This is a genomic window from Rubidibacter lacunae KORDI 51-2 (assembly GCF_000473895.1).
GTDB lineage: Bacteria > Cyanobacteriota > Cyanobacteriia > Cyanobacteriales > Rubidibacteraceae > Rubidibacter > Rubidibacter lacunae.
On record NZ_ASSJ01000004.1, the window covers coordinates 56,426 to 114,096 of the forward strand.

54 protein-coding genes and 2 pseudogenes (1 of these 56 cut by a window edge) are annotated in these 57,671 nt (G+C 56.5%); 39 read left to right on the forward strand and 17 right to left on the reverse strand.

Annotated features, from left to right (window positions below):
• A pseudogene (infC, locus tag KR51_RS01045) lies at positions 1-285 on the reverse strand (translation initiation factor IF-3); its annotated part reaches 255 nt to the left of the window's first position; the annotation flags it as partial.
• Between the two features lie 294 nt (positions 286-579).
• Between infC and KR51_RS01050 the strand changes: the two are divergent.
• From KR51_RS01050 to KR51_RS01065, 4 genes are all read left to right on the forward strand, one after another.
• Positions 580-699 (forward strand): photosystem II protein Y, encoded by a 120-nt coding sequence (locus KR51_RS01050; protein ID WP_022603957.1) that lies wholly within the window; start codon positions 580-582, stop codon positions 697-699.
• 585 nt (positions 700-1,284) lie between these two features.
• A complete protein-coding gene (locus KR51_RS01055; protein WP_022603959.1) occupies positions 1,285-2,469 on the forward strand; it encodes an NAD(P)H-quinone oxidoreductase subunit H in 1,185 nt (394 codons plus the stop codon).
• Between the two features lie 516 nt (positions 2,470-2,985).
• The gene (locus KR51_RS01060; protein ID WP_022603961.1) at positions 2,986-4,326 is read left to right on the forward strand and encodes a sensor histidine kinase; all 1,341 of its coding nucleotides are present in this window, start codon (positions 2,986-2,988) and stop codon (positions 4,324-4,326) included.
• Between the two features lie 90 nt (positions 4,327-4,416).
• A complete protein-coding gene (locus KR51_RS01065) occupies positions 4,417-5,133 on the forward strand; it encodes a 16S rRNA (uracil(1498)-N(3))-methyltransferase (protein ID WP_022603962.1) in 717 nt (238 codons plus the stop codon).
• A gap of 1,502 nt (positions 5,134-6,635) precedes the next feature.
• Here KR51_RS01065 and KR51_RS01070 read toward each other — a convergent pair.
• Positions 6,636-7,538 (reverse strand): polyphosphate kinase 2 family protein, encoded by a 903-nt coding sequence (locus tag KR51_RS01070; protein WP_022603964.1) that lies wholly within the window; start codon positions 7,536-7,538, stop codon positions 6,636-6,638.
• A 90-nt stretch (positions 7,539-7,628) separates the two neighbouring features.
• Between KR51_RS01070 and KR51_RS01075 the strand changes: the two genes are divergently transcribed.
• Positions 7,629-7,847, forward strand: coding sequence for a hypothetical protein (locus KR51_RS01075; RefSeq protein WP_022603965.1), 219 nt, complete (start codon positions 7,629-7,631; stop codon positions 7,845-7,847).
• 5 nt (positions 7,848-7,852) lie between these two features.
• Entirely contained in the window at positions 7,853-9,430 is a 1,578-nt protein-coding gene (lysS, locus tag KR51_RS01080) for a lysine--tRNA ligase (RefSeq protein WP_269634858.1), read from the forward strand.
• A gap of 87 nt (positions 9,431-9,517) precedes the next feature.
• On the opposite strand, the gene KR51_RS01085 is transcribed toward lysS, so the two are convergent.
• The 3 genes from KR51_RS01085 to KR51_RS17125 form a co-directional block, all read right to left on the reverse strand.
• Complete coding sequence (locus KR51_RS01085; protein WP_022603969.1) at positions 9,518-10,294, reverse strand: TIGR00297 family protein; 777 nt, start codon at positions 10,292-10,294, stop codon at positions 9,518-9,520.
• Positions 10,295-10,345: 51 nt separating this feature from the next.
• The gene (locus tag KR51_RS01090; RefSeq protein ID WP_022603970.1) at positions 10,346-11,113 is read right to left on the reverse strand and encodes a hypothetical protein; all 768 of its coding nucleotides are present in this window, start codon (positions 11,111-11,113) and stop codon (positions 10,346-10,348) included.
• Positions 11,114-11,259: 146 nt separating this feature from the next.
• Entirely contained in the window at positions 11,260-11,739 is a 480-nt protein-coding gene (locus tag KR51_RS17125; protein ID WP_022603972.1) for a type IV pilin-like G/H family protein, read from the reverse strand.
• A 515-nt stretch (positions 11,740-12,254) separates the two neighbouring features.
• Between KR51_RS17125 and KR51_RS01100 the strand changes: the two genes are divergently transcribed.
• From KR51_RS01100 to KR51_RS01120, 5 genes are all read left to right on the forward strand, one after another.
• Positions 12,255-12,503, forward strand: coding sequence for a hypothetical protein (locus tag KR51_RS01100; protein WP_040654654.1), 249 nt, complete (start codon positions 12,255-12,257; stop codon positions 12,501-12,503).
• A 79-nt stretch (positions 12,504-12,582) separates the two neighbouring features.
• Positions 12,583-13,029: a hypothetical protein gene (locus tag KR51_RS01105; RefSeq protein WP_040654655.1), complete on the forward strand. Its 447-nt coding sequence runs from the start codon at positions 12,583-12,585 to the stop codon at positions 13,027-13,029.
• A 236-nt stretch (positions 13,030-13,265) separates the two neighbouring features.
• Complete coding sequence (locus tag KR51_RS01110; RefSeq protein WP_022603978.1) at positions 13,266-14,030, forward strand: DUF3747 domain-containing protein; 765 nt, start codon at positions 13,266-13,268, stop codon at positions 14,028-14,030.
• A gap of 77 nt (positions 14,031-14,107) precedes the next feature.
• Positions 14,108-14,527, forward strand: a complete 420-nt coding sequence (locus KR51_RS21130; protein WP_071783180.1) for an RNA 2'-phosphotransferase — start codon at positions 14,108-14,110, stop codon at positions 14,525-14,527.
• A 134-nt stretch (positions 14,528-14,661) separates the two neighbouring features.
• Positions 14,662-14,886: a hypothetical protein gene (locus KR51_RS01120; protein WP_022603979.1), complete on the forward strand. Its 225-nt coding sequence runs from the start codon at positions 14,662-14,664 to the stop codon at positions 14,884-14,886.
• 27 nt (positions 14,887-14,913) lie between these two features.
• On the opposite strand, the gene KR51_RS01125 is transcribed toward KR51_RS01120, so the two are convergent.
• On the reverse strand, positions 14,914-15,171 hold the full coding sequence (locus KR51_RS01125) for a chlororespiratory reduction protein 7 (RefSeq protein ID WP_022603981.1): 258 nt from the start codon (positions 15,169-15,171) through the stop codon (positions 14,914-14,916).
• 189 nt (positions 15,172-15,360) lie between these two features.
• Between KR51_RS01125 and KR51_RS01130 the strand changes: the two genes are divergently transcribed.
• Positions 15,361-16,764: an aspartate ammonia-lyase gene (locus KR51_RS01130; protein WP_022603983.1), complete on the forward strand. Its 1,404-nt coding sequence runs from the start codon at positions 15,361-15,363 to the stop codon at positions 16,762-16,764.
• Between the two features lie 113 nt (positions 16,765-16,877).
• Here the strand turns inward: KR51_RS01130 and cobM are convergent, their stop codons facing one another.
• Complete coding sequence (gene cobM / locus KR51_RS01135) at positions 16,878-17,672, reverse strand: precorrin-4 C(11)-methyltransferase (RefSeq protein WP_022603986.1); 795 nt, start codon at positions 17,670-17,672, stop codon at positions 16,878-16,880.
• Here cobM and KR51_RS19045 point away from each other — a divergent pair.
• The 8 genes and pseudogenes from KR51_RS19045 to recR form a co-directional block, all read left to right on the forward strand.
• The gene (locus tag KR51_RS19045; RefSeq protein ID WP_156914906.1) at positions 17,671-17,868 is read left to right on the forward strand and encodes a hypothetical protein; all 198 of its coding nucleotides are present in this window, start codon (positions 17,671-17,673) and stop codon (positions 17,866-17,868) included. The two genes, cobM and KR51_RS19045, sit on opposite strands and share 2 nt — an antisense overlap.
• Positions 17,869-17,940: 72 nt before the next feature.
• Positions 17,941-18,330, forward strand: a complete 390-nt coding sequence (locus KR51_RS01140; RefSeq protein WP_022603988.1) for a metal-sensing transcriptional repressor — start codon at positions 17,941-17,943, stop codon at positions 18,328-18,330.
• A 74-nt stretch (positions 18,331-18,404) separates the two neighbouring features.
• Positions 18,405-19,175 carry a DsbA family protein gene (locus KR51_RS01145; protein WP_022603990.1) on the forward strand — a complete coding sequence of 257 codons (771 nt, stop codon included), beginning with the start codon at positions 18,405-18,407 and terminating at the stop codon, positions 19,173-19,175.
• A 169-nt stretch (positions 19,176-19,344) separates the two neighbouring features.
• Positions 19,345-21,015: an L-lactate permease gene (locus KR51_RS01150; RefSeq protein WP_022603991.1), complete on the forward strand. Its 1,671-nt coding sequence runs from the start codon at positions 19,345-19,347 to the stop codon at positions 21,013-21,015.
• A gap of 273 nt (positions 21,016-21,288) precedes the next feature.
• Positions 21,289-21,432, forward strand: coding sequence for a hypothetical protein (locus KR51_RS19050; RefSeq protein ID WP_156914907.1), 144 nt, complete (start codon positions 21,289-21,291; stop codon positions 21,430-21,432).
• 51 nt (positions 21,433-21,483) lie between these two features.
• Entirely contained in the window at positions 21,484-23,079 is a 1,596-nt protein-coding gene (locus KR51_RS01155) for a hypothetical protein (protein ID WP_022603993.1), read from the forward strand.
• Between the two features lie 380 nt (positions 23,080-23,459).
• Positions 23,460-23,927, forward strand: coding sequence for an Hsp20/alpha crystallin family protein (locus KR51_RS01160; protein ID WP_022603994.1), 468 nt, complete (start codon positions 23,460-23,462; stop codon positions 23,925-23,927).
• A 575-nt stretch (positions 23,928-24,502) separates the two neighbouring features.
• Positions 24,503-25,096: pseudogene (gene recR, locus KR51_RS01165) on the forward strand (recombination mediator RecR); the annotation flags it as partial.
• 101 nt (positions 25,097-25,197) lie between these two features.
• Here the strand turns inward: recR and KR51_RS19055 are convergent.
• Positions 25,198-25,464, reverse strand: a complete 267-nt coding sequence (locus KR51_RS19055) for a hypothetical protein (RefSeq protein ID WP_156914908.1) — start codon at positions 25,462-25,464, stop codon at positions 25,198-25,200.
• A gap of 59 nt (positions 25,465-25,523) precedes the next feature.
• On the opposite strand from KR51_RS19055, the gene KR51_RS01170 reads away from it, so the two are divergent.
• Entirely contained in the window at positions 25,524-25,832 is a 309-nt protein-coding gene (locus KR51_RS01170; protein ID WP_156914909.1) for a hypothetical protein, read from the forward strand.
• A 304-nt stretch (positions 25,833-26,136) separates the two neighbouring features.
• Entirely contained in the window at positions 26,137-27,231 is a 1,095-nt protein-coding gene (gene pdxA, locus KR51_RS01175) for a 4-hydroxythreonine-4-phosphate dehydrogenase PdxA (RefSeq protein WP_022603998.1), read from the forward strand.
• A 40-nt stretch (positions 27,232-27,271) separates the two neighbouring features.
• On the opposite strand, the gene rppA is transcribed toward pdxA, so the two are convergent.
• Positions 27,272-27,961: a two-component system response regulator RppA gene (rppA, locus tag KR51_RS01180; RefSeq protein WP_022603999.1), complete on the reverse strand. Its 690-nt coding sequence runs from the start codon at positions 27,959-27,961 to the stop codon at positions 27,272-27,274.
• 151 nt (positions 27,962-28,112) lie between these two features.
• Between rppA and hisG the strand changes: the two genes are divergently transcribed.
• Entirely contained in the window at positions 28,113-28,778 is a 666-nt protein-coding gene (hisG, locus tag KR51_RS01185) for an ATP phosphoribosyltransferase (RefSeq protein ID WP_022604001.1), read from the forward strand.
• A gap of 523 nt (positions 28,779-29,301) precedes the next feature.
• Here hisG and recJ read toward each other — a convergent pair.
• Positions 29,302-31,407, reverse strand: a complete 2,106-nt coding sequence (gene recJ, locus KR51_RS01190) for a single-stranded-DNA-specific exonuclease RecJ (protein WP_022604004.1) — start codon at positions 31,405-31,407, stop codon at positions 29,302-29,304.
• Between the two features lie 303 nt (positions 31,408-31,710).
• Between recJ and KR51_RS01195 the strand changes: the two genes are divergently transcribed.
• The 5 genes from KR51_RS01195 (at position 31,711) to KR51_RS01215 (ending at position 36,392) form a co-directional block, all read left to right on the forward strand.
• Entirely contained in the window at positions 31,711-32,916 is a 1,206-nt protein-coding gene (locus tag KR51_RS01195) for a metal ABC transporter solute-binding protein, Zn/Mn family (protein WP_022604005.1), read from the forward strand.
• Positions 32,917-32,950: 34 nt separating this feature from the next.
• Positions 32,951-33,751 carry a metal ABC transporter ATP-binding protein gene (locus KR51_RS01200; protein ID WP_022604007.1) on the forward strand — a complete coding sequence of 267 codons (801 nt, stop codon included), beginning with the start codon at positions 32,951-32,953 and terminating at the stop codon, positions 33,749-33,751.
• 3 nt (positions 33,752-33,754) lie between these two features.
• A complete protein-coding gene (locus KR51_RS01205) occupies positions 33,755-34,597 on the forward strand; it encodes a metal ABC transporter permease (RefSeq protein WP_022604009.1) in 843 nt (280 codons plus the stop codon).
• Between the two features lie 118 nt (positions 34,598-34,715).
• Positions 34,716-35,633, forward strand: coding sequence for an alpha/beta fold hydrolase (locus KR51_RS01210; protein WP_022604012.1), 918 nt, complete (start codon positions 34,716-34,718; stop codon positions 35,631-35,633).
• A gap of 474 nt (positions 35,634-36,107) precedes the next feature.
• Entirely contained in the window at positions 36,108-36,392 is a 285-nt protein-coding gene (locus tag KR51_RS01215; protein WP_022604014.1) for a hypothetical protein, read from the forward strand.
• Between the two features lie 57 nt (positions 36,393-36,449).
• Here KR51_RS01215 and KR51_RS01220 read toward each other — a convergent pair whose 3' ends face one another.
• Positions 36,450-37,793 (reverse strand): CHAT domain-containing protein, encoded by a 1,344-nt coding sequence (locus KR51_RS01220; RefSeq protein ID WP_040654660.1) that lies wholly within the window; start codon positions 37,791-37,793, stop codon positions 36,450-36,452.
• Between the two features lie 428 nt (positions 37,794-38,221).
• Between KR51_RS01220 and KR51_RS01225 the strand changes: the two genes are divergently transcribed.
• From KR51_RS01225 to KR51_RS01255, 8 genes are all read left to right on the forward strand, one after another.
• Positions 38,222-38,878, forward strand: coding sequence for a sugar transferase (locus tag KR51_RS01225; protein ID WP_051358018.1), 657 nt, complete (start codon positions 38,222-38,224; stop codon positions 38,876-38,878).
• A gap of 540 nt (positions 38,879-39,418) precedes the next feature.
• Positions 39,419-40,432, forward strand: coding sequence for an MbnP family copper-binding protein (locus KR51_RS01230; RefSeq protein ID WP_022604018.1), 1,014 nt, complete (start codon positions 39,419-39,421; stop codon positions 40,430-40,432).
• Positions 40,433-41,192: 760 nt separating this feature from the next.
• Entirely contained in the window at positions 41,193-42,659 is a 1,467-nt protein-coding gene (locus KR51_RS01235; RefSeq protein ID WP_022604020.1) for a cobyric acid synthase, read from the forward strand.
• A gap of 3 nt (positions 42,660-42,662) precedes the next feature.
• Entirely contained in the window at positions 42,663-44,336 is a 1,674-nt protein-coding gene (locus KR51_RS01240) for a bifunctional aminoglycoside phosphotransferase/ATP-binding protein (protein WP_332254456.1), read from the forward strand.
• A 365-nt stretch (positions 44,337-44,701) separates the two neighbouring features.
• Positions 44,702-45,430 (forward strand): DUF3298 and DUF4163 domain-containing protein, encoded by a 729-nt coding sequence (locus tag KR51_RS17130; protein WP_198016648.1) that lies wholly within the window; start codon positions 44,702-44,704, stop codon positions 45,428-45,430.
• A 124-nt stretch (positions 45,431-45,554) separates the two neighbouring features.
• Positions 45,555-45,971, forward strand: coding sequence for a M28 family peptidase (locus KR51_RS20445; protein ID WP_232214491.1), 417 nt, complete (start codon positions 45,555-45,557; stop codon positions 45,969-45,971).
• A gap of 7 nt (positions 45,972-45,978) precedes the next feature.
• A complete protein-coding gene (locus KR51_RS20450; protein ID WP_232214492.1) occupies positions 45,979-46,248 on the forward strand; it encodes a zinc-binding metallopeptidase family protein in 270 nt (89 codons plus the stop codon).
• A gap of 196 nt (positions 46,249-46,444) precedes the next feature.
• Positions 46,445-47,572: an ABC transporter ATP-binding protein gene (locus KR51_RS01255; RefSeq protein ID WP_022604024.1), complete on the forward strand. Its 1,128-nt coding sequence runs from the start codon at positions 46,445-46,447 to the stop codon at positions 47,570-47,572.
• A 1,066-nt stretch (positions 47,573-48,638) separates the two neighbouring features.
• Here KR51_RS01255 and KR51_RS01260 read toward each other — a convergent pair.
• The 3 genes from KR51_RS01260 to KR51_RS01270 all read right to left on the reverse strand — a co-directional run bounded on the left by KR51_RS01260 (position 48,639) and on the right by KR51_RS01270 (position 50,768).
• Positions 48,639-48,872 (reverse strand): ferredoxin-thioredoxin reductase variable chain, encoded by a 234-nt coding sequence (locus KR51_RS01260; protein ID WP_022604025.1) that lies wholly within the window; start codon positions 48,870-48,872, stop codon positions 48,639-48,641.
• A 175-nt stretch (positions 48,873-49,047) separates the two neighbouring features.
• The gene (locus tag KR51_RS01265) at positions 49,048-50,589 is read right to left on the reverse strand and encodes a PP2C family protein-serine/threonine phosphatase (RefSeq protein WP_022604026.1); all 1,542 of its coding nucleotides are present in this window, start codon (positions 50,587-50,589) and stop codon (positions 49,048-49,050) included.
• A complete protein-coding gene (locus KR51_RS01270; protein ID WP_040654663.1) occupies positions 50,586-50,768 on the reverse strand; it encodes a hypothetical protein in 183 nt (60 codons plus the stop codon). The genes KR51_RS01265 and KR51_RS01270 overlap by 4 nt, the downstream gene beginning before the upstream one ends.
• Positions 50,769-50,811: 43 nt before the next feature.
• Here KR51_RS01270 and KR51_RS01275 point away from each other — a divergent pair, with 43 nt between their 5' ends.
• Together KR51_RS01275 and KR51_RS01280 are read left to right on the forward strand one after the other, a co-directional pair.
• Positions 50,812-51,291 (forward strand): NfeD family protein, encoded by a 480-nt coding sequence (locus tag KR51_RS01275; protein ID WP_022604027.1) that lies wholly within the window; start codon positions 50,812-50,814, stop codon positions 51,289-51,291.
• A gap of 123 nt (positions 51,292-51,414) precedes the next feature.
• On the forward strand, positions 51,415-52,416 hold the full coding sequence (locus KR51_RS01280) for an SPFH domain-containing protein (RefSeq protein ID WP_022604028.1): 1,002 nt from the start codon (positions 51,415-51,417) through the stop codon (positions 52,414-52,416).
• A 56-nt stretch (positions 52,417-52,472) separates the two neighbouring features.
• Here the strand turns inward: KR51_RS01280 and KR51_RS01285 are convergent, their stop codons facing one another.
• The 3 genes from KR51_RS01285 to trpB all read right to left on the reverse strand — a co-directional run bounded on the left by KR51_RS01285 (position 52,473) and on the right by trpB (position 56,277).
• The gene (locus KR51_RS01285) at positions 52,473-53,270 is read right to left on the reverse strand and encodes an MBL fold metallo-hydrolase (RefSeq protein WP_022604029.1); all 798 of its coding nucleotides are present in this window, start codon (positions 53,268-53,270) and stop codon (positions 52,473-52,475) included.
• A gap of 503 nt (positions 53,271-53,773) precedes the next feature.
• On the reverse strand, positions 53,774-54,409 hold the full coding sequence (locus KR51_RS01290; RefSeq protein WP_022604030.1) for a ribonuclease D: 636 nt from the start codon (positions 54,407-54,409) through the stop codon (positions 53,774-53,776).
• 581 nt (positions 54,410-54,990) lie between these two features.
• Entirely contained in the window at positions 54,991-56,277 is a 1,287-nt protein-coding gene (trpB, locus tag KR51_RS01295; protein ID WP_022604031.1) for a tryptophan synthase subunit beta, read from the reverse strand.
• Between the two features lie 152 nt (positions 56,278-56,429).
• Here trpB and KR51_RS01300 point away from each other — a divergent pair, with 152 nt between their 5' ends.
• On the forward strand, positions 56,430-57,314 hold the full coding sequence (locus KR51_RS01300) for a tetratricopeptide repeat protein (RefSeq protein ID WP_022604032.1): 885 nt from the start codon (positions 56,430-56,432) through the stop codon (positions 57,312-57,314).
• Positions 57,315-57,671: the final 357 nt, after the last annotated feature.

Consider the following 57,671-nt stretch of genomic DNA (forward strand, 5'->3'; position numbering starts at 1 on the left):
TTCCGCCGAGTGTTGCTTCTTGCGCGCTTCCCGGGCACGGCGGTCTTGCTCGTATTTGTACTTGCCGTAATCCATGATCCGGCACACGGGCGGATCGGCTTTGTCGCTTACTAAAACGAGATCGAGATCGCGCTCGTCCGCCAACCGCCGTCCCTCATCTGGGGTTAAGATCCCGAGCTGCTCGCCTTCTGGTGAAATCAAGCGAATTTTTGGGAAGCGAATGTTGCGGTTAATGGGTGGAATGTCGCGGGACTGACGTCGTTGTTGTTTGTTGTTGTTCTTCACAGGCGTTGGTTTTAGCGTCGGCAGGTACGGCGATCGCGCGGGCCGCGCTCGGGCACCCTGTCATTTTACCGATCCTGCCTGAGATTCAGCTCGCAATGTTACGGAAGTTCCCACTGTAGTTCAATTGCTTGCTTGCGGCAAGGGAGATTGGCTTGCGGCGGGCTTTACACCAGTAGCGACCCTCGTACCCAGCGTTACGGCAACGCGGTATATTGTCGGTAGTGAGAATCGCTTACAAGCGGTAACATTTGCACTCACAATTGCATTTTTAAGCAAAACGCGAGGTTGGGAAGCATGGATTGGCGCATTCTGGTCGTATTGGCTCCGTTGGCGATCGCGGCATCCTGGGCACTGTACAACATCGGTGCCATGGCGCTCCGTCAAGCTCAGGATATTTTGAACAAGGAAAGCTAGAATCCGCAAGCCGGATTTTCCTGGCTACATCCCATCGGTTCCCGAACGCTGGGGGCCGTTTTTTTGACTGTTCGGTAGGCAAACAGTTCGGTAGGCAAACAGTCCATTTTGAAACGGGTGTTCGTCACCCGAGAAGGCATTTGCACCAGTCGCGCTCCTCTAGTACGAGCGAAATCCTGCCGATCCTGACTGCCCTCGGGCTAACGCGAGGATGCAATCCTCAATGAGTGGTGGCAACGGAGGGGAGCGTCCGGACCTTTTCCAAGACAGAAGTTTCGATTTGCTGTCGTTCGGGCTTGGCGCGTTTAACAGCAGATACTTAACCGCCATTTCGGGCTGTGCAACTAACCCGGTTGCAATCTGAAGTGAGGCTAGTCTAAGTTACCTGCGATTAGCTAGCGGATTCGAAGACTATTCGGGTTTGGAGACTTTAGCGCCTTCTTTAGCAGGCGCTGGATTCGTGCAGACCGCGCTCCCTATAATGTGGAGTAGCGAAACAAAACTACATGGAAACGGGCATCCGGGCACTGTAACGGTGTCGACTCGGCCCGTCAGGACTTAACTGCGAGGGAACGAAAGCGATCGATGGCTAAGATCGAAACCAGAACCGAGCCCATGGTGCTGAACATGGGGCCGCATCACCCATCAATGCACGGCGTGTTGCGCCTGATCGTCACCCTCGACGGGGAAGACGTGATCGATTGCGAGCCCGTGATCGGCTATCTCCACCGCGGAATGGAGAAAATCGCCGAAAATCGCACCAGTGTTATGTACGTCCCCTACGTCAGCCGCTGGGATTATGCTGCTGGGATGTTTAACGAGGCAATTACGGTTAACGCTCCCGAGCAACTGGCAGATATTGAAGTGCCCAGACGCGCGCAGTACATTCGCGCGATTATGCTCGAACTTAATCGAATTGCCAATCACCTGCTGTGGCTCGGTCCGTTCCTTGCCGACGTGGGGGCGCAAACACCATTCTTTTACATCTTCCGCGAGCGCGAGATTATCTACGATTTGTGGGAAGCGGCGACCGGTCAGCGAATGGTCAACAACAACTACTTCCGTATTGGCGGCGTTGCGGTCGACTTGCCTTACGGTTGGCTCGATAAGTGCCTGGATTTCTGCGACTATTTCTATCCTAAGGTCGATGAATACGAGCGCCTGATCACGAATAACCCCATTTTCCGCCGGCGCGTGGAAGGCGTCGGGACAATCTCGCGCGAGGAAGCAATCAACTGGGGACTTTCGGGTCCGATGTTGCGCGGGTCGGGTGTGCAGTGGGACCTGCGCAAAGTGGACCACTACGAGTGCTACGACGATTTCGACTGGGACGTGCAGTGGGAAACAACCGGCGATTGTTTCGCGCGCTATCTAGTGCGCGTCCGCGAGATGCGCGAGTCCGTAAAAATTCTTCGCCAAGCATGTAAGCAAATCCCTGGCGGACCTTACGAGAACCTTGAAGCCCGTCGCGAGGTAGAAGGGCGCAAGTCCCCGTGGAATGACTTCGAGTACCAGTACATCGCCAAGAAGGTGCCGCCGACGTTCAAGATTCCAGCGGGCGAGCACTACGTGCGATTGGAATCTGGCAAGGGCGAGTTGGGCATTTTTATCATCGGCAACAACAACGTTTTCCCTTGGCGTTGGAAGATCCGCGCTCCGGACTTCAACAACCTGCAAATCTTGCCACACCTGCTACGCGGCGTGAAGCTGGCTGATATCATGCCAATTCTTGGCAGTATCGATGTCATCATGGGCTCGGTGGATCGATAGAAAAATGCAATCGCACCACCCATATTCGCAGCTTGGTCAACGTAACCGCATTCTTCAGAAAATCGACAGGATTTCGGGCACCTCGATTAATTCGCTCAAGACCGAAGGTCGACAAAGCAGTAAGGGCATTTCAACTACCGATACGCCGCAATCCAGCATTTTTCGAGGTGCCCACAATTTTTCGGATGGATCGCTCGTGTCGTTGGCTAAGCAGATGCGTTCATCCCGGTAAAAACCCCGCGAACTTTCCTATAGGGCAAATGCATACTTGGAACCTAAGCTCGATTTTCGCAATCCGCGAGACTCGAGATGGACTTGTTGGGAACGGAGAGCTAAGCTTAAGCACTCCAGATAGCTGAAACCCTAATTCGGTCGCGGCACAAAAGTTTGTATGCATTTGCCCTAAACTCACCCATTAAATTGAAAATGCCGCACTACCTTCACCATTTGAAACGCGCTAAAACAGAGGCTTAGCAAGGCCTTGCGGATGGTGTGCGAGCAGAGGAGACGACATCGATGGTAAAGGCGATCGCCTTTCTGCTGGGGCTCGCGCTCGGACTAGCGGTAAGTTTTTACCAATCCCGCCGCCGCGATCGGCAGTTGCAGCAAGTCTTGGACGGCTGGCCTCAGGGCAGCACTGATGGCCGCACCGTCTCCCTTCTGCCGAGGTTGCGGCGCGACCTCGCCCGCAGCCACCACCACCACCACGTCTTAGAAAAGGCGATCGCTACCTGGCACCAAGCCGTTGACGGCGCACCGGTTGGGTACCTGCAAGTTGATGAAGACAACCAATTGCACTGGTGCAACCAACAAGCACGACACCTGCTGCAGATCGAGCGTTGGCAACCCGGTCAAGTACGGTTGTTATTGGAAGTGGTGAGGTCTTACGAACTCGATCGCCTGATTGAAAAAACGCGTCACACCCAACAGCTGCAAACCTGCGAGTGGCAGTTTCGCAATACCGATACAAACGTCCAGCATTGGCAATCTGCAGCCCGCGCTAGCGGAAGCGACCGCACCCTCGCGCTCAGAGCCACCGCTAGCGCCCTTCCAGCCGGCGCTGTTGGCGTTTTTCTGGAAAACCAACAGCCGCTTGTGGAGTTAAGACGATCGCGCGAGCGCGCCTTTGCCGACCTCACCCACGAATTGCGTACACCTCTGACGTCGATTCGGCTCGTAGCCGAAACGCTTCAAGGTCGGCTACGGCCGCCCGAAAAAACATGGGTTGAGCAATTGCTTCTAGAAGCCAATCGCTTGATTCACCTCGTGGAAGATTGGTTGGAAGTGACGCAGCTCGACCGCCAGCTCGACCGCCAGCTCCAACTCGAAACCGTTGTCCTGCAGGATTTAGTTTGTTCGGCTTGGGAGACCCTCGCACCGCTTGCTTGTCAGAAATCGCTGCAGCTCGTTTACGAGGAGTCGCAGCCGCTAACCTTACAAGCCGATCGCGCGCGCTTGCTACAAGTGTTTTTGAATCTGTTCGATAACGCCATCAAGTTCAGCCCCTATGCCGAAACGGTGCGCGTGCACGCGCAGCTCGCAGATAGCACCTCTGAAGCAAGCAACGAGCAGCTGATTGTAGACACAATCGACGCCGGCACGGGCTTCTCCGAATCGGACTTGAAACATGCTTGCGAACGTCGATATCGCGGGACAAACGCCCCGATACCGACAGCTATTTCTGCTTCTGATAGTCTGGCATCGGCGCGACCGGGCAGCGGACTCGGTCTGGCGATCGCGCAACAGATCGTCCGCGCCCATGGGGGGACAATTCGCGTGCAGAACCATCCCGAGACTGGGGGCGGTTGGTTGCGTCTGGAGCTTCCGCAAGTAACACTACTCCCCCGCCTGCCCTGAACGACCCTCCGGACCTACATCAGGGATTCCAAACTAACGTATCCCCGCGCTTCTGCAGCTAGCTGACGCGATTGCTTCAATGCTGCCACTATGCAACTGCAACGCCTGAGCATTGCCCCCGGCCAACTGGTTGCCGGCAAGATCCGCCTTACTTCCGAACAGCAGCATTACCTGCAGCGCGTTCTGCGCTTGCAGCCCGGAGCTCGTTTCATCGCACTCGACGGGTGCGGTTCCTCCTGGCTGAGCGAACTCAGCGAACCGTCTGCTGCGCGCGTCATCAGTCCTGTTGACGTCTGTAGCGAATTGGCGGCCGACATCACCTTGTTGGTCGCTCTCCCCAAAGGTAATGGCTTCGAAGAAACCATCCGCTGCTGCACCGAATTGGGCGCTGCCGCTTTCGTGCCCGTGTTAAGCGAACGCGCCCTACTTCGTCCGAGTGCGAACAGAGTTGCCCGTTGGCGGCGCATTGCCGCCGAAGCCGCCGAACAGTCCGAACGCGCTCTGATTCCCACGATCGCCGAGCCGCTGTCCTTCCCCGATGCGATCGCCCGATTTGCCACCGGGGCGCGTTATCTCTGCGTCGCCCGCCGCGACGCGCCCCACGCGATCGCTGCCATCACGCCCGGATCGCTGGTCATTGCCACCGGTCCGGAAGGCGGCTGGACCCCGACCGAAGTCGATATAGCGATCGCTGGCGGCTACCAGCCCGTTACCCTCGGACCCCGCATTTTGCGTGCTGTTACTGCCCCGATCGCCGTCATTGCCGCGATCGCTGCCCGGATCGAAGCCGGGCAGGAAAATCTTTAATACCTAGGGCATTGCGAGTCGGTCCCCGGCATTTCATCTGCCACCATCTGATACCAACTCTAGGAAGTGCTGCGACAGATGGCGGATCGGGATCGGTTACTCCTCGAGATTGTTTACCTCATCTGTCGTAGACCTTATACAAATTGGTATGACATCTGCAGTCGAGTGAACCCGAGGTCGAATCTGTTTTTTGGACATCGCAGCCGCCCTAAAGCACCTGGGCTACTCCGCTCTCGAGCGCTTTTAGACGATTGCCGCTTCCCACCACCACAACGATCCGTGGCCTCAGTAATTATCGCCCCGCTGGCAGGAAGCAAACGGCCGTTTTGACGAAGCAGTCGCCACCTATCGGAATTTTCGCCAGCTACGACCCATCTCAAACTTATCGCCCAAGTCCGCCGGGGACTGACTCGCGCCAAATCCACGCTGGCTGCTGACCGAAAACTCGAGGGCGATCGCTTCCGCGCAGCTGCTGGCCAATGCCCCTATCAATAACGAGACGGGAATATTCATGCTTGAGGCGATCGCGCCTTCCGAGCGGCAGCAAGCCGTCCGAACCCTCTTTCAGGTCGCGGGGCTGGAGGCTTACAACGCCAACCTCCGCCAGCCCGGGCGCAGATGGTAGCCAAAACAGGTCGGTCCCCTCGGCGGCCTGCGCGAGATCGCAACCGAACTATAAGATCTTGGCGTCCATTGCTCTCGGTCCCCCTCAACGCGATCGCTATACTCAATGTCTGCGCCGCGCGCTAACTGAGCCAACAAGTGAAAAGGGTCACCGCCAACTGCCTGGACGCCTTAGGTAAAGAGAAGACTATGTCCCTGACCTTAAGTGAAATCGGCTAGCTCCCGTTCTAACGGCTTCCGAAGTTCTGGGGCGATCTGGTTTGCAGCCCTCGCAAATCTCCAGAAGAGGCCGACCGCATGTGGACTAGTGTCGATTTAGACCAAATCCTCGACTCGCGCTTGCCTGGGCGTGGGTACATCTAACGCTTCAGCGATCGCTGTTACCAATTTCAGCAAACAATCTTGTTATCAGCCAACAAATGCCCCAGCGGTTGGACGACAGGTCAAAGCTTGCAACAGTTGTAACTCTACCTAAAGGAAGACCTTAGTAGAGCTCCCATACTCGATGAAATTAATACCTTTGGCGAATCAGCCATGGATGATACGTTGTTGCTGTGCCGGGTGAAATCCTACGTCGAATTTCGCCAACTGCAGCCATCGCTCTGGGACGAATCCATGCAGGCATACAGCGGATTCAGCCTTCATCCGTCTCCGCGATTTACTCGTTAGCTAACGGTTTCGAGCCTCGCCCGACGCACTTATGACAGGACCAAAGTAGTGGGCGCGCCCGCGCGTCGAATACCAGATTGGAACATCACGGGCTGCGCCCCCCTGCAGTTCGTAGATTGGGTTTTGAAAAGCCCTATCTCAAAAAGAGCGGATACAGAACAGATACACAACAGCGTTCGAAACGGAAATCTAACAACGGTGAAACTGACTTAGGAAACAGCGTCTTCCGCCTCTAAAATCGCCTTGGCTTCCTGCAAGCGCTGCAGGTGGTCGGGTCCGACCTCGGGATAGGCCAAATTCAAGCTGTCCAGCTTTTCATGGATGAAGTACCCAACGGCTAGCCGCGCAAACCACTTGCGATCGGCGGGGATGACGTGCCAAGGAGCCCATTTTGTGCTGGTGTGGGTAAGCGCGTCCTCGTATGCCTCCATATATTCGCCCCAATGCTCGCGCTCCCGAGCGTCGCTGACGGAAAATTTCCAGTTCTTCTCCGGGCGATCGATGCGCTCCAGAAACCGCTCCCGCTGCTCCTCTTTCGAAACATTTAAGAAAAATTTAAGAACGTGGATGCCACTATTGACCAAGTATTTTTCGAAGTTGTTGATCTCTTCAAAACGCTGTTTCCAGATGTGCTTGCCCTTCACCGCAGGCGGCAGCTGTTGACTATCCAATAGCTCGGGATGGACCCGAACGACCAACACCTCCTCGTAGTATGAGCGGTTGAAGATCCCGATTCGTCCTCGCTCTGGCAGCGCCTTGAACGAACGCCAAAGATAATCGTGATCGAGTTCTTCCGCTGAAGGCTGCTTGAAGCTAAATACCTGACACCCTTGAGGATTGATGCCCGACATGACATGTTTGATGGTGCTGTCTTTGCCCGCAGCATCCATGGCTTGGAAAATAATCAGTAAGGCATGGATGTTCTGGGCGTAAAGCATGTCTTGAAACTCGGCCAGCCTCCCGACGCCTGTTGCCAAAACTTCTCGAGCTGTGTCTTTCTGAAGCTTGCCAGTATAGCGCGTGTCGTATTCTTTTAGTCGCACCTTGCTACCAGGGACAACAAGCATCTTTTCTGGAGCAAGAGCATCAATGAGCGAGTCTTTGTCTTTCATGTTTCCCCTCGATTCACTTGGCTGTTTCTGCTGCAGGGAGCATTTCTGCAATCAAACTCAGTAATTAAATTATTATCTCATTTAAAAATAATGGTTGTGTTGACTCGAGCGACTCAGCTGAGCGACTGCAGCCCGCAAGCCACAGACCGCTGTAGTTTTCCTGCACTCCACCTCGCCATTGACTTGGAGAGTCGGGCCGCGCGGTGGCAATTGCGCAGACGTCCCGGCGATCGCGTCGAGAACCGGATAGCTTTCGGTTACGCTGGTAGCGACGAACTGACTACCGAAGCGATCGCCCTGCCGAGATGACTGACGTGCCGCGCTCCAAACCGCAACCAGAATCGAAAGCATCACAAGAACCAAAAAAAGACTCCACCCTCGCCGAAATTCGAACCACTCGCGTCGAGAAAATCGCGCAACTCCAAGCTGCCGGACTGAACCCCTTTGCCTACAAATGGGACGTCACGCACCATGCGGCCGAGTTGCAGGAAAAATATGCCGACCTCGGCAGCGGCAAAGAATGCGACGATACGGTTGCGATCGCGGGACGGATCTTGACCCGGCGCGTCTTTGGCAAATTGGCATTTTTCGTGTTGCAAGATGAAACGGGGACGATCCAGCTTTACCTCGATAAAAAGCGCATCGGCGCATCGATGGCGGCTTTACCCAACGCCTTTAATCTGCTGAAGAACCTGACTGATGCGGGCGATTTCCTTGGCGTAAAAGGTACCCTCAAGCGGACGGACAAAGGCGAGCTGTCGATTGCCGTTAGCGAGTTTGAAATTCTCACCAAGTCCCTACTACCGCTGCCGGATAAGTGGCACGGACTCACCGACACCGAAAAACGTTACCGCCAGCGTTACGTTGATTTGATCGTCAATCCAGAGGTCCGCGCGACCTTCCGGCGGCGCGCGCAAATCATTGCCAAATTGCGACGCTTTCTCGAAGATCGCGGCTTCCTGGAAATCGAAACGCCCGTACTCCAACCCGAAGCTGGTGGGGCTGACGCGCGGCCGTTCGTGACTTATCACAATACCTTGGACATGCCGCTTTACCTGCGGATTGCTACCGAGCTGCACCTCAAGCGCTTGATAGTCGGCGGTTTCGAGCGCGTATTCGAGATCGGGCGTATCTTTCGCAACGAAGGCGTGTCCACGCGTCACAATCCGGAGTTCACTTCGGTTGAGCTTTACCAAGCTTATGCCGACTATCACGACATGATGGCGCTCACAGAAGAGGCGATCGCGGCCATCGCCTCGGATGTCCTCGGCACGCTCGAGATCGAGTACCAAGGTCAAACGATCGATTTGACACCCCCCTGGCGGCGCGCGACCATGCACGATCTCGTTCGCGAACAAACCGGCGTTGATTTCGCGCAGTTCGAGTCCTTCGCCGAGGCTAAGGCAGCGGCAGTGGCAGCTGGAGTCAGGGTCCCGGACAACTGCTCCACGCTCGGGAAACTTCTCAATGAAGCCTTCGAACAATTGGTTGAATCAACCTTGATTCAACCGACCTTTGCGATTGATTTCCCGATCGAAATCTCGCCTCTGGCTAAACCCCACCGATCGCGTCCCGGTTTGGTCGAACGCTTCGAACTTTATGTTGTCGGCCGAGAACACGCGAACAGCTTCTCCGAGCTGACGGATCCCCTCGACCAACGCGATCGCCTGGAAGAACAGGCACGCCGCAAAGCTGCCGGCGACTTGGAAGCTCAGGGCGTCGATGAAGACTTTCTAACCGCGCTGGAATTCGGCATGCCGCCGACTGGCGGCCTCGGTATCGGAATCGATCGCCTGGTCATGCTCTTAACTGACGCGCCCAGCATCCGCGACGTCATTGCATTCCCACTTTTGAAGTCGCAAAGTTCAGCTGCGGAGAAGTTCGGGGACTAGTAGGGCTAGGGAACGCGAAAGGGTGAAATCGCCTGAAATCGCAGCTCCGGCAAGGAGCGCGCGGGAGCGCAACGGCAAGCAAACTTCCTATGCCAAGGCTGCGTGCCCCAGTGCCAACGCGATCGCCACCAGCGCTCCGACAGTCGTGTTGATGATGTTAACGACCTCGTTGGTCATCCAGGTGACTTTCGCCTGAATTGTTGCTCCGATCGCGCTTTCTACCGTCGTCGCGACAAATGCAGCGATCGCGCACCACAATACGCCCCAGAGGTCAATGGCACCCACACCCCAGCTCACGCCGGCGATCGCCAGGGACCCGACGATACCGGCCAGGGTTCCTTCCAAACTGACTGCACCTTCGGTTCCTGGCGGGACCGGCTTGAGCGTTGTCACCAGAAACGTACGCCGCCCGTATGCTTTGCCGATTTCGCTCGCCACCGTATCTGATAGCTTCGTACTAAAACTGGCCGCATAACCCAAGATCAACAGCGACGCGATCGCGCGATCGCCGTGCAACCCATCCACCAGACCGACCCCGACCGCGCAGAGTGCGCCCGTCAGTGCCGAGCCCCAAACGTTCTCAGGACCGCGCGCGCCCGACCGTCCTTCGGCGATACCGGCAGCTTCCTTGCGGGCCATCCCCACGCGGGTAACGGCCGACCCAAGGATAAAATAAGCTGCCAAGATCGCGTAACCCGACGAGCCAAGGGTGCCCCAAACCAATACACCCAAAATCCACGCATGGACAATGCCGGCAAGCGTCAGGAGCTGCTTGGGCAGCACCCGGACGATCGCCAGCAACCCGGCGTTGAGCGCGATCGCGATCGCCCACGGATTTTGTGCAAGGGCTGTCAAACCGTTCATTTCTAGCTCCTGCTATGCGAGCGCGGTCTGCGAGCTGGACTGACTCCGGACTCACTCTTCCGGCGGCATTGTCACAGTCAGACTACCATCAGGAGCGACTTCGACGGACCCGCCCAGTTGGCGAATGCGATCGGCAGCATACCGCTGTACGTTTAAATCGGTGGTGTTTTGGAGGACGATACGCCACGAACTAGCCTGAACCCAGCGACTATCGGGGTTTGATGCCAGGAAGCGGGCAAGTTGCGCAGCTCTCTTCGAGCGTCGTTCGGACATGGGATTGTCCTGTTGGCTTGCCCAAGCGGATGCCTGTTCGAAGGATCGCTGGGCTGCATCGGTATCGCCTAAAAGCAGCAGCTCGTCGATAGCCTTAAAACGCCAAACCAGATCGGAGAGCGGCAGTTCTGGCTGCAAGTGTTTCAACCCTTGTTGATATATTGCCACCGATTTGTCTGGCTGGCCCGCGTACAGCGAATTGACGATGCCGAGGCTTATATAGGCACTGATGAAGCGCGGGTCGTTGGCGATAGTCGCTAGGAAATAATCGTCGGCGAGTTCGAAACCCATCTGTTGGCGCTCGCCTGAGCTACCAAAGTACTGCAGGAACTGCAAATAAACCCAGTCGGCTACGAGGTTGCGCAAACCAAGGTTAGAGGTTTGGGAAAGCAGATTGAGGCGTAATGACGTTGCTGCTTCCCGAGACTCGAGACGCTGCGTGTAGAACGCAGCGTCAGAGTTACTTGCTTTCAGGCGGAGGAATTGCAGTCCTACGACCCCAAGACAGCACAAGGCGATGGCGATCGCGGCAATTCGTCTGGACACGAACTATTTTCCTACTCCACTCTATTTTCAAGATAACAAACCCCGCACCTAGAGCAGCAGAAAGGCAAGTTGCAAAAAGTGCGGGGAGTTGCTAGAAAATACGAGATAGTTGCCCAAGAACAGTTATAGCTGCGGACAAGTAAACACTAGCAAGCGTTGTCTTCAATTGTAGACTCAGTACCATCTTGGAGTACTCGGCCACACCAATTGCCTAGAGTAGAGCTGCTGGTGGCGCCACTTGGGGCTGCTTGAGCAAAAGTTTCAGCGGCAGTAGTGCCGGGTAAAATCTCGTAAGTCCAGTTATTGGTTACGGCGTCGTTGGTGCCGACTGCTTGTCCCCCAGCACCATTGGAGAATATGACCTCACTATCGAGCTCATCGAAGTTAGCAGCGAAGGAGGGATTGTCCAAGCGGTAGGCTTGCTGAGCGCGATTGATTACACCCAAATTGGCTTGCGCTTCGGAAGCTCGAGCCTTGTCAGCTTGGTTTAGGAAGTTGGGCAGAGCGATCGCGGACAGGATGGCGATGATGATGATTACAACTAGCAGTTCGATCAGAGTAAAGCCTTTGTTGCTGGACTTGCGAGCCAGCAGCTGGAGAAGCTTGGCTTGGAATTGAGCTTTCATGGAGTGTTTCTCCGAGAATTTAGCGAGGTGGTTACCTGAGGTTTAGTGGTCCCTCGCACCTAACGTACCCAGCCCTCTCAAGCAAGCGATCGTCTAATGGAAAAAACGATTTTCTATGAGTAACCTTGTGGAGCAGAAAGCCAGCTCTTGCAGGACTGACAGTCCGATTTGCGCGGTTTTGACGCGATCTAGCAGCTGTTCTCAGCGAGATAGCGACCTTCACCCTTCAGAGAAAAAAAGTTCTAGGACGTGTAGGCGCGGGTGCAGGAAAACCCCGGCGGCGTCCAACACAACCCAACGCGCTCGATATTTCAATTGCGGCAGGCGTAAAACTGAGCGTAACGGCGAGCAGGATCGGTTGCGACTGGCACGGCTCCGCCAAGCCAACGGCGCAGGCCGTATTCCCGACGTAGGCTGAGCGAGAAGGCCTCGGCATCGACGGAGGCTCGTCGGCATTGAAGGAATCTGAATAGCTTTCAGATATCGATCTACGCCCGCAGAAAAAAAGAGCGGGGTTGCAACGGGTTGGCGGGCGATCGCGCCCTCTAATCCAGGCGATCGCACCAGCCAGTTCTTCACCGCGCAAGTCAGCGACGATCGTGCACCGATGCCCGCTTCAAACGTTTCATTCGCCGTTGTCGGAACCCAAGCGCTATTTTCCGGTCAAACCGTGCTGCGACTTGCAATTTTTCGTTGATGCCGGCGGTGCGTTAGCCCTGACGGCGGTAAGGGCAAGCGAGCTGCATGCGAGCGATCCGTACTGACCTCCAATCTGTCGTGCCCGCGAAGCATTCTGGTTATCTAAACGCCCTTCTGAAGTTCAAATCAGGTTCCTTAAAACACATGACTATCTCGCCGACTCGCCCCCGGACCACCGCCCGCCGCAATGCCGCTGCTCCAAATGCGGCCTACCGCCAACTGACCGGCGATTTGAAGCGCGTTCGCGCTCGCGTGGAGACCCTGGAGCAAAAAAACCGCCAGCTGCAGCAGCAGAACCGCCTATTGCAGGAATATTTAGGGCGCTTCGTACAGGCGTCGCAATACTTACAGCAAGCCAGTGCAGAAGTTCGGTCGGTCGGCAGCGATCGCGCCGGGCGGCAGCCGGATTTGCCGCCGTTTGCAATTGCGCCGACCCATGCAGAGATTCGCGCGACCCGTCGTCCGTCTCGCAATCGCAACGTGGAGGGCACCAGCGTCTGGGTAGTGGTGATTTTAATGGTGGCGATCGTCGCGTCGTTTACGGGGTTGGGCTACGCAATTGTCAGACCCCTTATGCCGCCGCAGCGATGATTGTATCGGTCGGACGCCAGGTTGCGAGCGCGCTCTGTCCAGTTACGGTCGCTGGCTCTGCCTGGAGTGGAACCCGCCACCGAGCGATCGCTTCAAGTAGATAGTGATGTCTTGCCGCAGCAAGATATGATCGAGATCTCTGTATTCGAGTGACTCGAATAAACAAGGGTCCAGCTCCAGCGCATCAGAGATACCAGCAAACATTTAAAGCTGATGAACTAGTACGACGACTAGCCATGAATCTTCCTCTCGCGTGTAGGTTCGCCGCGCTTGCGGTGGCAACGATCTCGGCATTTGCAACTGCGGGCGGCGCACGCGCGCAAGCGACCTTCGGACAGCAAGAAGTAGAACAGACCGATTTCGTTGCGATCGCGTCGCCCTATGGTAACGGTCAGCACCAGTTGCTAATTCTGGAGCAGACCAACAACGAACGCCCTTGCTGGAGCGAGAGCGAGAGCGCTGCTGGGGGCGGGCCGGTCCGTGTCGAACCACTGCTATTGGATTTCGACTTCAGCGGAATTTGCGCCCGCAGCACCGATGGCAACGGTTACTCGCTTCGGATGAGCGGCCAGGACTTGGGGCTGGATTATATTCTGCGTATCGTGCAGTATAACGGCGAGCTGGTGTTGGTTGGAACGCCGCGCGTCGATCCAAATGCCCCGGACATTGTTGTCGGGCGCACGTACGCCAACGGCAGAGACTATTTCAAGATTTTCCTGGAGCCTGGCTGGCGTTTTGCCAAGCGCACCTATGGCGATCGCGTACTCGGTCACATTTACTTAGCAACCGATGCGTCGCTGGGCAGCACCGTTCTAAGTGGCAACGGGGACGGCGGAGCAGTCCAGCCTAGCGTGCAGATTCCCGTCGCACAACCGGAAACCTTTGAACCTGCTGTCGCGGAACCTGCCGTCGCTCAACCGCAAAATGTTTTGCCGCCTGTGCCGCCTGTGCCGCAAAACGGTTTGCCGCCCGTGCCACCTGCACCGCCGGCAGATTTCTAAATCGAGCTTTCGCCCATTGAGCCCGCGTTAGGCATCGCTTCAAGGCTTTAAACCCTTCCTCTGCTCGTGTTACGGACTTGGCGGGAAAGGTCGATGTTGACGGTCTGCTCCCACTCGCGGAAGAGTCTTGGCGATCGCTTTCGATGTCATTCCTCGAGAGGGTTGTTGCCGACAGCAACAAGCAGCGTTTCACTGTTGAAGACTTTCGCGCCAGAATTCTCCCCAACCCTAGGAATGCCGTCCCCGTCGATCTGGATCTTGCGCCCCGCCAACCACCAAACGAGTTGTTTCACCCCACGGAAACGCGGTTCCTGGCTTCGATTCGGGCGGAAGGATTGTCTAGCAGGAGCCGACCACACGTTCTCCTTTCCCAGGACGCAATTCCGCCGCTACGTTCGGCTAACGACATGGAAAGCCAGTGGTGCAAAGCGTTACCGCCGGACAATTGCACGCAGATAGCTACCGTTTCAATTTGCCCGGGAATGGTGTTAGGCTGACCGATCGTGTCCAAATTGCCTATATGGGGTCCCCAACTGACGACAAATCGAACGGACGCTAGACTGAACTCTAAGCCTAGTGCGCGAGCATAAAAACGACGCTCCAATTGCTCCTCTAGCCTCGATACCCACTCATGTCGAATCCCTCCGAGCCTAAGATTTGGGTGAACGAACAGTACGACCCCGGCGGGTTGTTGTATGCCTGTATTGCTAGCTGCAACGAAACTCGCGCGCGCGACTGCCACGAGTCGTTTCTCAAAAACCTCACCGAAGAGCAAAAATCTGACGGCTGGACGGCATGCTTGCGCACGGTCAACTCCTGGGATGAGGTTCCCGCAAGTGCCCTCAAAATTAGCTGAGCCTGGCAGGATGCGATCGAATCGTCCCTACTTTTCCAGTCGCACTACGTACCACTGCAGGTATTCGCCGGGACCTGGATCGAACTCGCAAGACGTCGACAGGAGGTGATGAGCTTGTTCGGAAACGGTTGCAAATTTCTGAAGATCGCGCGGCAAATCGTCCTGGCGATCGCTTAGGATGCCGGTCAGTTTCTCTAACAATTCGGCCGCGCTGAGAAATTGCTCGGGTTGTCCGGTTTCGAGCACGACATAGCCGTCCTCTTGATACATAATGGGGTCTGGCATGGCGTTCGGTCCCGCTCGGAACGCCCATCAGTCTAGCATTGCTGCTGCTGTTGCTCCGCCACAAATGCCTCAGCCACGGCCCTTACTAAGGTCCTCCAAAAGTATCAATACGAGAATCGGTGCGGAAGACAGTAGACTCAATGCCGGCTCGATTCCATTTCGCGCACGCACACTTCTACGACCAAACTCATGAGCAATACTCGCCGCGAGCGCGATTCGATGGGCGATCGCGAATTGCCAGCAGATGTTTACTACGGCATCCAAACGCTCCGCGCAAGGGAAAACTTTCCGATTAGCGGTCTCAGACCGCTGCCAATATACGTCGATGCATTTCTGTTGCTCAAAAAAGCGACTGCGATTGCCAATGGCGACCTCGGTTGCATTCCTCCCGAAGTCAGCGCAGCGATCGCCCGGGCAGCAGACGACATCCTTAGCGGTCAACTCCGAGATCAGTTTGTTGTTGATGTTTATCAAGCTGGGGCGGGCACGTCTCACCACATGAACGTCAACGAAGTGCTAGCCAACCGCGCCCTGGAGATTCTCGGTGCGGAGAAAGGTGATTACAAACGCGTTAGTCCCAACGACAGTGTCAACTACGGTCAGTCCACCAACGACACGGTGCCCACGGCCATTCGCATCGGCAGCTTGTTGGCTCTGGAGCATTCCCTCTATCCGGGATTGCACGACGCGATCGCCGCCCTAGATGAAAAATCCCTCGCCTTCCGCAACCTGGTGCGCTCCGGTCGCACGCACTTGCAAGATGCCGTCCCCGTGCGCCTCGGCGAAACCTTCCACGCGTGGAGCCAGATCCTCCGCGACCACCGCACGCGCATCGAGCAAGCGGCAACGGACTTGCAGCAGCTCGGCATCGGCGGCAGCGCCACCGGCACGGGATTGAATACTCACCCGCAGTATCGCGATCGCGTCGTAGCGCTGCTAAGCGAATTCCTCGGGCAACCGCTGCAAAGCGCACCGAATCTGATGGCTGCGATGCAAAGCATGGCACCGTTCGTGCGCGTGTCCGGGTCGCTCCGCAACCTCGCGCAGGACTTAGCAAAGATTTCCCACGACCTGCGGCTGTTGGATTCGGGACCGAAAACTGGCTTCAAGGAAATTCAACTGCCGCCCGTGCAGCCGGGCTCGTCGATCATGCCGGGTAAATACAACCCGGTCATTGCCGAGATGATGACGATGGTGTGCTTCCAGGTTATGGGCTTTGACAGTGCGATCGCCCTGGCTGCCCAAGCCGGTCAGCTCGAACTCAACATCACGATGCCGCTGATCGCCTACAACCTCATTCACAGCATCGAAATCCTCGGCAGTGCTCTATCGGTGCTTGCCGAGAAATGCCTGCGCGGCATCGAAGCCCGACGCGATCGCTGCCGCGACTATGCCGAAGCTAGTCTGGCACTTGTAACGGCGCTGAATCCCCACATCGGCTATCTCAACGCTGCTGACGTGGCTAAAGAGTCGCTGGCAACGGGCAAATCGATCCGCGCGATCGTGCTGGAGCGCAATTTGATGAGCGCCGAAGCGTTAGCCCAAGTGTTGGATCTCGAAGCGATGAGCGCACCCCACGGATTGCCAAACTAGGACCTCAAACTGGCGAACGTGCATCGCGCGCGGGCGATCGCCGGTTGGCTACCAGCAAGTGCATGCCGACCTCAACCAGCCCGTTACCCGCAACCCAAACTGCGCAGCGGGGGTTAAGACCCGGTCTTGGCGGCCGGTCGGAAGAGATGTGCGTGTTGTGGATGATACAGGTGCGATCGCGCGGCGGTGAGTCCATTCAATGCAGGGCTGATGAGGTATAGCGTCGTGCGAATAAACTGCTCTAACTGACTAACCGCAGCCATATGTGCTAGCGACGTAACGCGAATTTTCTCGTCCGGCCAGCCGAGACGGTAGCAGATGGCAACGGGAGTATCGGCTGGATAGTGAAGCAGCAGCTGCGCTTGCGCGGTCTCGACGTGCCGCGCTGCCAGATACAATGCCAAACTCGCGCGGTGAGCAGCTAGCGACGACAGTTCCTCAGCTGCCGGTACCGCCGATGCCCGGCCGCTCGGTCGCGTCAAGATAATCGTTTGCACCAGCTCGGGGACGGTCAGTTCCACACCGAGCTTTGCCGCAGCATCCTGAAAGGCGCTGATGCCCGGAATCAACTCGTAGGAGACTCCAGCCTTGGCGAGGGCGCGCGTCTGTTCGTGAACGGCACTATAAAGCGTCAGGTCACCCGAATGAACTCGCGCAACAGACAAGCCCGCGCGCACGCGATCGATCATGAGCGGCACGATCGCCTCCAGCGTCAGACTGCCCGTCCTCACGCGTTCGGCATCGGCACGGGCATCAGCAAAAATCTGCGGCGGCACCAGCGAGTCGGCATAGACGATAACATCAGCACGATCGATCGTGCGTTTGGCTTTCAGCGCGAGCAGCTCCGGGTCGCCCGGTCCGGCTCCCACAAAATAGACGGCTGGCGCGAGCGCTGCAGGTGCAGACATGGTAGATAAGGTAGTACGGAGCGAGTGCAGCTACACGTTAACAGGTCTCCAAGCAACGAGCCCGTTGCCAATCGGCGATCGCCACGCCAGAACCGACTTACCTGGGAATAGATTTGGTGGCGATCGAGCAACCGAGCCGGAGCCCATTCAGGGAGCCCATTCGGAGTTCGGTGTGGTTGTTCCACTCGATTGTTAGGATCGAATCGCCTCAGGCAGCCCACGCATGTGAAATCGTGTCTGCCTGGCGTCTTCGTTGCAGTGCAAACTTATGACCAAAGCCGACTCTCACCGCGATCGCGTGAACGCCCATCGCGCTCCCGCCCACTCGAGCGACCCCGAGGCGATCGCGGCTGATGCAGATTCGCCCCACACCCATGCCCATGCTCACGTCCACGACCCCGAGTCACTGCGCCGCATCGTTAACCGCCTGTCGCGGCTGGAGGGACACATTCGCGGGGTGAAGTCGATGGTTGCCGATAGCCGTCCGTGTCCAGAAGTGCTGATGCAAATTGCTGCTGTTCGCGGCGCACTCGATCGCGTGGCGCGCATGATCCTCGACGAACACCTCAGCGAATGCATCGCCCGGGCTGCTGAGGAAGGCAACATCGAATCGGAAATTGAAGAACTCAAAGCCGCACTCGATCGCTTCTTCCCCTAGTGCTGGGCCAAGCAAACTGCTGAGAAACGGGCGATAATCGGGACGTTTCTTCCCTGAGCTAATACTCCTCCACCATGCACCGCCTGCTCCAGCACGTTCGCATCTCAATCCTTACCCTAACTGCGATCGCTTGCCTGATCGGCGCCCTCTGCTGGGTTAGTCCGGCGATCGCCGCCGCTGCGGGGTCCGGTCCCCAACTCGAGCGCCAAGTCCTAGAAGTCATCCGCGCGCACCCGGAGGCAATTGTCGAGGCATTGCAGGCTTTTCAGGTACGGGAACGCCAGAAAATCGACCGCGTTCGGCAAGCCTTTCTTCAGCAACTGCAGACCGAACCAGCCGCCATCATCGGTGCGTCTCCTGCCACTGACGCAATTGACTCGCGATTGGTTGTCGTGGAGTTCTCGGATTTTCAATGTCCGTTTTGCGCCCGCCTGCACGATACACTCGATGAGTTTCTAGCGCAACACGGCGACGACGTAACCCTGGTTTACAAGCACTATCCCCTCGCGTCCCTTCACCCGCAGGCGATCGCAGCGGCCCGAGCAGCTTGGGCAGCGCAGCAGCAAGGACGGTTCTGGCCGTATCACGATGCTCTTTTCGCGCGGGCAGGCAACCTTGACGCAGATGCCTTCACTGCAATTGCCCGCGACCTCGGCTTGGATCTAGAACGCTTCGAGCGCGATCGGGCTTCAGGGGAAGCTGGAGTGGCGATCGAGCGGGATGTGGAGCTGGGCAACGAGCTGGGCGTGCGCGGAACCCCCTTTTTAGCGATCGGCAGCGAGATTTTTGAAGGTGCCGTCAGCACAGACGAGCTCGAAACGGCCTTGGCTGCCGCGCGCGGTTGAGCGGACCGCTGGCACGAAGGCAAACGAGAGTAGACGCTGTCTGAAGCACCGTACCGACACATTGCGAGATGGGCGATCGCCGTGGGAGCGATTGCTCGAGACCGTCGCGAACTGAACGCAGTAATATGTCGGTGTTTTTGCTCTCAACACTTAATATCGCGCACGGGTGATGGACCAACTTCTCTACTCGCTGGTGGCCGTAGTTCCGATCGCAACCGTATTTTTGTTGTTGATCGTCGCCAGACAGCCGGCCGGTCGCGCGATGCCGCTTGCCTATGCCGTTACGGTTGGCATTTCGCTGTTCGTCTGGCAAGTTCCCTTCTCACAAGTGGCAGCATCAGGCGTTCAAGGACTAGTCGCTGCGGGGGAAATTCTTTACATCGTCTTTGGAGCTATCTTGCTCCTCAACACCTTGCAAGAATCTGGCGCGATCGCCTCCATTCGTCAGAGTTTGCTGGGCGTCTCGCGCGATCGGCGAGTACAGGTCGCGATCGTTGCTTGGCTCTTCGGCAGCTTCATCGAAGGAGCATCGGGGTTCGGTACGCCTGCCGTGATTGCAGTACCGTTGTTAGTTGCGATCGGCTTCCCTGCGATGGCTGCTGTAATTTCCGCGCTCATCATCCAAAGTACGCCTTCTAGCTTTGGTGCGGTTGGAACGCCAATTATCATCGGTGTTGATGCTGGACTGGAGGGCGTGTCGGCAGTCGAACAACAGCTTGCCAACTTAGGGTTGACCCAACCCGAGTATCTAAAGGTTATCGGACAATGGGCGGGAGTCTTTCACGGTATCGTCGGTACGTTTCTGCCGTTAGTTTTGGTTGTCGTCCTGACAACAGGCTTTGGCGCTCGCAAATCAGTTGCCGATGGTCTAGCAGCTTGGAAGTTTGCCTTATTTGCAGGGTTGTCATTCACGATTCCCTATACGCTAACGGCGTGGTTTATAGGTCCGGAGTTTCCTACCTTGATTGGCGGCTTAGTTGGACTGGGGATTGTGGTTCCGGCTGCGCGCAGCGGTTTTTTGGTCCCGGCTCAAACTTGGGACTTTCCCGATCGCGAGCAATGGCCCGAAAGTTGGTCTAGTGCTCGACCCGAAGGCAGAATTAAGCCAGCCAGGACACTGATGCCAGCATACAAAGCCTGGCTTCCCTACGTGCTGCTGGGCTTGATTTTAATGCTGACGCGTTTTGAGTTTCTGCCAATCCGCGGTTGGCTCCAGTCCGCGACCTACACCTGGAGCAATATTTTCGGCACCGAAGTCACGGCGAGAACGCAGCCGTTTTATTTGCCGCCAACGGTGTTCCTGATTGTGGTTGCAATCACTTACTTCGTCCACGACATGCAGCCCAGTGCCATGCATCGAGCCGTATTGCGCGCTTTACCAATGCTGCAAAAAACTGTTTTGGCACTGGGTGCGGCGGTGCTGATGGCTAGAACATTTATCAATTCTGGCGTTAACACTGCCGGGTTGAACAGCATGCCATTAACCTTGGCGAACGGCATGTCGAATATTACCGGACTGACGTGGCCGTTTTTTGCCCCGTTTGTCGGCAACATTGGCTCGTTTGTTGCCGGCAGCGTGACAGTCAGCAACATGATGTTTTCGCTCTTTCAGTTTGGGGTAGCCCTCCAAATTGGCGTGACAACTGCAGCAATCTTGGGCTTGCAATGTATCGGTGCCTCGGCAGGCAATATCATCTGTGTTTCCAATATCGTTGCTGCCGAAGCAACAGTTGGTCTTGCCGGTTGCGAGGGACTGCTGATGCGCAAAGTGTTGCTGCCAACCATCTATTACACGGTCTTTGCAGGCTTGCTGGGCGTGCTATTTCTGCTCGTCTTCTAACGGAGCCAGGACTTACATAGCCGGGATTGACAACTTTACCGTATTGGCTGAGATCTCGTTTCGGGAGACCCTTGCCCCACGAATAATATCTCTACCAGTGCCTCCACTGCCCGGCAAAAATCATCTTCTCCTGCCTTTAACCTGACCCCTCATCTGCCGCGACATCGAGCTGATGATGTACTATCGCGGGATAAAGATCGTGCAAATCAAAGTTTTTTTGCGACAGATAGACTTACTCCCTGCGTTGAACCTGAAGGTTCGACGTCGGGGCACATGGACCCTTTATGGGCGGTGGAGCGGCTCGGGGGCGAGCAGCTCACAATCATACGGATGAACTCAATACAGGAGTATGTCCTAGCCACGCGATCGCCGTGTCAAAGCACTCTGGGGAACGATCGCCTGACTTCGCTGTACTGATACGATCTTACCGATCCCCTTCAGTTCGCGCGCCAACCGCCCCCATTCGCGATGAACACTAGCAAGCAACTAACCCAACCGCAAAACCACGGCAAACGCAATTACTTGCTGTGGGTGGAGCGTGCCCTTGCCACCCTCGCGCTAGCCAACCTTGGGCTGGTGCTATTCGACTTAAGCTACGTACCGTTCCGCAACTTCTACTGGCGCGAGTTTCCACTACTCGTAAACGGGTTCGCCTATTTACCCAAGTCAACGTTTGCTATTAGTCACACGCCCAAAATCGTCACGCTCTACGAATGGACGGTCGAGATGATGCCGCAGCCCTTGCTCGACCTGCCGCTGCTCCCGCCGCTGCTCGATCGAGGTTATGACTACATAAAGGGCATCAACGCCCATCCAGAAACCATCAAGTACTTGCAAACGGTCGACCAGCTCGAAGAGCAATTGCTAGAAACGGGGTTGCTCTCGCCGGAGACTGATGAAATCTTGGCAAGCCTGCAAGCGCAAAGTAGCATTATCATCCGTACCAACCCGTTTGAGCTGGCTGGTAAAACTGGTACCCTCGAAACGATTAAAAGCCGGATGCGCGAGCACGTTGGGACCGCATCGGCAGAGGCCGCCTTCGATACATTCTGGACGGCACGTTATCTCAAAAGCCAGGACTACGAAAAGCAAATTGCTTTCTTTAAGTCGGACATCGCACCGCTCATTCGGACCAACTTCCTGCGGGCAATTGACCCCGATACGGGCGGATTCATCGATCGCTTCGCGCTGCTCGACATTCCATTTGCCATATTCTTCGCGTTTGAGTTTTTCATTCGCACGTACTTCATACACCGCCGTCACACGGGTCTACGCTGGATTGACGGTATGTTGTGGCGTTGGTACGACGTGTTTCTCTTTATTCCAATTTTGCGTTGGCTGCGAGTCATCCCGGTAACAATCCGCTGCAATCAATCCGGCTTGCTCGATCTCGAAGCCGTTCAGCGTCAAACGTCCCAAGGATTCGTTGCGGGTATTGCCGAAGACATCACCGAAGTAGTGGTCGTCCAGACGATCGACCAACTGCAGGGAGGACTCAAGCGCGGTGACTTAGCCCGCATCCTGACCCGCGGCAGCGATCGCGCCTACGTCGATCTAAACGAAACCAACGAGGTCGGTGAACTTGCTAGGCTCTTTGGCGAATTAGCCGTCCATCGGATATTGCCGAAGGTGCGTCCGGATATCGAAGCGCTGATTCGCTACAACGTCGAAAAAACCTTCTATCAATCGCCCGCCTATGAGAGATTAAGGACAATTCCGGCGTTCAACCGTCTCGAACACCAGATTTCCGAAAATCTCGTTCGTCAGCTTTATCAAGTCGCCTACGGGTTACTCGTTGCAGCCATTGAAGAAGACCCGGCTGCTGACGAACTGATCGAGAAGTTGGGTGCGAGCGTTACCGAAGCCGTGTCGTCGGAGATGCAAACCCAGCAAACGCTAGATCGTATCCAAACGCTACTGAACGACCTACTCGAAGAAATCAAGGTCAACTATGTCGAGCAGCTATCGACCCAAAGTGTGGAAGACCTATTAGAACAAACGCGCAAATTGCGTCAAGCTGCTCGCACCTCGAAGCAGGCAGGGAGGGTTGCAGACTCAAGCTAAGGGAAAACCGAAAAAATGGAACAGGAACAAACCGATATACCGGCTGAGCACAAATAGCTCGGACTCAAGCCAAAGCGGGCTTGTGATGTCAAAGTTCTCGTTTGCAACAAGCGTACGAGCCCTGGAATAACCATTTGTAAAGGCAACAGTTGCAGCTATCTAGCAATAGTACGGAAAAACGAACGCGTGTTTTCGGAAAACCTCACTAATGCCCTTGTTCGAGGGGGGGACAACGGCAGCGAAAGCGCAGCGTTACGGGAAGACGACCGCCCCCTTTCGGGAAACCTCACTGCCAAAATCACGAGCCCTTGCGAGTATGAAGTTGTTCGCCACGAGGCACTTAAACCTTACGCGATAGCAACTAAATGGAGGTTCGTACCATGGCACTCGTTCGTTGGAATCCGTACGGTGAATTCGACGCATTGCGACGCCAAATGGACCGCTTGTTTGAAGATGTAACCGAGCATGGCGGTCTCGACACGCGCAATTGGAATCCTGCCGTCGAAATGCAGGACAAAGGCGATAGCATCGTGCTGAAAGTTCAACTACCTGGCTTGGACGGGAAGGATCTCGATATTACCGCCACGCGCGAAGCTGTAACGATCGCTGGCGAATACCGTCGCGAATCCGAAGAGAAGAAGAACGGTCTCTTTCGCAGCGAATTCTTTTACGGAAGCTTCAAGCGCACGGTCGGTATGCCAGTTCCCATCCAGAACAACAACGCGAACGCTGACTTCACCGATGGCGTCTTAACCCTAACCCTGCCGAAGGTTGAAGAAGCCGTAAACCGCACGGTCAAGATCGACCTTGCCGGCGAAACTCCAGGCTTAGCAGCAGCAGAGCGCTAAGTTGTCATTCCCTAAGGCGATCGCCCTCGCTCGGGCTGCTCGGACAGTGACCGCGTGGCATCTCAGCGATTGTGGATGACCTGACGCAAATAGCACGTTTGCACCTACACGGTAAGCCGCGACGAGTCAATTTAGAGTTGATTCCAGTGCGCTTGCCGTGCTTTTTTAGCATTCTTCACTCAATACCAGTTTGGCAACTGGACTCTGTTACAGTCGGACAGCTCGTCGTACTTCAGTATGTATTCCAGAACTTCTAAATGTGCGTTTGTAAAATTAGCCGAAGCATTGCCTTAGAGACTGTTTGAAAAGTCAATTGGCGTGAAATTGGGCACATGCCTCACAAAGAGAGAACGGGAGTTTCGCGACCTCACCAAGGATCGCTCAGGTTAATCCGATACCCGAACTGGTTTTTTTAAATTGGCCTCTTAAATTCAAACAGTAGACCGGAGCGATCGCCTCCAAGGCGTCGAGCTAAAGGGCGATCGCGACTTTCTGCAAGTCTTGCAGGCAGCTTTGATGATAGGCAGTTCTCTAAGATAGGGGGGAATTGAACGTTTGAGACAGTTCTAGCCACGTATACGCCACCTCTCGCTCGGTTGATCGAGCACCTCCAGAAGTTGCCCGGGGTAGGTCCTAAAACCGCTCAACGCTTGGCGCTCTATCTGATCGAACGCCCGGAAAAGGACGTGCTTGCCTTCGCGCAGGCACTCGTGGATGCGAAGCGTCAAGTTGGCTTGTGTCGCATCTGCTTCAACTTGTCCGTTCAGCCGGTTTGCGATATCTGCCGCAACCCCCACCGCGACGATCGCGTCATTTGCGTGATTGCCGACCCCCGCGACGCGATCGCCATCGAAAAAACCCGCGAATATCGAGGGAAGTACCACGTTCTCGGGGGCGTTATCTCGCCGATGGAGGGCGTCGGTCCCGAGCAACTGCATCTGCAAGAACTCGTGCATCGGGCCAGCAAGGACACCGTCGAAGAAATCATCATAGCGATCGGCCCGAGCGTCGAGGGCGACACGACCACGCTGTACGTCGGGCAATTGCTGAAGCCATTCGTGCGCGTCACGCGCATTGCCTTTGGCTTGCCGATGGGCGGCGACTTGGAATACGCCGACGAGGTAACACTGGCGCGAGCATTAGAAGGTCGCCGCGAGCTGGATTACTAGCTGCAGCGTCGAGTTTGCTGCGCCTGCAGTCGCGCGATCGCCTCACCAGCAGGCATCGCCGTTCGCTTGAGGATAACTGCAGCGATAGTCCTGGCAACTCTCTATCCGCATCCAGTAGAGCCAATGACCGCCCGCGCCTTCCCTTGAATTGTCAGTGCCCGTTGCGCCTCCGAGCTGATTGCGTCTGGTGCCACTATCCTCGATACGCGCGATGCCGTGGCATGGAGTTGCGATCGCGTGACTGATGCCGTACGCATTCGCTGGCGGACTTCACCCATTCCATGCCGCTTAAGGTTAAATCTCCCAAGCGATCGCGCCGCACTCCAAACCCGACTCAGCGCCCTCGGCATCTGCTGCAGCCCTTCCATGCTGGCAATTGGCTATCCTATTGCTGCCACTGGTTTGGCGAAGCGGGGAGCATGACTGGATGCTGCGATCGCTCGGACACGAGCGAGCTGCTCGAGCAGATGGCGGTCAGGCAGCGATCGCGCAAACCCGAGTAACAATCGCGTTCGGCTCGGCAGTGGAGTCAACTCCAACACCAGGCAACTTCACCGGGCGCCCGCGCGACACGAGGACGATCGCGCTACCCGAGCTGCCGGTATCGCAAGACTATCAAGATCGTATTGTGGCGATCGACGCCCGCAGTCCTAGCGAGTTCGCTGGAGCAATGTCGTTTAGCGAGCGGCGGACGGTCCGCCTGCCTGGAGCGCTTCCCCTGCACTTCCGCGAATGACTCAAAGCGCAACGCATCTTGCGGGAACGCACGCGATCGCCCGACGAGATGGGCGTAGATCGAGAAACATCCTTCCTTGCTTATTAAAAGGGCAGCTTGCGCTCGACGTGGTTCGTTTCGGTTTTGCAGCAGTTGGGATACGCTCACGCGCAAAACTAAGTCAATTCGATGTGGGAGGGTCGGCCGGTAACCCGCCAGAATACTTGATGGGTTGAGGGTGCGATCGCCTCGCGAGAGTTGCCATCGTTAGAGTAAAGGTCAGTGCCGCGAACGATGCTGCCGATACCGACCTGGGAGCGCCCCGATGACTTCTGGAACCAGTATCCTAACCGAGCCCATTGCCACCGTAACGCGATCGCGCCTGGCCCTACCCTTGGGCGATCCGGCAGGTATCGGACCGGAAGTCGTCCTCAAAACACTCGCCGACCCGGCCGCGACCGCTCTCGGCGAGCTGACTGTCATTGGCAGCCGCAAGGTTCTCATCGCCGCCTATCAACAGCTGCGCGATCGCGGCCTAACCGCAATCGCCGACCCGAATGACATCGACATCATCGACGTGCCCGTGACAGGCGAGTTCGCCCCCGGCGAAGGCAACGCTGCTAGCGGAGCGGCAAGTTTCACTTGGCTGCAAGCCGCGATCGCTGCAACGCTGGCCGGCCGCTGCGACGGAGTTGTCACTGCCCCGATTGCGAAGTCCCTGTGGGCAGCAGCCGGACGCGTTTATCCAGGTCAAACAGAGGTGCTGGCCGAAGCAGCTGGTGTTGAAAAGTTCGGGATGTTGTTTGCCGGGCGATCGCCGCACTCGGGTTGGATGTTGCGGACCCTTCTAGCCACAACGCACATCCCGCTGCGCCGCGTCCCGGATGTTTTGACCCCCGAACTGCTGGCGTGGAAGCTGGATTTGCTCGTGACTTGCCTGCACCAAGACTTTGCCATCGATCGCCCGACAATCGCGGTATCCGGCTTGAATCCTCATAGCGGCGAAGGCGGTCAGCTCGGCACCGAGGAACGCGATTGGTTGATTCCGCTGCTAGAGCGGGAGCGACGCGATCGCCCTCACGTGCAGCTCATCGGCCCCGTCCCACCGGACACGCTTTGGATGCAGCCCGCACAAGCTTGGTATGGAACCCTAGGATCTGGGGCGCGATCGCGGGCTGCCGACGCCTACCTGGCGCTCTACCACGACCAAGGTTTGATCCCGGTCAAGCTGCTGGCATTCGATTGCGCTGCCAATATCACCATCGGCTTGCCCTTCGTACGGACCTCACCCGATCATGGCACGGCTTTCGACATTGCCGGTCGCGGTATCGCCGACCCCACGAGCTTCAAAGCTGCTGTTCGCATCGCGACGGAACTCGTGAACCAGCGCCGCCAGACCGCAGACGCGCTAGCGCTTTAGCCTCTAGAGGCGATCGCGCCGAGCAGCCTGCTGACGTGCATTACTTTTTGGGCTTTGCGCCGAAACGATATCCCTTGCCGTAAACCGAGTGGATCGACAACGAAGCATTCTCGAGGTCCAGTTTGCAGCGCAGCAAGCGCACCAATGCAGACAAGGCATTGCTGTTGGGCTCCTCGCCGGGCGCCCATACGTCCTCGTGTATCTGCTGGCGGCTGAGCACGCGCTCGGGATTGTGCATGAAATACTCCAGCAGTTGTGTTTCCTTATTCGTAAGAGCGATCGCTCGTCCGTTACAGTAAGCAATCTGGCACTCGCAATCGAGTTCGAGGTCGCCCACTCGCAAGCGCGGGGAGGAGGCATCATCACCCAGACCCGATCGCCGCAGCAGCGCGCGGACCCGCGCCAGCAACTCCCGCAATTCGAAGGGTTTGATCAGATAGTCGTCCGCTCCGGCATCCAATCCGTGCACGCGATCGTCGAGCGTGTCCTTTGCCGTCAGAAACAGCACGGGCGTGGCGTCCCCGCGCGATCGCAACCGCCGACACAACTCCAGTCCGCTGAGCTTCGGCATCATCCAATCAAGGATCAACAAGTCGTAGTGCGAGAGCTGCACTAAGTTCCACCCCGCTGCGCCGTCGTACGCCACGTTCACTTCATACCCTTCGCAGGCGAGCACCTGTGCCAGCGGTGCGGTCAGCTCTGCCTCATCATCGACTAACAAAATGCGCATTGAAAGGGGTTGTAAAATCGTTCGGAACTGCGTCGGCGCGATCGCGCTCCGGTAGGATCTATTGTGCCGCTGCTTGCGCTGCTAACCGGCTCGATACTCTTGGCAGTGTGCGAGCGCTATTGGTTTGTCGCTACTGTTTGGGAGACCGCCCGTGATTTCTATCGCCCTGCCGAAAGGCGCGCTACTCAAAGACAGCATTGCCATTTGCCAGCACGTCGGTCTCGACTTCAGCGCCTTCCTCGATAAACAAAACCGCCAGCTGCAAATTATCGATCCAACCGGAACGGCACGTGCTCTCCTCGTCCGCGCCCAAGACGTCCCTGTTTACGTCGAATACGGTCAAGTGCAGCTTGGCATTGTCGGTTACGACGTGCTGCGCGAAAAGTCTCCGGACGTTGCCAATCTTGCCGACCTGCACTTTGGTTACTGTCGCATGTCGGTTGCCGTCCGCAGTAGCAGTCCGTACCGCCAGCCTCTCGACTTGCCACCCCACGCGCGCGTTGCGTCTAAAGCGGTAAACTGTGCTCGCGAATACTTCGACAGTCTAGACCTGCCCGTTGAGATCATTCCGCTTTACGGGTCGGTCGAACTAGGACCGATTACAGGCATGTCCGAAGCGATCGTCGATCTTGTTTCAACCGGCCGTACCCTTCGCGAAAACGGGTTGATCGAAATTGCCGTGCTCTTCGAGAGCACCGCACGCCTGATCGCCCACCCGCTGAGCTATCGTCTCAGTCCCGACAATCTCCACGCGATCGCCACCCAACTGCGCCTTGCTAGCGAGCCAGCGCCGCCGGCCGGCGTTGTCGGGAGTTGAGGCGATTGAATTGGCTCCGCACCATCAATACCTAATGATCAGAGGGCAGGCACAAGTGGGCTGGGATAACCAGTGCGCAGTGGTTTATCGATGGTGGCAGAGACTCAAACCCTTTACAGCCTTTGCATTTTAGCCATGCACGAAGTACCAAATGGCACCAATGTGTTTTTCAGGCTTCTTAGAAAAGAGGAAGTCCTAAAGTGCGATGGTCCTGCTGGGTAAGGAGCAATGGCTACGTGCCGGACTTTTCCCGTTTTCTTTTGGCGCGTAAAATCGGTTGGTCTTCGGGGCGTTCGAAAGCCTGCTTATCCCGTTGTGCTATCTCAAATCCTCAGCTTGCTAGGAATCGCTACAAGGCTTGAAACCCTTGCTGAATGATTGTTTCGGACTTTAGCAGGAATAGTCAGCTACGCGCGGGTAGCGCGCCTGCGCCACCTTTAAGGTGCAGCACTCCCTGGATGTGAGTATCTTAAGGTTTGGTTCTGACCTTGGGCGAGTCTGACGCACAGCCGATCGGACGTGCTTAAGGGCTTTCCAGAGCGGCGATCGCTGCTTTAACAATGTGACAGTAAGGCGATCGGGTCACGTCGATCTCGGTAGCAGCGCCACTGCCGGGATGTAGCATGCCGATACGTCTCCCGCGCCGCACGCAGAGCGTTTGCCCTCGTCCATTACGGATGCGTAATTCGTCGCGTACCGACCAGAAACGACAGGCGTATGCTCGGCCTTGATGTTGAAACTCCGTTTGTTGGAGTTCAGAGGAGAGTGGCGTCGGACTCTCTACCGATGGCTCAGATGGACCAGTAATCTGAGCGATTGGGTTGGGACCCGCCGTTGGATTCGTCGCCAGAACTGCTGCACCGGATGGTTCGACTGCTTGGTTAACAGCACGGACACCGACAAGTTCGAGTTCGATCGACGTGCGACCTTGCCAGGAATTTTCGCGGAGCTTGTAGGCAATGTCGATGCGGGGGGGTAGCGGCAGGTATTCGCCCCAGCGCCAGGCGATCGCCTGCAGTTCGATCTGCGGATGGGTGGGTTGCACGAACGTAGCTTTGAGATGATTTTCGCCCACGCGGCGTTGGGCGAGAACGCATACATTCGGCGTCCAAAAGACCGGTTGTTCGTTACCGATACCCCACGGCTGTAGGCTGTCAATTTCCTGGTACAAAGCGCTGGTGAGGTCGGGAAAATCGGCTCGGGTATCGATCGCGACGAGCGGTTTAAGGTGTTCTGGTTGCAAACAGCGGTGCGCGAACCTGCTGAGGCGATCGCGAAACGCGTCCAGGTTCTTCGCAACCAGGCTGAAACCACCGGCTGCTTTGTGCCCGCCAAATTTTTCGAGTAAGTCGCTGCAAAACTCTAGAGCCTCGAAGACGTGGAACTCCGGAATGCTCCGCGCTGAGCCTCGTAAGTGCTCGCCAGCATCGTCTTCATGGGTGCCCAGAAATACCGGTACGCCGTAACGCTCGACCAAGCGCGAGGCAACAATACCGATGACGCCGTGATGCCAGTGGGGTTGGACAAGGACGATCGCGCGGTGCTGCTGCCAATCGGCGCGATCCTCGTCTAACAGGCCGATCGCTTCGCGTTCGATGTCGCGACAAAGCTGCTGGCGCTGGCGGTTGACGGCTTCGCATTGCATGGCACGGGCGAGGGCCGTGCTCGGATCGTCGGTGGCAAGCAGTTCGATCGCAATTTGGGGATCCGATAGCCGTCCGATCGCGTTGATGCGCGGCCCCAGGCGAAAGCCAATATCTTCGGGCTTCACTGCGTTGCGATCGTCCTTGACACCGGCAATCTGCATCAGCGACTGCACGCCCGCCAAACGCGACTGCGGCAGCAAACGCAAGCCGCGCCGCAGCCAGCGCCGGTTCACACCCGTCAGCGGTGCGAGGTCGGCGATCGTGCCGAGGGTAAACAATTCCAGCAGCGGTCCGGTCAGCCCCGCCAGTTGTCCCTGCGATCGCGCCAGGGTAACAGCCAGCACGTAAGCAACCCCGACGCCAGCCAACCCGCGGTAGGGCGACTCCTCTGGCAGTAACTTAGGATTTAAGATCGCACCGGCCGGCGGCAGTTTGGCCGGCAGGTCGTGGTGGTCGGTGACGATCGCCTCGAGACCCAACTCGACTGCCCGAGCGATCGCGTCGTAGGCGGCAATCCCGTTATCGACCGTTAATATCAACCCGACACCAGCCGCCGCAAACTCTTCCACGATGCGGCAGTTGATGCCATACCCTTCCTGCATCCGACTGGGAATGGCGTAATCGACCTGCGCGCCTGCATGTCCCAGTGCACGTAACAACAACGCCGTACTGGTCATACCGTCGGCATCGTAGTCGCCGCAAATCGCAATCGCCGTCCCGTCGGCGATCGCGCGCTGCAACAGGTCGACACTTTTCGCCAAGTCCGGGAACGCTTCGAGCGGATCTGGCAGTGCCATAGCTTCCGGATTGACGTGTAGGGCTGCTCGTTCGGGCGTGTCAGCTCCGCGCTCGATCAGAACTCGAGCCAGCAGCGGCGACAGTCCGGTAGCCGCGGCAATTGCAGCGACGAGATCGGGAGGAGGGCTTGCGATGCACCAGCGTTGGGCGGGCAGGCAGGATTGAGGAGTAGAAGGGGCGAGCACGAGAGAATCTCGGAGAATTTAGAGCGTGCGTTCTCACATCTCGTCGCTATCAACGGGCTGCATGTGCCCGCGCGATAGCGATTCGTAGGCAGAGCTTACCGCAATTCTCCGCACATATCGAGGGCGATCGCGCCGACCGGCAGCACGAGTCAGCCGTTGCAGCTGCTGGGAGTGTGCGGTACAATTCTACATTGACAATGAGAACCATTCTCACTCGCCGTGCGCCCAGGGGTTTTGCTATCAACCTCTAGCAGCATGCGAAAGGCGGGTTTGCCAGCGCGATCGTCCAAAGGAGACTAGCACGTGTTCGAACTCGGATTTGCCAACCATCACCTGCGTCGGTTTTCTATTGCAGCCGTATCGGTGCTTGCCTTTGGATTGGGAAGTTGTGGTTCTTCGCCAACGGTGAGTGATGAACCTACTGCTAGTGACGCCGCAGCATCTGAGGCTGAGAGCGCGACGAAAGCCGAGATGGATACCCTGCAGGTGGTGACGACGTTTCTGCCAGTTACGCAGTTTACTAAAGCCGTGGTCGGCGATCGCGCTGAGGTCGTGCAATTGCTGCCTGCCAATATCGGTCCTCATGATTATCAGGCAAAGCCTACGGACGTGCAGGCGATCGCTAAGGCTGACGTGTTGGTCAAGAATGGTTTGGAGATCGAGTTCTTCTTGGAAGACCCGATTGACAATGCGGGTAATGAGGCCTTAGTCGTTATCGATACCAGTGAAGGCGTGTCCGCGCTGGCAAGTGCTGACGAACACGACGAGCACGGACATGACAAACACGAAGAGCACGGGCATGACGAGCACGAGCATGACGAGCACGGGCATGACGAGCACGGGCATGACGAGCATGACGCAAGTCCTGAAGGCAAACAACAAGAGCACGTTGAAGAGGGGCACCACCACCACGGTGAATTTGACCCGCACATTTGGCTCGATCCGAAGCGGGCGATCGAGCAAGTAGAGAATATTCGGGACGGCTTAATTGCCGTCGATCCGGATGGGGAAGCGGAATTCGTCTCGAATGCAGCCGCCTACATAGAACAACTGCAAGCTTTGGATGCGGAAATCTCCGCGCAACTTGCACCCTATGCCGGTCAAACCTTCATCACCTTCCACGACTTTGCCTTCTACTTTGCCGAAAGCTACGATCTCAGCGCCGAGTTTCTAGTCGATTTTCCAGCAGCAAGCCCGTCTCCTGAGGACGTACGACAACTCATCGAGCGAACTAAAGCTGAGAATATCCAGGCACTGCTAGCCGAGCCGCAAGCTGGTAACGACGTATTCGCGTCGTTGGCTAAAGACTTGGATGTCAAGATCAGTGTTTTCGACCCCGTGGAAACGGGCGGTCCTGACGCCACCGAGCCGGAGTATTACTTCATCATCATGCGCCAGAATGCGGACAACCTAGAGGAGGCATTTGGCGGATCGGTGCAATCGCAGTGGTTCTTGAAAAAGCCTTATGCTGTAGCCGGGTTGCTGCGACCATTTGAATTAGCATCCTAGATCATCTGAATTAGTATTCTTAGGAGACGCCGGTGTGAGAGGGGGTATTGCGGAGGACATCGCAACGAGCGTGGTCCTAGCAGCACGAGGGCTAACCGTCTACCGCGGCAAGCGGGCAGCAGTGCGAGATGTATCGTTCGTACTAGCGGCAGGTAGCGATACTGCCTTAGTCGGCCCGAATGGTGCGGGTAAAAGTACCTTAATTCAGGCACTGTTGGGAGTTTTACCCCACCAGTCTGGAGAGGTGTTTATACTGGGTCAACCTCTAAGCTCTACGGGTAAGTTGCCGGCCCCAATCCGCCAGCAAATTGCTTACCTGCCGCAACACTTTCTGTTCGATCGCCGCTTACCCATCACTGTTAAGGACTTGGTTGGGTTGGGTTGGGATCGTTTGGGCGTTCGATTTCCTTGGGCGGGGCGCGGGGCTCGTCGTAATGCCATTCGGGACGCACTTGCTCGAGTCGATGCTTGGCACCTCCGCCATCAGTTTATTGGCAGTCTCTCAGGAGGAGAAACGAAGCGAGTCTTACTCGCCTATTGCTTGGTTCGTCCTCGGAAGCTATTGATTTTAGATGAAGCTCCCGCTGGGTTAGATGCTCGTGCTGAATGGGAATTCTATCAAATGCTGGACCAACTCAAACGAGAGTTTGGCTGGGCAATTCTACAAGTTTCGCACGACCTCGATATGGTGCAGCGGACTTGCGATCGCGTCATTTGCATCAACCAAACCATTCGTTGCCAGGGCAGTCCGGAGTCCGCGCTCTCTGAGTCCAATCTGGCTGCTCTATACGGTTCGGGCTTCGTCCGCTACCGACACTCCTGTCGAGACGAGTAAGTCATGATGATTGAGACCGAACTGACTCGCGTCGTCGAACTCTTTCAATTTCCATTCATGCAGCGGGCACTGATTGGCGGTGTTTTGACCGGGCTGATGGGAGGGTTGTTGGGAAGTTTCACTATCTTACGGCAACTCTCTTTCTTCAGCGATACGTTAGGTCACTCAGCGCTGTTGGGACTCAGCTTGAGTTTGCTCTTCGGTCTCGACTCCTCGGCAGTTTTACTCCCGTTCGCAGTTGTATTCGCGCTGGCGGTCGTCTATCTCTTGGAACGAACGCAGTTGTGGACGGATGCTTTGCTAAATATCGTTTACTCCTCGTCGCTAGCGATCGCGATCGTCGTCCTTAGCTTCACCGACCGCTACCAAGGAGGAATCGAGAGCCTTTTATTTGGCGATATTTTAGCAATACAAAACCTAGACATAGTGCTCGGCTTCATCTTACTTGTTGGCTGCATTGCCTTCGTTGGTCTAACAATGCAAACTCAGATCTTGCTGACGCTGCACGAGCCGATGGCGATCGCGCGCGGCGTTGCGATCTCAGCCCACCGCAGAGTGTTTGTCGTTTTACTAGCCTTGGTTGTCGGTGTCTCGATTAAGGCGATCGGCGTATTATTGGTCAGTGCTTTCATCGTCATTCCAGCCTGTGCTGCTCGGCTGCTGGGTCGTAACTTTGCAACTTATACGTTGATCTCTGCCGGTTTGGGAGCGCTGAGCGCGATCGGCGGCATCGTACTTTCTGCGTTCTTCGACCTACCTTCTGGACCGAGCATAGTCGTTACTCAACTGACAATCTTCCTGGCAGCAATAGTTGCTCCTAGCAAAAGCAAACTTCTCGCTCAATAACTGAGGTAGCCCCTAAAGTTCGTCCGTTATTCAACCATCCGTTTTACTAGTTTTAACCAGCTTTGCTTTCTCCAAAACGCCGCGCTAGCATACGGATGAAGCGACATTTGGTCAATCCATGGCAATGACTTCCGAAACCGAAACTGTGCTGTCCGATCGTGGTATTGGTGGCACCATTCGGAAATACCACTGGACGTTCGAGAAACGAGAAGTCACTATCTGTTACGAAACTCTGGGGACGGGCACGCCGGTTTTGCTGTTACCCGCATTTAGTACCGTGTCCTCGCGCGAGGAAATGGTTGGAATTGCGCGATCGCTATCTCCCTATTTTCAAGTTGTTGCTTTAGATTGGCTGGGATTCGGAGACTCGGAGCGTCCGGAAATCGAATACACGCGGGCGCTTTACCAACAGTTGATACAGCACTTTGTTCGCGATTGTTTTGACAAACCCGTAGCGATCGTTGCTGCCGGACACGCATCGGGGTATGCCCTACACTGCGCCCACACCCTACCCAACGCATGCGCGAAGCTCGTCCTCATCGCGCCCACCTGGAAAGGACCTTTTCGGGCAATGGGCATGCCGAAGCTGGTAGCAGGTGGTGTCAGGACCTTAGTACGATCGCCGCTCCTCGGACAGGCACTGTACGCACTCAATACGGCTCCAGCATTTCTTGAGTTCATGTATCGCCGTCACGTTTATGTCGATTGCTCTCTCCTTACCTCGGACTTTATCAAGCATAAGCACCGCATCACCCAACAATCGGGAGCGCGGTTTGCTCCTGCCGCATTTGTGACCGGAGCTCTGGATCCGATGCGCGATCGCGAGGAATGGCTATCGGTGGCGCGATCGCTTGAATTGCCTGTGCTGGCAATTTTCGCCGAACACTCTCCACCCCAGTCCAAAGCCGAGATGGATGCTTTGACCGCACTGCCTCAGATTCAACATCAAAACCTTCCGGGCTCTCTGGGATTGCACGAAGAGCTGGCGACGGACGTGGGAGCAACCGTCCTGAAGTTTCTGCAACACTCTTCGTGAGGTCTCTGTCGGCACAGTCTCTATTGGACGTGTTGCCCGGGGCTGACTTGCATCTTTGCCGATAGTCTTTGGCTTTGTTGACAGCTCTGTCCGTCATGTCGACATGGTGGCATTAACTGCAACCGACATCGCCTCTGAGACTAGCAAAGTCCTTGTCTTGTTTGACGGCTGGATGGTGGTTGACGCTCCTGCGGTGAAATGACCGAGTCAAAGATCGACAGCGTATGACTTTCAGCCTCTACACCAGTGCGTATTTTGCTTCCCTAGCGATTAGTAAAGAGTTCAACTGATGGCCGCACACGAGCAACAGCAATCTCGAGGTGTAAGCATCACGCAGTGGCACCAGAAGCGTCATGTCCCAGTAGCGGGCGAAGGATGATTTCCCGCATCATTTCAGCATAATTACTGCCTATTTTCATTACCTTGTTGCCAATAGCGACCTGCATCCCTCAAGCATTCATGAGAATGGGATGCATGGGCGACCTCGGTGCCATCGGCGGCATCGAGGTTGAAATTAGCGGAATGGTTGGAGGTGCGGGAGCGGAAGGCAAGGATCGAAAAACAATAGAATTCGCGCGGTCGACGATCGACGAATCAGTTATTCGCAACAATATTATTGCCTTACTCGAAAACATTTGTCGTGTACATTTTTTTGCCCTGCAAACAAAAAAAGTACTTACCATTCTCAGTTGGGTTCAGAACGATCGCACCAAGGTCGCCCCAAAAGACCACAGGCACGGCCGTCCAGCACCCCATTGACACGCGACTGCTCCATACAGCAATCCTTGTGCTGAAAGGGCTCACTACACGATCGCTTTACCAAGGACTGCCAATTGCCGTGAAGGCCGCCCAATAAAACGGATGGGAGAACTCACCACCTAACTCGGCAAGTTCGGGCGGAAGTTCCAAGCCGCATGTCGAGCCACGCAACTCACCACGCTCCACCCGCACCTGCCCTTGCAACAAGGCTAACTGCGCCCGGCGCAGCGCTTCGGACTTTGTTGGAGCTTGCTGTAACTGCGCGTAGAACTCGCTCATCAGGGCTAGGGTACCCGTATCGCTTACGCTCCAAAGGCTGGCGATCGCCGTATTCACTCCTGCTTGCAGCGCCAACCTCGCAATGCCCAGTTCGGCGTCGCGATCGCCGATCGCCGTTTGGCAAGCGCTGAGGACCAACAGCTCCACAGACGCATCTCCCCAGGGAATCTCTCGCAGGCGATCGAGCGTCAGCCGCTCGTTCCAAAACTGCACGTACGACTCACTGGCGGTGCCGGACTCGAACCGCGCGTGGGTTGCTAGATGCACGATGCGATAGGGAATAAAGCCCAATTCCTGCTGCAATGTCCGGATCGTGAAACCGCTGTTGAGGAAGGTGCGATCGAGCCGGGTGCTTGCGACCGCCTCGATTTCCACAGGTACTGCTGGCAGAGGGACTTCCGTTGCAAACTGCGAAGCGCCCATTGCCAGCACAAGCGCCTTTTGGAGCGGCGTGTAGCTAGTTTGCATCAGATTGAAGCCAGGAATACGCGCGTGACTGAAGCGCTCTACCAGAAACCGGTTGCCGTCGTGCAGGACGCCCAGCGGCAGCGATCGCAATCCCCCACCTAGGCAGAACATCAGCGTGTCGATCTCGGCTGTTACAAGCTCGTCTGCCAGCGGTCTTACCAACCAGTCATACAGCTGCTGGGCTGGTTCTAAGTAATCATCGTTGCTCGGATATTGTGTCGATCGTCCGAGGTTGCGGGCTGCCCCACGGAGTTGCTCGGCCGCGACGTCAACGGTAAACCGCTTGGGCGTTCCGCCCGGCAGCAGGAGAATCAATTCCAGTTGTTGTGGTTTGGGGATGGCATAGATCGGCGCTGTCGGCTGACTGGTTTGGGCTGACAGGCGAGCTAAAGTGGCCGCAATTTCGTCTGCCGCAAGGGTGACATCTGCTAGGTCGGCAGCAAAATAATCCTCATACTGCCCTTCCCAAGAGCGCTCTACAGCCGTTACGGCTTGAGATACATCTCCGCTGTCGAGCAGCTCTATTATGGGGTCCACATAGACTTGCTCGGAATCCTGAGGGATAGCTTCCTGGGCGATTACTACTGGAGCGCTCTGCAGCAAGCATAGGAAACCGACGCAGAACGGCGACCAGATACGCAGCTTCGCAGGCATTATTCAAGTCCGAGTAGTTGCGACCTGCAGTTGCTTCAACGATACTCGATTTCCATTGCAGTCGTCCGTTGCCCAGCACACCAGCGGGTTCCGATCCCGAGCACGCTACCTTGCATCGGGGGATTTGGGGATCGGCGAACTGACTTCGCACCAACCATAGCGGCGATCGATTCAATGAGACTAATAAAAATCGTTACTGTCAACGGGAAGGCTCGATATAACTTTTTTAATCGGTTTAACAAGATGGCGATCGCCTTTTCAGTGTGGTATAAGAATCGTGTTCGGACGTGGGTAGTATAAGGACGTAATGCGTAGATTTCCCTTCCTACTTGCGTGCGGGAGTCTCGGGGGAGCTCGAAATAATGGCTGTGGGATTCCGTCTGGCTGATGCAGAAGGGCCTCTACCTCGCAAGGAATACAAGGGAGCAATAAGAGCGACGCGCTCGCCCCGCCCCACGGGGTTGGCTACTTCAACCAGCCATCCGGCTGTGACGAGTTCGATCAAGCGGATGCTCGACATATTGGGGGCTCTTGTCGGGTTGATATTGACAGCGTTGCTGCTGCCTTTGGTGGGGATCGCAATTTACTTAGACGATCCGGGTCCGATTTTCTACCGCCAGCAGCGGGTTGGACTGAAGGGCAAATGTTTCCTAATTTGGAAGTTCCGCTCCATGGTGCGCGACGCCGAGGAAATGCAGCATCTGGTCGAGAACCAGGCCAACGGTTATATCTTCAAAAACGAACGCGACCCGCGGGTTACGCGAGTCGGGCAGTTCTTGCGGCAGTCAAGTCTGGACGAATTTCCTCAGTTCTGGAACGTCCTGCGCGGCGAGATGAGCTTGGTCGGTACGCGTCCGCCCACGGTTTGTGAAGTCAAGCAGTACGAGCCACATCACTGGCAGCGGTTAGATATCAAACCCGGCTTAACCGGCGAGTGGCAGGTAAACGGCCGCAGTGATGTCAAGGACTTCGAAGAGGTTGTCCGCATGGACTTGTACTATCTGCATCGCTGGTCAATCGCCTACGACCTACAAATTATTGCCCAAACGGTACTGGTCGTCCTGCGCCGTACAGGAGCCGTTTAGGCACAGTAAGGGTTCTGTTTAGCTTTCGCATCAGAGGAGATCGCTCCATAGGATGGCAGCAATCTTGCTGATGTTGCTGCTTTTGCATTGATGCGCATTCACATTGATATTCAGTGCGTTTGGACGGGACGATCGCGACCTGGCTGGGGAATAATTTGGTGTGGGCAATAATGATGCCTCAAAGTTCGCCTGTGCATAGATTTCCATGAATCAGGGGATTCCGAGGTTCCGCCTCAGGATCCGGAACTAAGATTCTTGAAACCATGAAAACCTAGCCCGTCGGAGAAACTCTCGCACGAATACAACGCACTCGTCTCTAAGTCTAGAACTAGAAACATTTGGCGTGCACGTAAGTAGAGTCGCGCCCGACTTTCGATATCGTTGCTGGGGTTGGTAAACGCGCCCTTGGCTTCAAGTCGATACCGATGCGGTCGGGCAGCACGGTTTGACAACTCGTCTTTGGACGGCGAGATCGGGGCGCGGTACCTTAAGTAACTGCTGCAGGGGCAGAGCACGATATTTCAAGGAGAACGGCTGGTTATGGGATGGCTCGATCGACGGACAGTGCGGGCGTTTGTCGGAGCGGCGATCGCGTCGGTACTAGCAGGAGTTACAGCGACGCAGGCACAGGAAGCAGAACGGCAACCGGTGCAGGTTGTGTTTGCCGCGCGGGTGGGCGATCGCGTATTTGCTTGTGGTGAAACCTACGATCTCGGACGGACGGCGATGCTGCTGCAGCCAGCAGATTTTCGCTTTTACGTCTCGAAGGTGGCACTGATCGACACAAACGGTCGTGCCGTTCCGGTCGTGCTGGAACAAGATGGGAAGTGGCAGCACAAAGACTTAACGCTGCTGGATTTTGAGGACCGGACCGGCGCGTGCGACAACGGGACCGTCGAGACCCGCGATCGCGTGGTCGGGACTGTGCCTGCAGGGGACTATCGCGGGGTGCGCTTCCTTTTGGGCGTACCTTTCGACCTCAACCATGCCGATGCTGTCACGGCACCGTCGCCGCTCAACCTAACCTCGATGTGGTGGAACTGGCAGGGCGGATACAAATTCCTACGCCTCGACTTAAGCGCGCCGATGGCGGCGGCGGTGGATGGCACGATGCCGGATATGCCAAATATGTCCGATGTTAGCAATCATGGCGGTCATGGCGGTCATGACGGTCGCGAAAGCAAACAACACGGTAGCAGTCACGGACACCACGGTGACAATCATGTCAGCCACAGCAGCGGTTATTCGCTGCACCTGGGCAGTAGTGGCTGCGAAGTACCAGTTGGCGCGCGCCAGCCCACCCACTGCCGCTATCCCAATGTCGTTGAAGTGACGCTTGAGGGTTACGAGCCCGGACGAAGTGTCGTGGTGGCAGACCTCGGCGCGCTGGTTGCCAACAGCGACCTCAGTAGCAATGCACCCGACACGCCGCTCGGTTGCATGTCCGGCCCCGACGATGCTGATTGCCAGCCAGTATTCAACCAACTCGGGCTGCCCTTTGCGGCTGCAAACGCAGGAGACGACGAGGTGCAGCACTTCTTCCGGCTCGAATAGCAGGTCTCTCGAATACCGCTTTTGGCCCGCAACCGAATTACTTGATGGTGGACCTCAAGACAAGGGCGCGTTCGAACCGCTTAGCTTCTTCATCCACTTGCAAGCAACCCTGCAGGCCATCCTCCCCAACCAGATGCGTGGGATTGGTTTATTCCCAGCAAGACAAATTATTCTGTCCGATAAGGACAGCGCGGGTTGAAACAAGAGGCGATCGCAGACGTCGGAAAAATCAAGAAGTCTAGACAATCAGATTGTGCGGTGGCGATTGCCATGGCAACTCAGCACCTGCGAGGTTTATGGGAAGCAGAACTCCAGGACATCTTGCCCGGTGCATCGGGCAGTTTCTTCTTAGGATTTAGTTGCTGCTCGCCGAAAAAGTATGGGGAAGCGGCTCCGTAATTCAGCCACCCTGGATGTTGCTGTTACCTTGGATCGCGTTCTGCGTCGTTTATCTGCTCAACCAGACTGAATGTGTTCGCCGCAGCCTGCAAGTTCGCTCGATGGGACTGCCATGGATACCGTCGAACTCCATGGCATAGGCTCAATTGTGAGTTTCTCGCCCAGGTTTGTTGCGACGCATCACCTCGATAGTGCAGCGTCAAGAAATTTTTTTGGTTTCTCATCCTCTCATACTCTTGTTAAAAGGAGAGTCCCCAAAGATAGCCAACTCTAAATCTTGGACTTGGCAGAGCACTAGTTTCTATACAAGTAATGTTTCGTGAACAACTCCGAGCGTATCCCAGAACCGGTTTCAGCTCTGATGGTCGTGGGGACGACCTCTCACGCGGGCAAGTCGCTGTTGACAGCAGCAATTTGCCGGATTCTCAAGCGGCAAGGCTATCGCGTGACGCCGTTCAAGGGTCAGAATATGGCGCTCAATGCTTATGCGATCGCCGATGGCGGCGAGATCGGCTACGCCCAAGCGGTGCAGGCGTGGGCTGCAGGACTCGAACCGGCGATCGCGATGAATCCGATCCTGCTCAAGCCCCAAGGCGACATGACCTCGCAAGTGATTCTGGAGGGCAAAGCTGTCGGGCGCACGCGCGCGGCGGACTACTATCGCGACTATTTCGAGCGGGGTTGGCAAGCCATTCAGCGATCGCTGCAACAGCTCGCTCGTCATTACGAGTTCGTCGTTTGCGAAGGCGCGGGTAGTCCGGCAGAAATCAACCTCAAGCATCGCGACTTGACGAACATGCGCGTTGCCAGATACCTGAATGCGCCGACGTTGCTCGTGGTCGATATCGATCGTGGTGGGGCGTTCGCCCACGTAGTCGGGACTTTGGCATTGCTCGATTCTGACGAACGCGCATTGATTAAGGGCGTCGTCATCAATAAATTCCGCGGACAGCGATCGTTGCTCGAATCGGGCATCCAGTGGCTAGAGAACTACACGGGAGTTCCAGTTGTCGGCGTAATTCCTTGGCTCGATCGCCCCTTTCCGGCCGAAGATTCTCTGGATTTATTCGAGCGACGGGGACGCAGGCGCGATGCCGACCTCGAGATTGCCGTCGTGCGACTGCCGCGCATTGCTAACTTCACGGATTTCGATCCGCTCGTGGCAGAACCGAGTGTCTCGCTGCGCTACGTAATGCCGGGCGAGGCGATCGGGCAACCAGATGCTGTCGTGATTCCCGGCTCGAAAGCTACGCGATCCGATTTGGAAACCCTGCGAGAACGCGGCACGCTCGCAGCACTCCAGTCCTACGCCACTGCTGGCGGAACGGTCGTTGGCATTTGCGGCGGCTTGCAAATGCTCGGTCGCACGATTGCCGATCCGCACGGTTTTGAAGGCGACGCCGGCACCTCAGAGGGATTGGGATTGTTGCCACTGGAAACCGCGATCGCTGCCGAGAAACTCACGCAGCAACGCACGACGCGATCGCGCTGGCCGCTGGGCGAGCTGCCGGTTGAAGGCTACGAGATCCACCAAGGCAGAACGGCAGCGATCGCTCCCGAATGCATGCAGATGTTTGCCGATTGCGACCTCGGGTTTGTGCATGCGGGGCGATCGCATTGGGGCTGTTATTTACACGGCGTCTTTGAGAACGGTGCGTGGCGACGGGCGTGGCTAAATCAGTTGCGATTGCGTCGAAACTTGGCACCATTATCGCTCGAGGTACCCCATTACCGACAGCAGCGAGACGCATCATTTGATGCGATCGCCGACGCGATCGACACCCATCTCGACCTAACACCACTGCTACCAAAGCACGCTGCAAAGTAAAGCTTGGTTGCAACTGAGTTATTGCAAGTCGCTGATGCGGATGCCGATTGTCAAAATAGAAGTGGCACTCGCTTTCGGGCAGTGATTGAGGGCGATCGCCTGAGAATGGACGCGTTGATGTCGGCTCAAACACTCCCACTTCTCGTTACTCAGATGCTCGAACCGGAGTTTTATCCTCATCCGGTTAAACCGCCAATTCGCCTCGTACAAACGCATATTTCCTACGTTTTTCTGACCGGCGATATCGCTTACAAGATCAAGAAAGCGGTTGACTTTGGTTTTCTCGATTTTTCAACAGTCGAGCGCCGCAAGCATTTCTGTCATGAAGAACTCCGGATGAACCGCGAGATTGCACCCGACATTTACCTCAATGTCGTCGCGATCGCGTGCAAGGGAGATCGCTACGCGCTCGACAGTGATGGGGAGATCGTCGAGTATGCCGTTCGCATGCGCCAGTTTCCACAATCGGCACTGTTGAGCAACCTCTTCGCACGCGGCGCACTAACTGATGACCACCTCGAAACCTTGGGCCATGTCGTCGCTGCCTTTCATGCCGGAACGGCAACGAACGACCACATTCGCAGCTTCGGGTCGGCCGACAAGATTGGTGAAGCCATTGGGGATAACTATCGCTACACCCAGAAATACGTTGGCGGCCTGCAAACACAACAGCAATTTGAGGAGACCCAACAGTTCACCGATGCTTTCCTGGGTGAGCGCTCCTTGTTCGCAGAACGCCAGAGCCAACATCGCATTCGTGAATGCCATGGAGACTTACACCTTAAAAATATATGCTTCTGGCGTGGGGCTATTCACTTGTTCGATCGCATCGAGTTCAACGAGTCTTTTCGCTTCGTTGACGTGATGTACGATGTGGCATTTACAGTCATGGATCTCGACGGGCGCGATCGCCCCGATCTAGGGAACGTTTTCCTCAACACGTATCTCGAACGTTCCGGCGATTGGGACGGCGTACGCGTGTTGCCGTTGTATCTTTGCCGCCAGGCTTACGTGCGAGCAAAAGTCAATTCGTTCGTCTTTGAAGAGTCGGAAATCGACGCAAGCGATCGCCGAGAAGCAGCAGCAGCAGCAGGACGTTACTATCACCTAGCCTGGCAGTACGCGCAGCCGCGCTCGGGTAACTTGATCTTGACCTGCGGGTTGTCCGGTTCGGGAAAATCTACCGTAGCTCGCGCGATCGCCCGCCGCATCAATGCTATTCACCTGCGCTCGGATGCCGTGCGCAAACACCTTGCCGGCGTGCCGCTAGAACGGCACGGGACAGAGGCACTGTATGTGCCCCACGTGACGCAGAGAACCTATCGTCGCTTGTTGAATTTAGGGCTTGCACTCGCCGAGCGCGGGTTTCCCGTCATCCTCGACGCTCGGTACGCTCGACAGGAACATCGTCGTGAGGCGATCGCGGCGGCCGCAGCCCGCGGGCTGCCCCTGCAGATCTTGCACTGCACGGCGCCGGTGAACGTCCTGCGCGATCGCTTGCAATCGCGGCGAGGGGACGTGTCTGACGCGACTCCACAGCTGCTAACAAGCCAGCAGGCAAGTAGCGAACCCTTTGCCGGAAGCGAGTGTCAGTATGTAATTGAGGTCGATACAACACGCGAATGGCAGTCGCATTTGGAGGACTTTTGTCCCGGACAGACTCGAACCGTACCTTAAGCTGTCTGTCTCCCCGGCGAGCGATATCGACTTCCGTCGCTAGGTAACTTCTCGACAGCATTGTCTGCCACCACGCCCGATCGGTCACAATTCCTATCACCGCAGCTGAAATGAACTCCTCACGAACACCGTCAAGGCCTGCATTCGGAATCGGATTGTTGTTAACTGGATTGTTATTAGCTGGATTATTGTTGCTGGAGGCTTGTAGCGGCTCGGACGCGGACCCAACATCACGTAAAACCTCAAATGCAGGCCTGGATTCTGCATCTGTGCCAGAAACTCCAGCAACTCCCCCCAGGGAAACAAACGTTGAATCTAGTCCGCCCGACAGTGCTGCAGCGAACCCGGGTGGGGTGGAACCTGAAGTGAACGAACAACCTGCTGCGTTGGCGTTCGAAATCGTGGAAGTGTCGCGTTCTGTCGGCAACTGTCAAAAAGAAGACATGCCTTGTTTTGAGGTAGTCTTACGATACCCGCAAACGAGCGATGGGGAGGCTGCAATTGCCGGCCGAGTGGATGCAGCCGTTCGCGACCAAGTTCTCGACTCGCTTCTCCTCTTTCAGGAAGGGACGAGCGATAGCATCGACAGCGCGATCGACGACTTGTTTGCCGAGTTCGACGCATACATTCGCTCGTTCACTCCGGAGGACGTCCCGGCTTCATCGCACTGGGCAATTGAAATCGACGCCCGCCTTGAATACCGAACGGATGAGACGGTCACCGTCATGTTCGATCGATATGCCTACACCGGTGGGGCCCACCCCAACTCGATGCGGATTTTCTTGAACTTCGATCGCGCGACTGGCAATCGCGTGGAGTTGGACGATGTCGTTGCCGACCGCGAGGGTTTCGGCGATTTGATTCAACGCAAGCTTAAAGCCGCCAACAATATCCCCCCTGACGGCAACCTAGCCGATGCCGGCTACTTCGACTTTGCTTTACCCAAGAATTTTGCTCTGGCAACCGACGGTGTGGTCGTTCGTTATAACCCCTACGAAATCGCACCCTACGCCCTCGGACCGACGGAAGTGACGCTCAGTTACGACGAACTCGACGGCCTGCTCGTCTCCGATCGAACCGGCGCGCCGCAATGACCCGACGCGATCGCCTTTGGACTCACATGCGGCAGGTTGCCCGCGAGCGCGACCCGTACTTCAATCCCCAGGGACATTTTTCGTACGCTAATACATACGGTCCGAACTGCAGCACTGGGGCACCGTGAGGGAGCATGCGTTTGACGCGCGCGGGCAGACGCGAGTGAATCTGCTGCTCGACTTGCCCGGAAACACAGCGGGCGTCCCGATCGCGATCGGCGCGCATTTCGTTGCAGTCCCCAATTGTACTGGCTCAGACGACAATGCAACGGGCGTAGCGGTGCTGTTGGAATTGGCACGCGCTGTTGCTGCCGAACCGTTAGCATCCCCCGTGCGCTGTATTGCTTTTGACATGGAAGAATACGGTTTGCTCGGCAGCCGGAGCTATGCAGCAGCCCTCCAACAGCAAGGCGCAGCCCTAAGCCTGATGTCGTCGCTGGAAATGCTCGGCTATTGCGATCGCGCGGCAGGCTCACAGCGCTACCCAAAGTTTGCGCTAATTCTATCCGTCGCGAGGGGATTTCCTAGCCCTTGTGGGTAATTGGCGTATGCTAGCTGCCCTGCCGACCCTCAGCCGTGCCATTCGGCGAACGGGTCTGCCGTGCAAGTGGCTGATGGTGCCGGCTGGTGGCGAGCTCGTCCCCGACACTCGATGCAGCGATCGCGCCCCGTTCTGGGACGCGGGCTATCCAGCAGCCATGGTGACGGATACGTCTTTCCTGCGCAATCTCCACTACCACCGTCCAAGCGACACCCTCGACCTAGACTTTTTAACCGCCGTTTGCAGCGGATTGATTGCAGGGTTAAGTCAGCTTTAAAGCAATCGCGTCCCTATTCGCGGCCGGTCGAGGTGCGATCGCTGCGTACGTCACACCAGGGCACGGCTGCGTTCGAGCTGTCAGGGTTCCCCAAGCGGGTGGGCAGCTGCGATCGAGTACCATCAGTCTAAGCTCTTGCTAATGCCTCTCACTTAATATCTTTCGTAACGTCTGCGTCCCTCAATATCGGTTGCCAATGTCCGTTTCCCCTACGTCAGCTTCTTGGATTTTGCAGCTCGACAACACGACTTGGCGTTTTGCCAAGCAAGGTCCGCCGGTAGTCGATCGCGTCTCACTGGAGCTGCAGCAGGGCGAGATTTTGGGCCTGCTCGGCCCTTCGGGTTGCGGCAAAACAACGCTATTGCGACTCGTAGCAGGATTCGAGCCGCCGCAAGCCGGAAGGATCTCGATCGGCGGCCGGCCGGTAGCTGGTCCAACCTGGGTCCCGCCTGAGCGCCGCGACGTCGGCATGGTCTTCCAGGATTACGCCCTGTTCCCGCATTTGACTGTGGTTCAGAACGTCGCCTTCGGGCTGCAACGTACGTCCCAGCTCGAGAAAGCGGTCGCACGCAAACGCATCAAAGAAGTGTTGGCGCTCGTCGGACTGGACGGGTTGGACGGACGCTATCCTCACGAGCTGTCAGGCGGCCAGCAGCAGCGAGTTGCAGTGGCGCGAGCGCTAGCACCGCGTCCGGCTCTGGTCTTACTCGACGAACCGCTCAGCAACCTCGATGCCCAGGTGCGCTTGCGCTTGCGGCAGGAATTACGCGATATTCTCAAAGCAGCGGGCGCATCGGCAATTTTCGTAACGCACGATCGTGAGGAAGCCTTATCAATTGCCGATCTCGTTGCCGTAATGCGCGCCGGCCGCCTCGAACAAGTCGGCACTCCAGAAGATATCTACAACCGCCCGGCAACGCGCTTCGTCGCCGAGTTCGTGACACAGGCGAATTTCCTCACCGCCCGACCCTCCGGCAATAGCTGGGAAACTGAGTTAGGTAATTTCATCGTTACTGCCGATGCGCTAAATGGCTGCCACCTCAACGGAGCGGAGAGGGCAGAGCTAATGGTTCGTCCGGAAAACGTTTACTGTCAGCCAGACCCCGCCGGTACGGCAACCGTTCGCGATCGCCAATTTCTCGGCCACGATTGTTGCTACCGACTGCAACTGGCTTCGGGCAGCGAAATCATCGCGCGCTTGTCCGGGACAACGGCATTTGCGCCAGGTACTCGCGTGCACGCGAGCGCTGAAGCGCGCGATGTTCGTCTTTTCCCGGCTGCCGACCCGATTGGCAGGAGCCGGTCTGTCGCACCAGCAAGATAACCCAACTGCCAGATACCTAGGGTTTGCTGAAAAAGTCCACAAAACGAATTTAGGAGGCAGAGAGCTTATGGAATCTGGCTTTTACCATCTAGCCCCAGCTTTTTGCCTCGGATTCTCGGCCCAAGTGCAAGGGTTTTGAGGCTCTGGTGCCTATAACCTTGCACTTTTCTGGAATAGAAAACGCTGAGATCCTTTCATTGCATGGATTCCAGCCTTTTTCAGCAAGCCCTACCTAGGGCTTGCTGAAAAAGGCTGGAATTGTTTCAGCGAGAAGGTTCCAGCGTTTTCTGCGTCAGAGAAGTGCAAGTTTATGGTTGCTAGAGCCTCAAAACCCTTGCACTTGAGCCGAGATCTAGGTGCGAAAATCTGGGGCTAGATGGCGAAAGCCTGATTTCATGAGCTCTCTGTCCCCTAAATTTACTTTGTGGACTTTTTCAGCAAGCCCTACCTATCGGCAGGTAACGCAAGGGCGGCGGCGATCGTTCCGGTTAATTGCGCGCTGTTACCTGAAACCAATGTGCACAGTGCAGGCGAACATGAGACAAACAATCCACCGGCTAAAGAAACCCGATCTGCCACTGTCGCAGCACTTTCTAGAGTTGGTATTAGTTTGAAGGTGCCGGACCGCATGGTTTGAGGCGGTTGAGGGGTGGGTTCGGACATTTCAACCCTGAAACGACCCTGCATCGGGACTTCCGTTTTGGAATTTTTCTGGACACCCATCCGTTGCTATGGTGTGGTACTTACTCGGAGATTTATGGAATCCAAGGACCGGTCGCACGCGCTGGTGCAGTCACCCCCCTAAAAAATCCTTCCGGCACGCTGCCGAATGACTGTGCAAGTCAGACATGCCGAACAGTCTGCTACCTTACCGCAACCGCAAAATACTCACGACAGGGCATTAAAGAGCTGCCAACCAGCCATTGCCACCAGGGACTCCTCGAAGTGCCAGCTGCCGAAAAAGCCACTATACGTTCCGTTCGTTCGACTTATCGGCGCTAACGAATTGCACCGTTGAAGACAGTCCCCACTTGCGAGAGCACGCCGCCAGTTTTAGCAATCTCTGCTACGCGCCAGGGCTTAAAATTTCTAGTTCATCCGCACGCATGTGAACGGAGAAGCGCGGTTCGAACTTCACCAGCACGGGCATATTCGCGCTGACAGGTCGACCCTGCCATTCGGTCACGATCGCTTGCACCTCACCTTCTAAGCCTTTGATATCAAACGGTTGTTTCTTGTGCTGAGGATGGTGATAAACGATCACCGACTCAGCCACACGCACGCGATCGCCGACGTTCATAACCCTCGCTGTCGCAAAATCTCAAGTCGTCTCATACCAAACAGCCTGCAGCTGCACGGTTGCCAAAACCTTACGTGCCGCCGCACGACAGTTTTCCCATTCTTGCACAGCGCGTGCCGCCATCCCTAGCGCGGACAGTAACGTTTGATTGAAGCTGCTTGCTGAAGCCCGCGATTCAGATGCGGCGCCGGGGACCGAGGCGATAACGGGCGATCGCCAACGTAATGTTGTCGTGACCATTGCGATCGTTGGCCAGCTTCATGGCCAGCCGCGTAGCCGATGCCAGCGACAGTTCATCTCGCAGCACGGCAGGTGCGAATTCGTGCCAAGACTCTTCAAGAAACTGGTAATCGCTTAACCCGTCCGAGCACAACAACAATAAACCGTCCTCATCGACAATTAACCGCCTGACCGTTGGGCGCAACCCGCTTGCATCGGCAATCCCAATCGCTTGCGACAGTGCACGCAAGCGCACCCGCTGGATGGCTGTTCGCGGTAGCAACCGCGAGTTCAATATGTATTGAGTTGCCATATCGTCGTCGACAGTAAGCTGGCAGCACCTGCGGGCAGTCAGCCAGTAAGCACGACTGTCGCCAACGTGAGCGAGGTAAACCTCGTGGGCGGGGTTGCCGTCTTCAGCGAGGTGCTGTTTCACCTGCACCGCCATCACAAGCGTCGTCGCCATACGCGAGCGCGCATGACGGTTCTGGGCATTGTTGCGCGCAACGATCGAGTTATTAGTAACGCGGACAGTGGTCGCGATCTGGCGGGCGATCGCGGTGGGCATCTGTGCGGACGGATTGCGAGCTGTCTCGACCAAAAGCTTATCGATCTGCAGCTTCAGCGACTGTACTGCCAGCTGGCTGGCGATCTCGCCCCCGTCGTGTCCGCCGATGCCATCGCAAACTAAGATCGAATCCGTTGCTTGGAGTTCGTTTGGAGACGCGGCATCGGATCGGAAGTGTCCGAGCGGATAGCAGCTATCCTGGTTGTGCCGCGGGAAACGTCCGGTATCGGTCAACACCGACACCTCCCAAGTACGGGGCTGACGAGCCGTCGCAGCTAGCAACAGCGAATTTAATGACGCGATCGCGCTGTCGCGTTCCGCCTGACTCCTCTGCAGCTGCGCGGCAATGAAGCTTAATTGGGGCGAGATCGCCGGCCGCGCCTTTGGTGCCAGCGTCGCCCACACGATCCCGAGCTGTTTTTGCGTTGCTGCGCCGGTTGCCGGCAGGAGTTCTAGCAGGCGCACCCGGCCGTCAGCGACGCGCACGTTATCGAACTGAAGCAAGCTATCCGCTACGCCTAGTGCTGCTAACAACGGCCACAACTCCAACATCTGCCACAACCAATTAAGCTGGCGCAGTGCAGTCGCCTTAGGCCAGGCTGCTTGCAAGCTCGGCAACAACTCTCCCCGCGCGTCGAGCGGCGGGTTGTCGAGCAACACTACCCTATCTCCAGTCTCCAGCAGGCAAATATCGTAAATTTGGGGGAGATGCAGGTTTTGTTCGTAAGCGCGAGCGTAGCACTGCAGGTCCTTGGGTAGGGGGACTGGCGCGAGCGGGAGTTGCGCCGGCTGGAGATCGTGCCAGACTCGCTGGTGCGCCACCCGGAAGCGGCTGGCAACGATCGTGCCAGGAGGAATGCTAGCAGCAGGATCGCCACTTGCCCAGAGCAGCGGCGTCGGTGATTGGAGAGAGCGACTGGAAACGGTCACTTGAGAAAGCCAATTTTGGCAGCATGTCCGCGATCGCGCGGTGGCTGCAACAGTTGCGGGCAATTAAGATTCAAGATAAGGTGCCTTACCGCATCTGCAACGATCCGGTCCAAATCTGCGGTCGCTCGCCGTCCCCAGAACCAGGGTTCTTGGCAACCGGAAAACTGAAATCCAGGCATTCAAGCAAACCTAACACTTACAATCTTCCCACTATCGGTCGAGATGACGACACAAACTGTTCCAGGCATTGCAATCGCGTTAATGGGATCGACGCTGGCCGTCACGACACCGGTGGCTTGGGCGATCGCAGGTGCAGTCCTCTGCGCGTTGGAATTCGTATTGCCGACAGCCTTCGTTATCTTCGCGCTGGGGGTCAGTGCGATGGTCGTGGCTGTGGTTGCGCTCGTTGTCCCGCAACTCTCGCTACAGGTGATGCTTTGGATGGTCTGCTCGACCTTGGCAGTCGCCGGCGTGCGTCAGATGGCCGCCGCGCGGCGGCCGCGCGCGATCGCCGAAGCAACTGAAGCCAAAACCCTCGTAGCGATTCCCCCCGGCAAGGACGGGCGCGTGTTGTACGAGGGCAGTTCTTGGCGCGCGCGCTGTGCGGACGCCGCGATACCATTGGCATCGCAACAGCAGGTTTTGGTCGTGCGCCGCGAAGGTAATACTCTGTACGTACTACCTACCGAAATTTTGGACTGACGCGGCAAGCCCATTCTCCCGGCGTTCGGTTGATAATGCCGCGCGATCGGACCGTTATATGTTCAACGCACCTCGCTCGAAAACCGAACGAACGCGCCCCATTCATCGCAAGGAAAGTCATCCATGGGACAGATTCTAATACTCTTCGCGCTGCTAGCCGGCGGGACGGCGCTCTCTGGTATTCGCATCATCCGCACGCAAAATGAAGCGCTCGTCGAGTTTCTGGGCAACTACGATCGCAAGCTAAAACCGGGGTTGCGCTTCGTCAAACCGCTGGTCGAGACCATTGCTTATCACGAAACCACGCGCGAGCGCGTGATCGATATTCCGCCCCAGCGCTGCGTTACCCGCGACAATGTTTCGCTCGAAGCCGATGCCGTCGTCTACTGGCGCATTGTCGATATGGAGAAAGCATACTACCGCGTTGAAGATCTGAACCGGGCGATTGAAAACCTGGTGCTGACCCAAATCCGCTCCGAGATCGGCAAACTCGAACTCGACCAAACCTTTACCGCGCGCACGGAAATCAACGAGATCTTGCTACGCGAACTCGACATTTCCACCGACCCCTGGGGCGTGAAGGTGACCCGTGTCGAATTGCGCGACATCAATCCGTCTAAAGCCGTGTTGGATTCCATGGAGTTGCAGATGGCAGCCGAGCGCAAAAAACGTGCGGCTATTCTGACCTCTGAGGGCGATCGCGAAGCCGCGATCAACTCGGCTAAGGGACGGGCCGAATCAGAAGTTCTCAACGCCGAAGCGAGCAAAAAAGCCGTTATTCTCGCTGCAGAAGCCGAACGCGAGGAGCAGATCCTCACAGCTAAAGCAACTGCCGAGGCTATCCAAATTGTCACCGAGCAACTGCGTGGCGACCCCAACGCCCGCGAAGCCCTGCAATTCCTGCTCGCACAGAGTTATTTAGAAACGGGCCGCGCAATTGGCAGTAGCGATAGTAGCAAGGTGATGTTCATGGATCCCCGTGGTATCGTCTCCACGCTCGAAGGCGTGCGCGCCGTCCTCGGCGACTCCGACCCCGGTCGTGAGATGACCGGTGACAATCCTCCCTCTAACCTCGGTTGCCCGCCCGTCCCCCCAGCTCCACCGGATTTCCGGAGCCGCATCTGATCTGCGCGACCCATACCCATCGAGTCCAGCTGGATGACTGCCCTCAGCACCTGCATCTAGCGGACAGGTTTATGGGCCGATATCGTGGCGAGGGAAAAGTCAAACACTTGCCCCCGCTTGACAAAACCTCGAAATCCATCGGCGCGCGCGTCCGGCAGCGGACCTGGTTGATAGTGATACAGCCACATCTTGCGCTTGAGGTCGGCAGGTAAATGGCGCAGGTCGTTGTAATGCGCGTGGATACCCGTCGGCCGCATTGCCGTTTCTGCATCCTGGAAGATCGTATCCGCGCGCCGGTAATACTCCTGGTAGCGCCCGTACTGATTTTGCGCGTCCGTTGTCAGGAAAATCTTCGTCCCGTCGATCTCGAAAAATAGCCCGTAGCTGGGCATCAAAAAAAAGCCATTATTGACGTGGACCACTCGCACGAGTTGGAATTCAACGCCTTCCCAAGCAAAGCCGCCGCCGCGTTCCACTGGATGTACTGCGAAAAAACTATCGAGTGTAGCGATGTCACCTTCCAGCGATCGCATGCCACCCGAGAGGGTTCGTTCCCAAAGCTCGCTAGTCAACTCTTTGCTGAGATACAAATGGGGACATTCGCAGCGCGGATCGTACTTGCGAGTAAAGCCAATGTACTCTAGACCGCCAACGTGATCGGAGTGGAGATGGCTGATGTAAATATCAGTGATATCGAAATAAGACAGCCCAACAGAGTAAAGCGAGAAGCGAATATCCGAGCCGCAATCGATTAACAACCGCCTACCACCCGCGGTTGTTAGGAGCATGTTCGATTGAAAATTATCTGCACCGACCGTGAATGCCGAGCCAGAACCGAGAAACGTAAGCTGCATCCTGAAATTAGTGTCGCGCAGGGGACTGTGAGCAGGCGCTGCGCGGTTAAAACGCTTGGATTGCCCCAAGTCTAGCTCACTTCCCACTGACCCGACCGATTGCATCGACATGACCGACGGTGGGGTAAACCTAACACCATTGGGAACCACGCTCTCTGGGATTAAACCTCACTTCGAGCTCCAAATCTTCGAGATTCTAAAACATCCCCTTTGAGATAAAAGCGCTCTCCGGTGCACCCAGCTACAGCTTCACACCCCGAAATTCGAGTATTTATTGCACGAGATAATTAGGGCTTGCTGAAAAAGGCTGGAACCCCTGTAATGAAGGGATCTCAGCGTTTCCTATGCCAGAAAAGTGCAAGGTTATAGGCACCAGAGCCTCAAAACCCTTGCAATTGGGCCGAGAATCCGAGGCAAAAAGCTGGGGCTAGATAGTAAAAGCCAGATTCCATAAGCTCTCTGCCTCCTAAATTCGTTTTGTGGACATTTTCAGCAAACCCTAATTAATGGTGGTCGAAAAGATCGCGGTACTGCAATAAGTCAAGTTCAGAATGTACTGAAATGCATTGAAAGCAGCGTTGCGCGAGCTCCCAACGGCCTTCCCGCTGCAGCATCTGCGTCAGTTTCTGCCGCAAGCTCAGTAGGTAACGCACGTCATTGGCAGCATAGCTGAGCTGTTCGTCAGATAGATTGGCGGCGTCGCCCCAGTCAGAGCTTTGAGAGCTCTTGTCGAGTTCGACGGATTCAAGTTCTTGCACCAGAGTCTTCAGACCGTGGCTGGAGGTGTAGGTACGTGCAAGCTTACTGGCTACTTTTGTACAGTAAATCGGCCCGATACTTGCTCCAAAGGTCTGCTGCAACTGCGCGACATCGAAACGCGCGAAGTGGAAGACCTTTTCGACTTCGGGGGCGGTCAGCAAGTGGACTAGGTTCGGCGCTGACGTCTGACCGCGCGCGATACGGATGACGGTGACGGAGCCAGCCGCATCGCACAACTGCACCAAACACAAACGATCGCGGCGGGGAACGAGCCCCATTGTTTCGGTGTCGACTGCGATCGCGTCGCCGCAGAGGTATTGCTGGAGCGTCTCTTCAGACAAGTCGCGATCGCAGACTTGGAACAGGCTTGAATCGAACATGGCGCGCGGTGGTGCTGCGAAATTTTCCCGACGATACTCTAACACCGCCCTCAAGGCCGGGGCGCGAGCAATTGCGCGAGCAGTATTTCCCGGTCTCGGCAAGCTTTATGCCGATATCTCTCAGGTCGAAGTCGCCGCTGAGATTGTCGGGGTGACTCGGACTGTCGATCTAGCTTCCTGCTGCAACAGCTGTTGGGTTTGTTTGCCCTTGAAGCACTGCTTAGGTCTCGGCAACCGTTTGGGTGGGATGGCCCTGAAGTTCTGGTTAGCTCGCCGGTCGAGGCCGCCATGGAAAAAGGGACCGTCCTCGAGTCCATCGCGCGCCTGCCAGCTTAGGCAATTTCGAGGAGGCGGGACTGACTAGAACTGCAACTCTTGAAGCCGCTGTTCTTGAAATCGCCGTGTATAGCGTTAGTGGTTGAAGCGCGCGAGTATGGCTCGTTGAATGTCATCACCAGCTAGGTTCGGCAGTAGTGCCGGTGAGGGCAGCCTCGATGGAGGGGCTTTAGATTATCGGCGCTATGGAGGCGCGACGTCAGGCTGCAGCCGTGCCAAGCAGTAACTCGGCGATCGCGAAGAGCCTAGAGCTGCGGCGCATCCTCCACACCATCGCGTTCTCGCCGATACTTCGCGACGGTTTGCACGTCCTTGTCCCCGCGACCCGAGCAGTTGACAACCAGGCGCGGGCTGCCGTTTAAATGCGGGCAAAGGGTTTCCAGATAGGCAAACGCATGGGCGGTTTCGAGGGCTGGGATGATGCCTTCTAATTGCGATACCCGCTCGAAGGCTGCGATCGCCTCGGCATCGGTGACGCTGTAATACTCCGCGCGGTTGCTGTCTTTAAGGTAACTGTGTTCGGGACCGACGCCGGGATAATCGAGACCGGCGCTGATCGAATGGGCTTCGATGGGTTGGCCGTCGTCATCTTGCAGCAGGTAACTCATGGCGCCATGCAGCACGCCAGGCTTGCCGCGGGTTAACGTTGCCGCATGTTTATTGGATTGGACGCCTTCGCCGCCAGCTTCAACCCCGATCAGGCGTACGGTTGGTTCGCCGACGAACTCGGCAAATAAGCCCATGGCATTCGAACCGCCACCAACACAGGCAAGGAGAATGTCCGGCAGTCCGCCCCACAGCGCCGCACACTGCTGACGGGTTTCCCGTCCGATAACGGCATGGAAATCGCGGACTATCTGCGGATAGGGATGGGGTCCTGCAACGGAACCAAGAATGTAGTGAGTGGTCTCGACGTTGGTTACCCAATCGCGGATGGCTTCAGAGGTGGCGTCTTTGAGCGTTCCTGTCCCGGCGGTGACGGGTCGGACGGCTGCGCCGAGCAGGTTCATTCGGAATACGTTGAGCGACTGGCGCTCCATATCCTGCTTGCCCATGTAAATGACACACTCCAGGCCGAAACGCGCGCAGGCAGTTGCAGTAGCCACCCCGTGCTGTCCCGCTCCGGTCTCGGCGATAATTCGCTGCTTGCCCATGCGCTGGGCGAGCAATACTTGCGCGATCGCGTTATTGATTTTGTGCGCGCCCGTATGATTGAGATCTTCGCGCTTCAGATAAATCTGCGGGCCGCTGCCGTCGGCGCGAGCGTAGCGGGCGCTGAGGCGTTCGGCAAAGTAGAGCGGGCTGGGTCGACCGACGTAGTCTCGCAGCAGATGCTGGAGCTGTTGCTGGAAGCTCGGATCGCCACTATGGTGGTGGTAAGCTGCTTCCAGTTCGCTGAGGGCAGGCATCAGGGTTTCGGGTACGTACTTGCCGCCATAGCTGCCGAAGCGCCCGAGGGCATCGGGCTGTGGCGTTACGCGTGGCGCAACCCGTGCGGGGGTTGTTGAAGGGGGAAAGGGAGTTGCCGTCACGATCCGAATTGCTCTCGACAAACCCCATTATTATGGATTTGTCCGCGATTCTCCAGGCGAGCCTCTCAAGGGGGTCTGGTTCGGGTCGGTATTTCAAGCTTCCCGAAATGACGGTCGCGGTTGGCGTGTGAATGAGGTCGAGGCGGTCTATTGTGCCCAAGCGTTGTTGGTTGCTGTCGGTATTAGCGTGTGCCGGATTGTGGAGTGCGGCAGCGGTTCCAGCTCGAGCTCAGGCGTTGTTGCCTTACGCGCTCGAGCTAGACTTCGAGTATTTGGAGACCCAGGGACTCGCGCTTGCCCGCGATGCCGTACAGTTGCTGCGTCTCCAGCAGGTGGATTTGGCTTTACCGCGAGCAGAACTGGCCACGCAGCTCGCGCCAGACGCGTTTCAGACCTGGTTTATTCTCGGGACGCTGCAGGCCCAACGTGAAAATCCCGAAGCAGCGATCGCGGCATTGCAGCGAGCGCGCGCACTCGCGCCTGAGGAGGCAGGAGTCTCGTTCACGCTCGGGCGGGCGCACTTCATAGCTGGGGATTACCGCACCGCAGTTGAGGAGATTCAGACCGGTTTAAGATTGGAGCCCGATTCGGTTGAAGCCCTGTTCGATCTTGGTAACGCGTATCTCAAGCTCGGCGACTACGGTGCTGCCATCGAGTCCTTTGAAAATGCGGTCGATTTGGACGAAGCGTTCTGGCCGGCAATTAATAATATTGGCTTGGTGCACTACGAACAAGGCGATACTGAGGCCGCGATCGATCGGTGGGAGGCCGCAGTGGCGATCGACGATGGCTCGGCCGAGCCGCTACTCGCGATCGCCGTGGCGCACTTTGCCCAGGGCCGCCTTGAGGAAGGTATCGCCATGGGCGAGACTGCGCTGGAGCTAGACTCGCGCTACGGCGACCTGGAGTTTCTTGCCGAGAACCTCTGGGGCGAGCGTCTGTTGGACGATACGCGCGCGTTTTTTTTTAGCCCGCCAATTCGCGCCGTGCTGACACGGTTGCAAGTGGCACCGCCAACAGCATCACCGGATGAATAGGTAGCTACCGCAGGTCACATTCAAGCAATCATCGTACGTTCCCAGCCGCACCGCGCTCCCACAACTGAACGTTGGAGGAGGGCTGTGCGCCGGCCGAGCGCGGGCAACATTACTGTTTCGCGCGTCGACCAACTTGTTGAGGGCGCTAGGCTGAGGGCATTGTCCCCTCCCATAACTGCTCGACCCGCGGCAGTCGTCTGGGGAAAGGAACTCGACGGAGCATTTGTCCATCGGGGGAGACTCAGTTGCTGAACGCTTTTTGGCCGATGGGAACCGGCCGGTAAACTGTTTAGCGAGCGCGTTCGGAGTTGCGAACGCTGCTCGGATACAAGCAGCCTTAATGCTGCTCGTCGTATT

Bases quoted from the DNA above. Each gene is read 5' to 3' on its own strand.
- KR51_RS01215 (WP_022604014.1), top strand. From the start codon at position 36,108: ATGGGCGACCTCGGTGCCATCGGCGGCATCGAGGTTGAAATTAGCGGA.
- KR51_RS01110 (WP_022603978.1), top strand. From the start codon at position 13,266: ATGAATCTTCCTCTCGCGTGTAGGTTCGCCGCGCTTGCGGTGGCAACG.
- KR51_RS01275 (WP_022604027.1), top strand. From the start codon at position 50,812: ATGACGACACAAACTGTTCCAGGCATTGCAATCGCGTTAATGGGATCG.
- KR51_RS01125 (WP_022603981.1), bottom strand. From the start codon at position 15,171: ATGCCAGACCCCATTATGTATCAAGAGGACGGCTATGTCGTGCTCGAA.
- KR51_RS01170 (WP_156914909.1), top strand. From the start codon at position 25,524: ATGCTGCGATCGCTCGGACACGAGCGAGCTGCTCGAGCAGATGGCGGT.
- KR51_RS01150 (WP_022603991.1), top strand. From the start codon at position 19,345: ATGGACCAACTTCTCTACTCGCTGGTGGCCGTAGTTCCGATCGCAACC.
- KR51_RS01085 (WP_022603969.1), bottom strand. From the start codon at position 10,294: ATGAACGGTTTGACAGCCCTTGCACAAAATCCGTGGGCGATCGCGATC.
- KR51_RS19050 (WP_156914907.1), top strand. From the start codon at position 21,289: ATGGACCCTTTATGGGCGGTGGAGCGGCTCGGGGGCGAGCAGCTCACA.
- KR51_RS01065 (WP_022603962.1), top strand. From the start codon at position 4,417: ATGCAACTGCAACGCCTGAGCATTGCCCCCGGCCAACTGGTTGCCGGC.
- KR51_RS01060 (WP_022603961.1), top strand. From the start codon at position 2,986: ATGGTAAAGGCGATCGCCTTTCTGCTGGGGCTCGCGCTCGGACTAGCG.
- KR51_RS01050 (WP_022603957.1), top strand. From the start codon at position 580: ATGGATTGGCGCATTCTGGTCGTATTGGCTCCGTTGGCGATCGCGGCA.
- KR51_RS19045 (WP_156914906.1), top strand. From the start codon at position 17,671: ATGGTAGATAAGGTAGTACGGAGCGAGTGCAGCTACACGTTAACAGGT.
- pdxA (WP_022603998.1), top strand. From the start codon at position 26,137: ATGACTTCTGGAACCAGTATCCTAACCGAGCCCATTGCCACCGTAACG.
- KR51_RS01255 (WP_022604024.1), top strand. From the start codon at position 46,445: ATGTCCGTTTCCCCTACGTCAGCTTCTTGGATTTTGCAGCTCGACAAC.
- KR51_RS01105 (WP_040654655.1), top strand. From the start codon at position 12,583: ATGACTATCTCGCCGACTCGCCCCCGGACCACCGCCCGCCGCAATGCC.
- KR51_RS01230 (WP_022604018.1), top strand. From the start codon at position 39,419: ATGGGATGGCTCGATCGACGGACAGTGCGGGCGTTTGTCGGAGCGGCG.
- KR51_RS17125 (WP_022603972.1), bottom strand. From the start codon at position 11,739: ATGAAAGCTCAATTCCAAGCCAAGCTTCTCCAGCTGCTGGCTCGCAAG.
- KR51_RS01160 (WP_022603994.1), top strand. From the start codon at position 23,460: ATGGCACTCGTTCGTTGGAATCCGTACGGTGAATTCGACGCATTGCGA.
- KR51_RS01280 (WP_022604028.1), top strand. From the start codon at position 51,415: ATGGGACAGATTCTAATACTCTTCGCGCTGCTAGCCGGCGGGACGGCG.
- KR51_RS01290 (WP_022604030.1), bottom strand. From the start codon at position 54,409: ATGTTCGATTCAAGCCTGTTCCAAGTCTGCGATCGCGACTTGTCTGAA.
- KR51_RS01155 (WP_022603993.1), top strand. From the start codon at position 21,484: ATGAACACTAGCAAGCAACTAACCCAACCGCAAAACCACGGCAAACGC.
- KR51_RS19055 (WP_156914908.1), bottom strand. From the start codon at position 25,464: ATGGAAGGGCTGCAGCAGATGCCGAGGGCGCTGAGTCGGGTTTGGAGT.
- rppA (WP_022603999.1), bottom strand. From the start codon at position 27,961: ATGCGCATTTTGTTAGTCGATGATGAGGCAGAGCTGACCGCACCGCTG.
- cobM (WP_022603986.1), bottom strand. From the start codon at position 17,672: ATGTCTGCACCTGCAGCGCTCGCGCCAGCCGTCTATTTTGTGGGAGCC.
- KR51_RS01210 (WP_022604012.1), top strand. From the start codon at position 34,716: ATGGCAATGACTTCCGAAACCGAAACTGTGCTGTCCGATCGTGGTATT.
- KR51_RS01140 (WP_022603988.1), top strand. From the start codon at position 17,941: ATGACCAAAGCCGACTCTCACCGCGATCGCGTGAACGCCCATCGCGCT.
- KR51_RS01075 (WP_022603965.1), top strand. From the start codon at position 7,629: ATGGTTGTGTTGACTCGAGCGACTCAGCTGAGCGACTGCAGCCCGCAA.
- KR51_RS01220 (WP_040654660.1), bottom strand. From the start codon at position 37,793: ATGCCTGCGAAGCTGCGTATCTGGTCGCCGTTCTGCGTCGGTTTCCTA.
- KR51_RS01055 (WP_022603959.1), top strand. From the start codon at position 1,285: ATGGCTAAGATCGAAACCAGAACCGAGCCCATGGTGCTGAACATGGGG.
- KR51_RS01205 (WP_022604009.1), top strand. From the start codon at position 33,755: ATGATGATTGAGACCGAACTGACTCGCGTCGTCGAACTCTTTCAATTT.
- KR51_RS01235 (WP_022604020.1), top strand. From the start codon at position 41,193: ATGGTCGTGGGGACGACCTCTCACGCGGGCAAGTCGCTGTTGACAGCA.
- KR51_RS01130 (WP_022603983.1), top strand. From the start codon at position 15,361: ATGAGCAATACTCGCCGCGAGCGCGATTCGATGGGCGATCGCGAATTG.
- KR51_RS20450 (WP_232214492.1), top strand. From the start codon at position 45,979: ATGCTAGCTGCCCTGCCGACCCTCAGCCGTGCCATTCGGCGAACGGGT.
- KR51_RS01285 (WP_022604029.1), bottom strand. From the start codon at position 53,270: ATGCAGCTTACGTTTCTCGGTTCTGGCTCGGCATTCACGGTCGGTGCA.
- KR51_RS01145 (WP_022603990.1), top strand. From the start codon at position 18,405: ATGCACCGCCTGCTCCAGCACGTTCGCATCTCAATCCTTACCCTAACT.
- KR51_RS01120 (WP_022603979.1), top strand. From the start codon at position 14,662: ATGTCGAATCCCTCCGAGCCTAAGATTTGGGTGAACGAACAGTACGAC.
- KR51_RS01070 (WP_022603964.1), bottom strand. From the start codon at position 7,538: ATGAAAGACAAAGACTCGCTCATTGATGCTCTTGCTCCAGAAAAGATG.
- KR51_RS01260 (WP_022604025.1), bottom strand. From the start codon at position 48,872: ATGAACGTCGGCGATCGCGTGCGTGTGGCTGAGTCGGTGATCGTTTAT.
- KR51_RS01270 (WP_040654663.1), bottom strand. From the start codon at position 50,768: ATGCCTGGATTTCAGTTTTCCGGTTGCCAAGAACCCTGGTTCTGGGGA.